The sequence below is a fragment of the Gemmatimonadaceae bacterium genome, assembly GCA_019637355.1.
In the GTDB taxonomy this organism is placed as follows: domain Bacteria; phylum Gemmatimonadota; class Gemmatimonadetes; order Gemmatimonadales; family Gemmatimonadaceae; genus Pseudogemmatithrix.
Genome location: JAHBVT010000001.1, coordinates 230,687 through 286,300 on the forward strand (window position 1 = coordinate 230,687; position 55,614 = coordinate 286,300).

Annotated in this window: 59 protein-coding genes (2 of these 59 only partly in view); 29 read left to right on the forward strand and 30 right to left on the reverse strand. The window is 68.9% G+C overall.

The annotated features are described in order from the left end of the window. On the reverse strand, positions 1-256 hold the 5' end (the start) of the coding sequence (locus tag KF689_00980) for a lysophospholipase (protein ID MBX3131943.1). It extends 572 nt beyond the left edge of the window; 256 of the gene's 828 nt are visible here — the first part of the coding sequence; its start codon is at positions 254-256; the stop codon falls past the left edge of the window. Between the two features lie 30 nt (positions 257-286). On the opposite strand from KF689_00980, the gene KF689_00985 reads away from it, so the two are divergent. The 4 genes from KF689_00985 (at position 287) to KF689_01000 (ending at position 4,351) form a co-directional block, all read left to right on the forward strand. Then, the gene (locus KF689_00985) at positions 287-1,063 is read left to right on the forward strand and encodes a hypothetical protein (GenBank protein MBX3131944.1); all 777 of its coding nucleotides are present in this window, start codon (positions 287-289) and stop codon (positions 1,061-1,063) included. Next, positions 1,060-1,485, forward strand: a complete 426-nt coding sequence (locus tag KF689_00990; protein ID MBX3131945.1) for a DUF393 domain-containing protein — start codon at positions 1,060-1,062, stop codon at positions 1,483-1,485. Before KF689_00985 ends, KF689_00990 begins: the two co-directional genes overlap by 4 nt. Positions 1,486-1,577: 92 nt before the next feature. Beyond that, positions 1,578-2,780 (forward strand): tetratricopeptide repeat protein, encoded by a 1,203-nt coding sequence (locus KF689_00995; protein MBX3131946.1) that lies wholly within the window; start codon positions 1,578-1,580, stop codon positions 2,778-2,780. Continuing rightward, positions 2,777-4,351 (forward strand): PDZ domain-containing protein, encoded by a 1,575-nt coding sequence (locus tag KF689_01000; protein ID MBX3131947.1) that lies wholly within the window; start codon positions 2,777-2,779, stop codon positions 4,349-4,351. The genes KF689_00995 and KF689_01000 overlap by 4 nt, the downstream gene beginning before the upstream one ends. On the opposite strand, the gene KF689_01005 is transcribed toward KF689_01000, so the two are convergent. From KF689_01005 to KF689_01020, 4 genes are read right to left on the reverse strand one after another with little or no spacing between them, the layout of a single operon-like run. Beyond that, complete coding sequence (locus tag KF689_01005) at positions 4,348-4,935, reverse strand: nucleotidyltransferase family protein (GenBank protein ID MBX3131948.1); 588 nt, start codon at positions 4,933-4,935, stop codon at positions 4,348-4,350. The genes KF689_01000 and KF689_01005 overlap by 4 nt on opposite strands. Next, complete coding sequence (locus KF689_01010; protein ID MBX3131949.1) at positions 4,932-5,966, reverse strand: XdhC family protein; 1,035 nt, start codon at positions 5,964-5,966, stop codon at positions 4,932-4,934. The genes KF689_01005 and KF689_01010 overlap by 4 nt, the downstream gene beginning before the upstream one ends. Before the next feature lie 4 nt (positions 5,967-5,970). Further along, entirely contained in the window at positions 5,971-8,184 is a 2,214-nt protein-coding gene (locus KF689_01015) for a xanthine dehydrogenase family protein molybdopterin-binding subunit (GenBank protein MBX3131950.1), read from the reverse strand. Beyond that, on the reverse strand, positions 8,181-8,675 hold the full coding sequence (locus KF689_01020; GenBank protein MBX3131951.1) for a (2Fe-2S)-binding protein: 495 nt from the start codon (positions 8,673-8,675) through the stop codon (positions 8,181-8,183). Before KF689_01020 ends, KF689_01015 begins: the two co-directional genes overlap by 4 nt. 168 nt (positions 8,676-8,843) lie before the next feature. On the opposite strand from KF689_01020, the gene KF689_01025 reads away from it, so the two are divergent. From KF689_01025 to KF689_01040, 4 genes are all read left to right on the forward strand, one after another. Next, complete coding sequence (locus tag KF689_01025) at positions 8,844-10,301, forward strand: PLDc N-terminal domain-containing protein (GenBank protein MBX3131952.1); 1,458 nt, start codon at positions 8,844-8,846, stop codon at positions 10,299-10,301. Positions 10,302-10,408: 107 nt separating this feature from the next. Then, positions 10,409-12,037, forward strand: coding sequence for a sodium:solute symporter (locus KF689_01030; protein MBX3131953.1), 1,629 nt, complete (start codon positions 10,409-10,411; stop codon positions 12,035-12,037). Between the two features lie 93 nt (positions 12,038-12,130). Continuing rightward, on the forward strand, positions 12,131-13,042 hold the full coding sequence (gene rocF / locus KF689_01035) for an arginase (protein ID MBX3131954.1): 912 nt from the start codon (positions 12,131-12,133) through the stop codon (positions 13,040-13,042). A gap of 7 nt (positions 13,043-13,049) precedes the next feature. After that, positions 13,050-14,159 (forward strand): hypothetical protein, encoded by a 1,110-nt coding sequence (locus KF689_01040; GenBank protein MBX3131955.1) that lies wholly within the window; start codon positions 13,050-13,052, stop codon positions 14,157-14,159. A 58-nt stretch (positions 14,160-14,217) separates the two neighbouring features. Here the strand turns inward: KF689_01040 and KF689_01045 are convergent, their stop codons facing one another. Beyond that, on the reverse strand, positions 14,218-14,760 hold the full coding sequence (locus KF689_01045) for a Rieske (2Fe-2S) protein (GenBank protein ID MBX3131956.1): 543 nt from the start codon (positions 14,758-14,760) through the stop codon (positions 14,218-14,220). A 110-nt stretch (positions 14,761-14,870) separates the two neighbouring features. Between KF689_01045 and KF689_01050 the strand changes: the two genes are divergently transcribed. The 5 genes from KF689_01050 to KF689_01070 all read left to right on the forward strand — a co-directional run bounded on the left by KF689_01050 (position 14,871) and on the right by KF689_01070 (position 18,436). Beyond that, a complete protein-coding gene (locus KF689_01050; protein ID MBX3131957.1) occupies positions 14,871-15,641 on the forward strand; it encodes a DUF1275 domain-containing protein in 771 nt (256 codons plus the stop codon). Then, positions 15,638-16,849: a TCR/Tet family MFS transporter gene (locus KF689_01055; GenBank protein ID MBX3131958.1), complete on the forward strand. Its 1,212-nt coding sequence runs from the start codon at positions 15,638-15,640 to the stop codon at positions 16,847-16,849. The genes KF689_01050 and KF689_01055 overlap by 4 nt, the downstream gene beginning before the upstream one ends. Positions 16,850-16,930: 81 nt before the next feature. Continuing rightward, entirely contained in the window at positions 16,931-17,737 is an 807-nt protein-coding gene (locus KF689_01060; protein MBX3131959.1) for a hypothetical protein, read from the forward strand. A 76-nt stretch (positions 17,738-17,813) separates the two neighbouring features. Then, positions 17,814-18,023 carry a hypothetical protein gene (locus KF689_01065; GenBank protein MBX3131960.1) on the forward strand — a complete coding sequence of 70 codons (210 nt, stop codon included), beginning with the start codon at positions 17,814-17,816 and terminating at the stop codon, positions 18,021-18,023. A gap of 5 nt (positions 18,024-18,028) precedes the next feature. Continuing rightward, positions 18,029-18,436, forward strand: coding sequence for a hypothetical protein (locus tag KF689_01070; protein ID MBX3131961.1), 408 nt, complete (start codon positions 18,029-18,031; stop codon positions 18,434-18,436). A gap of 131 nt (positions 18,437-18,567) precedes the next feature. On the opposite strand, the gene KF689_01075 is transcribed toward KF689_01070, so the two are convergent. Next, a complete protein-coding gene (locus tag KF689_01075; GenBank protein MBX3131962.1) occupies positions 18,568-19,986 on the reverse strand; it encodes a PLP-dependent aminotransferase family protein in 1,419 nt (472 codons plus the stop codon). A gap of 105 nt (positions 19,987-20,091) precedes the next feature. Between KF689_01075 and KF689_01080 the strand changes: the two genes are divergently transcribed. From KF689_01080 to KF689_01090, 3 genes are read left to right on the forward strand one after another with little or no spacing between them, the layout of a single operon-like run. Next, positions 20,092-20,739: a DUF998 domain-containing protein gene (locus KF689_01080; protein ID MBX3131963.1), complete on the forward strand. Its 648-nt coding sequence runs from the start codon at positions 20,092-20,094 to the stop codon at positions 20,737-20,739. Next, on the forward strand, positions 20,736-21,272 hold the full coding sequence (locus KF689_01085) for a hypothetical protein (protein MBX3131964.1): 537 nt from the start codon (positions 20,736-20,738) through the stop codon (positions 21,270-21,272). Before KF689_01080 ends, KF689_01085 begins: the two co-directional genes overlap by 4 nt. After that, positions 21,269-22,066 carry a hypothetical protein gene (locus tag KF689_01090; GenBank protein ID MBX3131965.1) on the forward strand — a complete coding sequence of 266 codons (798 nt, stop codon included), beginning with the start codon at positions 21,269-21,271 and terminating at the stop codon, positions 22,064-22,066. The genes KF689_01085 and KF689_01090 overlap by 4 nt, the downstream gene beginning before the upstream one ends. Here the strand turns inward: KF689_01090 and KF689_01095 are convergent. Both KF689_01095 and KF689_01100 read right to left on the reverse strand, forming a co-directional pair. Further along, positions 22,060-22,689: a hypothetical protein gene (locus KF689_01095; protein ID MBX3131966.1), complete on the reverse strand. Its 630-nt coding sequence runs from the start codon at positions 22,687-22,689 to the stop codon at positions 22,060-22,062. The genes KF689_01090 and KF689_01095 overlap by 7 nt on opposite strands. 1 nt (position 22,690) lies before the next feature. Then, a complete protein-coding gene (locus KF689_01100) occupies positions 22,691-23,131 on the reverse strand; it encodes a hypothetical protein (protein ID MBX3131967.1) in 441 nt (146 codons plus the stop codon). A gap of 101 nt (positions 23,132-23,232) precedes the next feature. Here KF689_01100 and KF689_01105 point away from each other — a divergent pair, with 101 nt between their 5' ends. Then, entirely contained in the window at positions 23,233-23,526 is a 294-nt protein-coding gene (locus KF689_01105; protein MBX3131968.1) for a 4a-hydroxytetrahydrobiopterin dehydratase, read from the forward strand. Here KF689_01105 and KF689_01110 read toward each other — a convergent pair. From KF689_01110 to KF689_01130, 5 genes are all read right to left on the reverse strand, one after another. Next, a complete protein-coding gene (locus KF689_01110; GenBank protein ID MBX3131969.1) occupies positions 23,523-24,404 on the reverse strand; it encodes a DUF4097 family beta strand repeat protein in 882 nt (293 codons plus the stop codon). The genes KF689_01105 and KF689_01110 overlap by 4 nt on opposite strands. A 92-nt stretch (positions 24,405-24,496) precedes the next feature. Beyond that, on the reverse strand, positions 24,497-25,297 hold the full coding sequence (locus tag KF689_01115; GenBank protein ID MBX3131970.1) for a DUF4097 family beta strand repeat protein: 801 nt from the start codon (positions 25,295-25,297) through the stop codon (positions 24,497-24,499). 5 nt (positions 25,298-25,302) lie between these two features. Further along, the gene (locus KF689_01120; GenBank protein MBX3131971.1) at positions 25,303-26,208 is read right to left on the reverse strand and encodes a DUF4097 family beta strand repeat protein; all 906 of its coding nucleotides are present in this window, start codon (positions 26,206-26,208) and stop codon (positions 25,303-25,305) included. 2 nt (positions 26,209-26,210) lie between these two features. Beyond that, positions 26,211-26,834 carry a hypothetical protein gene (locus KF689_01125; protein MBX3131972.1) on the reverse strand — a complete coding sequence of 208 codons (624 nt, stop codon included), beginning with the start codon at positions 26,832-26,834 and terminating at the stop codon, positions 26,211-26,213. Then, on the reverse strand, positions 26,831-27,400 hold the full coding sequence (locus KF689_01130) for an RNA polymerase sigma factor (protein MBX3131973.1): 570 nt from the start codon (positions 27,398-27,400) through the stop codon (positions 26,831-26,833). The genes KF689_01125 and KF689_01130 overlap by 4 nt, the downstream gene beginning before the upstream one ends. A 145-nt stretch (positions 27,401-27,545) precedes the next feature. Between KF689_01130 and KF689_01135 the strand changes: the two genes are divergently transcribed. Further along, positions 27,546-28,058: a hypothetical protein gene (locus tag KF689_01135; GenBank protein ID MBX3131974.1), complete on the forward strand. Its 513-nt coding sequence runs from the start codon at positions 27,546-27,548 to the stop codon at positions 28,056-28,058. On the opposite strand, the gene KF689_01140 is transcribed toward KF689_01135, so the two are convergent. Together KF689_01140 and KF689_01145 are read right to left on the reverse strand one after the other, a co-directional pair. Next, the gene (locus tag KF689_01140) at positions 27,995-30,211 is read right to left on the reverse strand and encodes a DEAD/DEAH box helicase (protein MBX3131975.1); all 2,217 of its coding nucleotides are present in this window, start codon (positions 30,209-30,211) and stop codon (positions 27,995-27,997) included. The genes KF689_01135 and KF689_01140 overlap by 64 nt on opposite strands. Further along, entirely contained in the window at positions 30,196-33,354 is a 3,159-nt protein-coding gene (locus tag KF689_01145) for a hypothetical protein (protein MBX3131976.1), read from the reverse strand. The genes KF689_01140 and KF689_01145 overlap by 16 nt, the downstream gene beginning before the upstream one ends. 323 nt (positions 33,355-33,677) lie before the next feature. Here KF689_01145 and KF689_01150 point away from each other — a divergent pair, with 323 nt between their 5' ends. Continuing rightward, the gene (locus KF689_01150; protein ID MBX3131977.1) at positions 33,678-35,039 is read left to right on the forward strand and encodes a carboxypeptidase regulatory-like domain-containing protein; all 1,362 of its coding nucleotides are present in this window, start codon (positions 33,678-33,680) and stop codon (positions 35,037-35,039) included. Between the two features lie 30 nt (positions 35,040-35,069). Here KF689_01150 and KF689_01155 read toward each other — a convergent pair whose 3' ends face one another. Together KF689_01155 and KF689_01160 are read right to left on the reverse strand one after the other, a co-directional pair. Continuing rightward, a complete protein-coding gene (locus KF689_01155; GenBank protein MBX3131978.1) occupies positions 35,070-35,729 on the reverse strand; it encodes an HAD-IA family hydrolase in 660 nt (219 codons plus the stop codon). Further along, positions 35,726-36,007: a hypothetical protein gene (locus KF689_01160; GenBank protein MBX3131979.1), complete on the reverse strand. Its 282-nt coding sequence runs from the start codon at positions 36,005-36,007 to the stop codon at positions 35,726-35,728. The genes KF689_01155 and KF689_01160 overlap by 4 nt, the downstream gene beginning before the upstream one ends. Before the next feature lie 442 nt (positions 36,008-36,449). Here KF689_01160 and KF689_01165 point away from each other — a divergent pair, with 442 nt between their 5' ends. From KF689_01165 to KF689_01175, 3 genes are all read left to right on the forward strand, one after another. Beyond that, positions 36,450-37,424 (forward strand): hypothetical protein, encoded by a 975-nt coding sequence (locus KF689_01165; protein MBX3131980.1) that lies wholly within the window; start codon positions 36,450-36,452, stop codon positions 37,422-37,424. Between the two features lie 183 nt (positions 37,425-37,607). Continuing rightward, positions 37,608-38,576: a hypothetical protein gene (locus KF689_01170; protein ID MBX3131981.1), complete on the forward strand. Its 969-nt coding sequence runs from the start codon at positions 37,608-37,610 to the stop codon at positions 38,574-38,576. A gap of 68 nt (positions 38,577-38,644) precedes the next feature. Beyond that, positions 38,645-39,655 (forward strand): hypothetical protein, encoded by a 1,011-nt coding sequence (locus tag KF689_01175; protein ID MBX3131982.1) that lies wholly within the window; start codon positions 38,645-38,647, stop codon positions 39,653-39,655. Positions 39,656-39,725: 70 nt separating this feature from the next. On the opposite strand, the gene KF689_01180 is transcribed toward KF689_01175, so the two are convergent. Further along, positions 39,726-40,901: a glycosyltransferase gene (locus KF689_01180; GenBank protein MBX3131983.1), complete on the reverse strand. Its 1,176-nt coding sequence runs from the start codon at positions 40,899-40,901 to the stop codon at positions 39,726-39,728. A 5-nt stretch (positions 40,902-40,906) separates the two neighbouring features. Then, entirely contained in the window at positions 40,907-42,178 is a 1,272-nt protein-coding gene (locus KF689_01185) for a dicarboxylate/amino acid:cation symporter (GenBank protein ID MBX3131984.1), read from the reverse strand. Between the two features lie 55 nt (positions 42,179-42,233). Between KF689_01185 and KF689_01190 the strand changes: the two genes are divergently transcribed. The 3 genes from KF689_01190 to KF689_01200 are packed head-to-tail and all read left to right on the forward strand — an operon-like array spanning position 42,234 to position 43,829. Next, entirely contained in the window at positions 42,234-42,596 is a 363-nt protein-coding gene (locus KF689_01190) for a hypothetical protein (protein ID MBX3131985.1), read from the forward strand. Between the two features lies 1 nt (position 42,597). Further along, on the forward strand, positions 42,598-43,194 hold the full coding sequence (locus KF689_01195) for a CoA pyrophosphatase (GenBank protein ID MBX3131986.1): 597 nt from the start codon (positions 42,598-42,600) through the stop codon (positions 43,192-43,194). Continuing rightward, positions 43,191-43,829, forward strand: a complete 639-nt coding sequence (locus tag KF689_01200; protein ID MBX3131987.1) for a phosphatase PAP2 family protein — start codon at positions 43,191-43,193, stop codon at positions 43,827-43,829. The genes KF689_01195 and KF689_01200 overlap by 4 nt, the downstream gene beginning before the upstream one ends. Here the strand turns inward: KF689_01200 and KF689_01205 are convergent. From KF689_01205 to KF689_01230, 6 genes are read right to left on the reverse strand one after another with little or no spacing between them, the layout of a single operon-like run. Beyond that, complete coding sequence (locus tag KF689_01205) at positions 43,780-44,133, reverse strand: DUF4377 domain-containing protein (GenBank protein MBX3131988.1); 354 nt, start codon at positions 44,131-44,133, stop codon at positions 43,780-43,782. The two genes, KF689_01200 and KF689_01205, sit on opposite strands and share 50 nt — an antisense overlap. 41 nt (positions 44,134-44,174) lie before the next feature. Continuing rightward, on the reverse strand, positions 44,175-44,879 hold the full coding sequence (locus KF689_01210) for a site-2 protease family protein (protein MBX3131989.1): 705 nt from the start codon (positions 44,877-44,879) through the stop codon (positions 44,175-44,177). Positions 44,880-44,883: 4 nt separating this feature from the next. Next, positions 44,884-45,783 (reverse strand): acyl-CoA thioesterase II, encoded by a 900-nt coding sequence (locus KF689_01215; protein MBX3131990.1) that lies wholly within the window; start codon positions 45,781-45,783, stop codon positions 44,884-44,886. Continuing rightward, the gene (locus KF689_01220) at positions 45,761-46,093 is read right to left on the reverse strand and encodes a hypothetical protein (GenBank protein ID MBX3131991.1); all 333 of its coding nucleotides are present in this window, start codon (positions 46,091-46,093) and stop codon (positions 45,761-45,763) included. The genes KF689_01215 and KF689_01220 overlap by 23 nt, the downstream gene beginning before the upstream one ends. A gap of 28 nt (positions 46,094-46,121) precedes the next feature. Further along, positions 46,122-46,337 carry a type II toxin-antitoxin system VapB family antitoxin gene (locus tag KF689_01225; GenBank protein ID MBX3131992.1) on the reverse strand — a complete coding sequence of 72 codons (216 nt, stop codon included), beginning with the start codon at positions 46,335-46,337 and terminating at the stop codon, positions 46,122-46,124. A gap of 49 nt (positions 46,338-46,386) precedes the next feature. Beyond that, a complete protein-coding gene (locus tag KF689_01230) occupies positions 46,387-48,426 on the reverse strand; it encodes a TonB-dependent receptor (protein MBX3131993.1) in 2,040 nt (679 codons plus the stop codon). A gap of 54 nt (positions 48,427-48,480) precedes the next feature. On the opposite strand from KF689_01230, the gene KF689_01235 reads away from it, so the two are divergent. The 3 genes from KF689_01235 to KF689_01245 all read left to right on the forward strand — a co-directional run bounded on the left by KF689_01235 (position 48,481) and on the right by KF689_01245 (position 50,876). Beyond that, positions 48,481-48,921: a metal-dependent transcriptional regulator gene (locus KF689_01235; GenBank protein MBX3131994.1), complete on the forward strand. Its 441-nt coding sequence runs from the start codon at positions 48,481-48,483 to the stop codon at positions 48,919-48,921. A gap of 90 nt (positions 48,922-49,011) precedes the next feature. Then, complete coding sequence (locus KF689_01240; GenBank protein MBX3131995.1) at positions 49,012-49,587, forward strand: YceI family protein; 576 nt, start codon at positions 49,012-49,014, stop codon at positions 49,585-49,587. A 128-nt stretch (positions 49,588-49,715) separates the two neighbouring features. Next, entirely contained in the window at positions 49,716-50,876 is a 1,161-nt protein-coding gene (locus tag KF689_01245) for a hypothetical protein (GenBank protein ID MBX3131996.1), read from the forward strand. A 9-nt stretch (positions 50,877-50,885) separates the two neighbouring features. Here the strand turns inward: KF689_01245 and KF689_01250 are convergent, their stop codons facing one another. The 4 genes from KF689_01250 to KF689_01265 are packed head-to-tail and all read right to left on the reverse strand — an operon-like array spanning position 50,886 to position 53,859. Continuing rightward, the gene (locus tag KF689_01250; protein MBX3131997.1) at positions 50,886-51,422 is read right to left on the reverse strand and encodes a hypothetical protein; all 537 of its coding nucleotides are present in this window, start codon (positions 51,420-51,422) and stop codon (positions 50,886-50,888) included. Continuing rightward, complete coding sequence (locus tag KF689_01255; protein ID MBX3131998.1) at positions 51,419-52,876, reverse strand: beta-lactamase family protein; 1,458 nt, start codon at positions 52,874-52,876, stop codon at positions 51,419-51,421. The genes KF689_01250 and KF689_01255 overlap by 4 nt, the downstream gene beginning before the upstream one ends. Continuing rightward, positions 52,866-53,078 (reverse strand): hypothetical protein, encoded by a 213-nt coding sequence (locus KF689_01260; GenBank protein MBX3131999.1) that lies wholly within the window; start codon positions 53,076-53,078, stop codon positions 52,866-52,868. Before KF689_01260 ends, KF689_01255 begins: the two co-directional genes overlap by 11 nt. A gap of 7 nt (positions 53,079-53,085) precedes the next feature. Further along, positions 53,086-53,859 (reverse strand): SPFH domain-containing protein, encoded by a 774-nt coding sequence (locus KF689_01265; GenBank protein ID MBX3132000.1) that lies wholly within the window; start codon positions 53,857-53,859, stop codon positions 53,086-53,088. 328 nt (positions 53,860-54,187) lie between these two features. Between KF689_01265 and KF689_01270 the strand changes: the two genes are divergently transcribed. Beyond that, positions 54,188-55,614 carry the 5' portion of a serine/threonine protein kinase gene (locus KF689_01270; protein ID MBX3132001.1) on the forward strand. The gene runs 232 nt beyond the window's last position, so 1,427 of the gene's 1,659 nt are visible here — the first part of the coding sequence; it begins with the start codon at positions 54,188-54,190; the stop codon falls past the right edge of the window.

Here is a 55,614-nt window from a genome sequence, read left to right on the forward strand (position 1 = left end):
CGAGGTCGGCGGACAGGGCGTCCGTGTGCGGCAGCACGCCGCGCTTGCCGTCGGAGCGGCCGTGTCCGCGGTGGTCGTAACCCACGGCAGTGAACCCACGCGCGGCCAGCCAGGCGGCGACGTGCGCGTAGCGTCCGCCGTGCTCGCCCAAACCGTGCACGATCAGCACCGTGCCGCGTGTGCCCTCTCCCGGCCAGCGGTAGAGGTGCAGGGCGGTACCATCGGCGGCGCGCAGGGACTCGGGAGGCTTGGTCACGGGTATATAGTATGAAGGCTGTAATCTTAGGTGGTTCCCCGGCTCTCGGCGACGATGACGCGATTCCTGCACACGAGACTCCTGACGTTCACGCTGCTCGCGGCGCTGACGCCGCCGGCCGCGCGCGCGCAGGCGTCGGGAGTGCCCGGTGACCAGGCGGCACAGGCCAGCGCACCAGACACCGCGCTGGCTGCGCGCGAGCTCGTGGTCGTGCTGCACGGGATGGGACGGACCACCTACTCGATGCGTCCCGTGGAAACGGCTCTCAAGGCTGCGGGCTATGACGTGCTCAACATCGGCTATTCGAGTTATTGCTGCTCGATCGCCGAGTTGGGTGCGGCACTACGCCGTGAGATTGATGCCAAGCGCCGTCCCGAGCACGTGACGCTGCACTTCGTCGGCCACAGCCTCGGCGGTATCCTCGCGCGCTGGGTGGCGGCGCAGGACGACCGCCCGGCCGGTATCGGACGCATCGTGATGCTCACGCCGCCCAACCAGGGGGCGCGGATGGCGGACCGTTTCACGCCCTTGGTCGGGTGGCTGCTTGAGCCCATCGACGAGTTGCGCACCGATAGTACGGCGACCGTGCGGAAGATCCCGCCGCCGCGGGGCGTCTCCGTGGGCGTGGTAGCGGCGCGCGGCGACGATACGGTGGATATCTCCGAGACCCACATCTACGGCGAGGCGGACCACGTCGTGGTGGACGGCAGCCATACCTTCGTGATGCGCCGCGAAGAGGTGCACCGTCTGGTGCTTGGCTTCCTGCGCGATGGCCGCTTCCCGCTCGACACCCGCAGCGCGCGATGAACGCGTCCGATGCCGCGGTGCCGATCCTCGTCTACGACGGCGATTGCGGATTCTGCGCACGATCGGTGCAGTTCGTCCTCGCCCACGACAGACGCGGCACCGTGCGCTTCGCCGCGCGCGACGGCATTGCCGGGCGCGCCGTGCGTGAGCGGCACTCGCATCTCCTGACCGTGGAGTCGATGCTCTGGGTCGAGACGGTGGACGGGCGCGAGGTGGTCCGCACGCACTCGGATGCCGTGCTCGCGACCGCCGCCTACCTCGGCGGCGGGTACGCCGTCCTGGCGGCACTCGGGCGGCTGGTTCCGCGCATCCTGCGCGACCCGGTCTATAACGCCGTGGCGCGCGTGCGCCGCCGCCTGCTCCGTCGCGCGCCGGCCTGTGCGTTGCCCCAGCCTCACGAACTGGCGAGGATGCTGCCGTAGGGGGCGCAAGCCCGCGAATCCGGTCCGAGGGGTTGACGGCGATGCGCGTCGGGCGCATATCGTGCGTTTAACACTCCCATCGGAGACACAGGATGCGAGCATTTCTCGGCGCGGTCAGCTTGGCTGTCGTGATTCTAGCCGCCGAGCTTGAGGCGCAGAGGCTGGGCCCCGAGGTGCGCCGGCCGCGCCTCACGGCGAGTGCGGACACCAACGACGCCGTCGCCTACCTCGAGCTCGGGATGGCCTCGGCCGCCGAGTCGCCGGATGTGGCGGCCGATGCCTTCTACTGGGCCGCGCGTCTCGATCCTTCCGCACCGGGTGCACTGCACGGACGTCGCATCGCCCTGCTGACGCGTCGTCCACAGACGCTGAACCAGTACTTCCAGGGCGGACGTCGCGCGCGCGAGAATAGCCGCGAGTTCAGGTCGATCGACTCGCTGCAGCTGCGGGCACTGAATCTCGATCCTCTGATGTACCGGATGCTCGACCGCACGCTGCTGTTCACGTACTACTACAACAGCTACCGGCGGCGCGGCGGGAGCCTGACCCGACGGGAGTTCGATCGCGAGCTGCAGTTCGAGTTGCGCAGCGAGAGCCCGGCGACGCGAGCGTGGGTGTTCTATGGTTCTGGCCAGTTCGACGCCGCCATCACCGAATACGATGTCGCCATCCGGGGCTCCAGAGACCCGGTGAATCTGCACATCGAGCGCGCGCGCACGCTCTCGCTGCGCTCGCGTGATACCGAGGCCATCCAAGGCTTCACCAAGGCCATTGAGTTGCTCACGACTCGCGACGAGCGCCGTGGTGAGTACGTGGTGTTCTACGACTCCAAGGCGATGCTGCACCACAGCATCGGCGTGCTGCACATCCGCCAGAACAAGCCGGACTCCGCGCGCGCCGCCTTCGGCCGGGCGATGGAAGAGGACGTCTCCTTCTGGCCGCCGCACATCGAGCTGGGCCGACTCGCGCTCGCCCAGCACGACACGATCACCGCCGTCTCCGAACTCGGACTCGCCGCGACGCTCGCCACCGACGAGCCGTACATCCAGTACGTGTACGGCCAGATGTTGCTCGCCACCGGCCAGGCAGAGGATGCCATTGTGCCGCTGCGCAGCGCCATCGAGTTGGAGCCGTACTACGCCGCACCGCACTTCCTGCTCGCCGAAGCCCTGGCGGCCACGGGCGACAATGCCGGCGCGCGTACGCACTATGAGCGCTACCTCGCACTGTCATCGGTGCGAGATGGTCCGCGCCGCAACACTGCCACGACGCGCCTCACGGCGCTCGCTCGATGAAGGCCGCCCGTTCGCTTTGCGCGGCGGTTGTCGCCGCGGCACTCGCTGCGCCGACGCTTGCGGCGCAGCAGACGCCGGTGCTTCGCCAGCGCACCGCCGCGGAAGACCTGCAGCTGTTCAGCCAGGTCTACAACCAGATCCGCGTCAACCATCCGGACTCACTGGATTCGCACCGGCTGTTTATGGCGGCCATCCAGGCGATGGTGCAGGCCACGGATCCGCACTCGTACGTGATTCCGGCCGCGCGGCTGAGTCCGGGCAAGGAAGACGAACTCCGCGCCGGTCGCCTGCATCCGGTTCCTATCGAATGGAGCTTCGTCGGTGGCTCGGCGGTCGTCGCGAACGTGCACGCCGGGACGGCGGCCCGTCGCGTCGACATCCTCCCGGGTGACGAGCTGGTCGCCGTGGACGGCGAGCCGGTGCGCGCCGAGAGCGCGCTCGAACTGGAGATCGAACTCGCCGGTCCGCGCAACAGCACGACCACGCTCACCTTCGAGCGGCGCCAGCCCGACGGCAGCTACGCGCGACTGGACCGGCGCGTGCGCCGGGAGCGCCGCGCCGAGGAGACCTCGGTTCCGGCGGCGTTTCTGCTCGACGCGCAGACGGCATACATCCGGATCACGACCTTCACCGGCGACCGCACCGCCGAGCAGATGCGCTCCGCGATGGATCGAATGGCGGGAGCCGGTGCGCGTCGACTGGTGCTCGACCTGCGCCAGAATGGTGGTGGCCTCGTGAACGAGGCCCTCGACGTCGCCAGCGAGTTCCTACCCACCGGCACCTTGGTCTACACCTCGGAGTCGCGCCGCGCCAATCCCGACACCGGCCGCGTCCGGCGCGGGCTACGCTCGCCGCGCACCTGGCCGATCGTCGTCCTCATCGACGACGGCACGGCCAGCGCCTCCGAGCTCGTCGTCGGCGCGCTGCAGGACCACGACCGTGCGTTGGTCGTTGGCCGCCCCAGCTTCGGCAAGGCGCTGATAATGCGTGGCTTTCCGCTCTCCGATGGCTCGATCCTCGTGCTCGTCGTCGGGCACCTGAAGACGCCTTGCGGGCGCGTCATCCAGCGGCAGTACAAGGGCATCACCGCGCGCAACTACTATCGGCTCGCCGCCGCGGACCGCGACACCGTCGGTCGCCCGAGCTGCCAGACCAAGGGAGGCCGTACCGTCTACGGAGGCGGCGGCATCTATCCCGACATCGTGACTCCCGTCGCGCCCGCACCGCCGGCGTGGTGGCGACGCATCAGCGCGCTCGACCTCCCGACCACCTGGGCTGGCGGCTACGTCACCGAGCAAGGCGCACGGCTCACGACGGCCGCCGCCTTGGCTGCTGCGCCGTCGATCGAGGCGGCGGCGCTGGCCGGCTTCCGTGCCTTCGCCAAGGAACGCGGCGTCGAGATCCCCGAAGGCGAAGCCACTGACGCGCAGCTCACGCACCTGCTCGTCACGACGGTGGCCTTCGCCAAGTGGGGGAACGAGGGGCTGTACTTAGTGGAAGCGCATCTCGATCCAGAGGTGCGCGGCGCGCTCAAGTACTTCGACGAGATGGAATCGCGCGGCATCCGCTAGCGCGCGGCGTCGTAGTCCTCGGGCGTGTCCACGTCCTGCAGCGCCGCCTCGGGCCAGTCGTGCATCTGGGCCTCGCCCTCGTGCGCCCGCACGACGGCCTTGCCGCAGCCTTCGCCCTGCCAGGCCAGTAACTCGGGCCACAGGGCGCGGCGGAACACCAACGGCGGCGCCAGCACGTCGCCGTAGCGCGAGACGCCCAGTGGCGCGTCGCTCGCCGCGAGGCCATCCACCAGCGCACGCAGCATCGGCGTCGTAACCTGCACCATATCCGCGAGCATCACCAGCGCGGCGTCCACGTCATTGGGCAGGGCACGCAGTCCGGCGTGCAACGACGCACTGGTCGGGCCCGTCGGGTCCGGCGACTCGGCGTAGCGCAGATCCTGCGCGGCCAGCGCCTCGCGCACCCGCGCCGACTCGTGGCCGGTCACGACGACGATCGGCTCGCAGCCGGCGTCGCGCACGCGGCGCACCGTACGGTGCACCATCGCTTCGCCCTCGACGGGCAGGAGCAGCTTGTTGCGGCCCATCCGCCGCGACGCACCGGCCGCGAGCACCACGGCCGCCACCCGCGGCGCGTCGCTCACGTCTCGCTGGGCGACGTGGGCGAGTGGATCGGTGCGCGCCGCTCGCGCAGCGACTTCGGCCGGCGCCCGCTGCGCACCGCCAGCAACTCGGCCACCACGCTGAGCGCCACCTGCTCGGCGCCGTCCGTGCCGATGTCCAGGCCGACGGGGCTGTAGATCCTCGACTCGTCCACCGGGCCCTCGCCGCGCAGGATGCCGAGCAGGCGCTCCGTGCGCGCCCGCGGGCCGAGCACGCCGAGGTAGCGCGCCGGCGTGCGCAAGAGGGCGCGCAGATAGTCGGTGTCATCGGCGAAGTGGTGCGTCATCACGACGGCGTAGCTGTCGTCGTCGAGCACGACGCGCTCGCCGAGGCGAGCGGCATCCGTCTCGACGCGCTGGATGGGGGCAGGGAAGCGTTCGGCGGTGAGCAGGCCGGGTCGACGATCGGCCACGACCACGCGAAATCCCACCTCGGCTGCGAGCCGCGCAACGTGCCGCGCATCGTCACCGGCGCTGACGACGAGCAGGCGCGGCGGCGGGTAGAGCAGTTCGATGAAGCGTTCGCCCTGCACCTCGGAGTCTTCCTCGCTGCCGTGCGCGAGGTCGAGCAGGTTGAGCTCGTCCATCGGCCGGCACGTGCGCGCAGCGGTCTCGAGGTCGGTGGTCACGACGTGCGCCACTTCCGCCGCAATCATCGCGCGCTCGGCGTCGCGCGCGTCGCGCACCGGCTCCACGTACACCTCGACCACGCCTTCGCAGCCGACGCCGAGGTCCCAGGCCTGCACCTCGTCTGCGCCGCCACAGTACTCGCGCAGTTCGGCGACGCCGCTGCGGATCACACGCAACGCCACCTCGCGCACGTCCGCCTCGAGGCAGCCCCCGCTGACGTTGCCGACGTGCTGTCCGTCCGCGGCCACGAGCAGCTTGGCACCCTCGTGGCGGTAGGCCGAACCGCGCACGCGCACGACGGTCGCCAACGCGCAGGGCACGCCCGCCGCGTGCCACTCGGCGAGCTGGGCAAGTACCTGCCGCGTCTCCAGCCAGGTCTTCACGCGCCTAGCTCCACGAGAGGTCGTGCAGGCTGAGCGGCAACGAGCGGATGCGCTTGCCGGTGGCCGCGAAAATCGCGTTGGTCAGCGCCGGGATCACCGGCGGCAGGGCCGGTTCGCCCATCCCCGTCGGCGGCACGTCGCTGAGCACGAAGTCGATCTCCACCGGCGGCGTGCCGGTGATGCGTAGCAACGGATACGTCGTGAAGTTCGACTCCCGCGCCGCGCCGCCCTCGATGGTCACCTGCTGGTTGAGCGCTTCGGCGATGCCGTCGAGCACCGAGCCGCGCACCTGGTTGGCGGCGCCGCTGGGATTGATGATGACACTGCCGACGTCGCCGGCCACCCAGACTTTGTCGACGGTGAGCGTACCGTTGCGGGCCACCGTCACCTCCACCACCTCGGCGAAGTAGCCGCGATGGCTGAAGTGGAAGCCGACGCCCATTCCCTTGCCGCGGGGCAGCGTGCGCGTGCCCCAGGCCGACATCTGCGCCACGCGCTCGAGCACCCCGCGCATCCGTGCGGGGTCCATATAGGAGGGGCGCGGCCCCGGGCCGCTCGGCGGCGGCGGCGCCACGAACTTCCCGAGCAGGTCGAGGCGGAACGCCACGGGATCGCGACCGGCGGCGAGCGCCAGCTCGTCGAGGAAGCTCTGGTACACGAAGGCGATGGCGTTGCTCGTCGGCGCGCGCAGGAAGCCCGTGGGCACGCCGAGCGGCATCGTCGAGACGCCGAGGTGGAAGTTCGGTACGAAGCCGGCCGGGAACTCGCCGAGGCTGATGCCGGCCGCCGGCGCGAAGCTGTTGCCCTCGCCGAAGGTGACGAAGTGGTTGTCCCAGGCCACGAGGTTGCCCTGCGCGTCCACCGCGCCGCGCAGCTTATGGTAGCCGGCCGGGCGGTAGAAGTCGTGCTGCAGGTCGTCCTCGCGCGTCCACGTCAGCTTCACCGGCGCGCCCACCTGCTTGGCGATGGCCGCCGCCTCGACCATATAGTCGTTGTTCAGCCGCCGGCCGAAGCCGCCGCCGCCGCGGATCATATGGATGGTGATGTCTTCCGGCGCGATGCCCAAGGTGTTGGCGCAGAGCGTGCGCCCGGACTGCGGGTTCTGCGTCGGTGCCCAGACCTCGAGCTTGCCGTCCTTGAAGTGTGCCGTGCAGTTCATCGGCTCCAGCGCCGCGTGCGCCAGGAACGGATACTCATACTCGGCTTCCACCACGCGGCCCAGCGCGGCGCTCGGGCCGGCCTCGCCGACGCGTACCAGCGTACGCTGCGGCGCCCCGCGCAGGAACTCCTGCGCCTGCCGCTTGAAGCTCGTATTCGACTGCTGGGCCGTCGGGTGCTCGGCCCAGGTGACGCGCAGCGCATTGCGGGCCACGCGTGCGTTCCAGTACTTGTCGGCGACGATCGCGACGCCGGGCAGCAATCCGTTGAGCTGCGTCGTGCCTTCGATGACGAAGGCATCGCGCACCCCGCGCATCTGCTTGATGGCATCGAGGTTTGCCGAGGCCACGCGGGCACCGAACACCGGTGCCTTGATGTACTGCGCGTGCAGCATTCCCGGCACCGAGACGTCGATGCCGAACAACGGCGCGCCGCGGACGATCTTGGCGTTGTCCACGCCGCCCAGTGGCTTGCCGATGATGCGATAGTCCTTGGGGTCCTTCATCCGCACCGCCGCCGCGTCGGGCGTCGGCAGCGTCGCGGCGCGTTCGGCGAGCTCGGCGTAGCGCAGCACACGCCGGCTGGCGTGGTGATGCACGCGCGCGTCGCCCGAGGTGCTGCACTCGGCTTCGGGGACGTTCCACACCTGTGCGGCGGCGCTGATCATCAGGGCGCGACCGACCGCACCGGCGCGGCGCAGCGGTTCCCAGTTGGTGGGCGTGGCGGTGCTGCCGCCGGCCACCTGCGGGCCGTACTTGGCGGGGTCGCTGTCGGCCTGCTCGATCGTCACCGACTCCCAAGGCACGTCGAGCTCGTCCGCGATCAGTTGCGGCAGCGAGGTCTTCACGCCCTGCCCGACCTCGGGGTTCTTGGCGATGATCGTGACCTGTCCGTCGCGCGTGATGCGGAGGAAGGCGTTCGGCGCAAAGTCGGCATCGGCGCCGGGCTCGGCGGCGCCGAGTTCCGGCAGGCGGTAGTCGAGCTGTGTGCCGATGAGCAGTCCTCCGCCGGCGATGCCGGTGACGCGGAGGAAGTGGCGGCGGTCCACGGCGGCGCTCACTTGGCCTCCCCGGCGGCGGCGCCCGCATCGTTGTTGGCGGCGATCTGCACCGCGCGGTGGATGCCTTCGCGTATGCGATGGTACGTGGCGCAGCGGCAGATGTTGCCTTCCATCGCTGCGTCGATGTCCGCATCCGTCGGCCGCGGGGTGCGGCGCAGCAGGGCGGCCGCCTGCATAATCTGGCCGGCTTGGCAGTACCCGCACTGGGGGACGTCGAGGTCCTGCCACGCGCGTTGCAGCGGGTGCGAGCCGTCAGCCGAGAGGCCTTCGATGGTCGTCACGTTGGCGTTGGCGACACCTGCGGCCGGCATCACGCAGGAGCGGACCGGGTTGCCATTGACGTGCACCGTGCAGGCGCCGCAGGACCCGATCCCGCAGCCGAACTTGGGGCCTTTGAGGTCCAGCTCCTCGCGGAGCACCCAGAGGAGGGGCATATCGTCGGGGACGTCGAGAGTACGGCGCGTCCCGTTGACCGTGAACGTGACCGGCATCGGTGCTCCTGAAGGCAGTAGGATGCAACTTCGCCCCCCGCGGGGACGTCCGCAACGCGCGGGCCCGCGCGCGGCGGCGTTCCCCCTGTGTACGTTTGGGGTACTGGAAGGGTTGCCCGAGTCCCCCGTCTCCGGTCGAGATCGCCGTATGCCTGCCCTCCCTCTGCGATGAACCTCGGTTTCCTGCGCGACCTGCCTGGCTGGTGGCCCCTGGCAACAGGTGCCGTGTGGCTGGCGCTGAACCTCGCCGCCACCTCGCACGTGCTCGTGCAGAAGCGCGACGTGCGCGCCGCCATCGCCTGGGTGGGCGTCATCTGGTTGGTCCCAGTGATCGGCTCGCTACTTTATGCGGCGCTGGGGCTCAACCGCATCCGCCGCCGCGCCGCCGAGCTGCAGCGCGCGCGCCGCCGCGTCCCGAGCTCCACGCCGATCGACAGCGCCGTGGCCCGGGTCGGGACCGAGTCCACCGTGCCCGAGCAGTTCAAGCCGCTGGCGCGCCTCGGCGAGGCGATGAGCGGCCGCCCGCTGCTCACCGGCAACGCCGTCCAGGTGCTCCACAACGGCGACGAGGCCTACCCCGCGATGCTGGCAGCCATCGAGGAGGCACGCTCGAGCATCGCGATGATGAGCTACATCTTCGCCGAGGACGCCGCCGGCCGCCCGTTCATCGAGGCCCTCGGGCGCGCCGTGAAGCGAGGCGTCGAGGTGCGCGTGCTCGTGGACGGCGTCGGCGCGCGCTACACCTGGCCGCCGGTGCACCGCGCGCTGCGCAAGGCAGGCATCCGCGCCGAGCTCTTCCTGCCCGGCATCCGAGACGCCGGGCTCGCCTTCTTCAACCTCCGCACGCACCGCAAGGTGCTTACGGTGGATGGGCGCGTGGCCTTCGCTGGCGGCATCAACATCCAGGCCCGCAACATCCATCGCGACAACCCGCCGCAGATGGTGCGCGACCTACACTTCCGGCTTGAGGGTCCGATCGTCGGCCAATTGCAGGAAGTCTTCGCCGAGGACTGGGCGTTCACCACGCGGGAGCTGCTCGACGGGCCGCTGTGGTATCCGACGCTGCTGCCGGTGGGCGACACCACCGCGCGGGCCTTTACCGACGGCCCCGACGGCGACCTCGAGATCCTGCGCACCGTCCTGCTCGGCGCGCTCTCCAGCGCCCGCGAGTCGGTGCGCATCGTCACGCCCTATTTCTTGCCTGACCAAGGCCTGATTTCCGCGCTGACCGTGGCGGCGCTGCGCGGCGTGCGCGTGGACATCGTCCTGCCCGCGCAGGTGAACATCCCGCTGGTGCAGTGGGCCGCCACCGCCCAACTCTGGCAGGTGCTGCGCCCTGGTTGCCGCGTGCACCTGACGCCGTTGCCTTTCGACCACACCAAGCTGACGGTGATCGATCGCAGCTGGGTCCTGTTCGGCTCGTCCAACTGGGACCCGCGTTCGCTGCGGCTGAACTTCGAGCTGGACGTGGAATGCTTCGATCCGCGCCTCGCCGAACGCCTCGACGAAGAGGTGCGTATGCGCATTGCCGGCGCGTCGGAGCTCACGCTCAGCGACGTGGACGGCCGCCCCGTGTGGAAGAAGATCGGGCACGGCCTCGCCCGCCTCCTCGCCCCTTACCTTTGACCGATGCCTAGTCCCCGCGTCCGTGACACCCTCGTCAGCGTGCTCACCATCCAGGTGATCGCGCTGGCACTGCTCTGGTTGCTCCAGCGGCGCTTCGGAATCTGACGATGCATTGGATCAACTGGGCCATCGTCGGTGCCTACCTGCTCTGGGTCGTGGGAGACGGCATCCGCCGCTCCCGCGGGGCCACGACCATCGAAGGCTACTTCCTCGCAGGCCGCTCGTTGCCGTGGTGGGCCGTCGGCCTCTCGGTGATGGCCACCCAGCTCTCGGCCATCACGCTCATCGGAACGACGGGGCAGGGCGCCACCGACGGACTGCGCTTCGTGCAGTTCTACTTCGGCTTGCCGATCGCGATGGTCATCCTCGGCGTCACGCTGGTGCCGTTCCTCATCAACGCCAAGGTCTATACCGCCTACGAGTACCTCGAGCGGCGCTTCAATCCCGCCACGCGCTCGCTCACCAGCCTTCTGTTCCTGCTGTCGCGCGGGATGTCCTGCGGCACCATCATCGCCGCGCCGGCCGTGGTGCTCTCGGCGGTGCTCGGGCTCGACCTCTGGATCTCCATCGCGCTGATCGGCATCCCGACGATCGCCTACACCGCCGTCGGCGGCGTCGGGGCCGTCACCTGGGCCGACGTCAAGCAGATGGTGGTCATCGTCGCCGCACTCTTTGCCGTCGTCGTCGTGCTCATCTCCCGCCTGCCGATTCCGCTCGGGGATGCGCTGTCGCTGGCCGGCAGCACCGGCAAGCTCAACGCCTTCGACTTCTCCTTCTCGATCACCAACACCTACACGTTCTGGTCCGGGCTCATCGGCGGCACCTTCCTGATGCTGTCGTACTTCGGGGCAGACCAGAGCCAGGTGCAGCGCTACCTCGCGGCCAAGTCGGTGGACGAGGCGCGCAGCTCGCTGTTGATGAGCGCGTACTGGAAGATCCCGCTCCAGGCGCTGGTGCTGCTGGTGGGCATCGGCGTGTTCCTCTTCTATGTGTTCACGCCCGGGCCGCTGCTGTTCAACCCGGCGCAGGACCGCGCCGCGCGCGCCGCCGCGCCGGCAGAGTTCGCGGCGCTCGACGCCCGTTATGCCGACGCCCTCTCGCTCCGCGCCGAGGCCGCCCGTGCGAACAATCGCGCCGTCTTCGCCGCCAGTGACCAAGTCGTCACGGCGGTGCGCAGCGAGGCCTTGGCCACCGCCCAGGAAGCGCTCGGCCGGCCCACCCGTGACGTGAACTACATCATCCCGCGCTTCGTCACGGACCACCTGCCCATCGGGCTCGCCGGCCTGTTCCTCGCCGCCGTGCTGGCGGCCGCGATGAGCAGCATCGCCGCCGAACTCAACTCGCTGGCCACCGCCAGCACCGTCGACTTCTACATCCGGTGGATCAATCCGGCGGCCAGCGAGAGCCAGAACCTTCGCGTCGGCAAGTTGGCCACGATGCTCTGGGGCACCTTCGCCTGCGTGGTCGCGCTCAAGGCGGCCACGCTCGGTTCGCTGATCGAGGTCGTGAACCGCTTCGGTTCCTTCTTCTACGGGTCCATCCTCGGCGTCTTCCTGCTGGCGATGATCCCGCGCGCCCGCGGACTCGGCGCGTTCGTCGGCCTGCTCGCGGGAATGGGCACCGTGGCGTACGTCGCCACCTACCACCCGGCGATCTCCTTCCTCTGGCACAACGTCATCGGCGCGGTCACCGTCGTCACGGTCGGAATGCTGCTCAGCCTGCGCCCCGCGCGCTGACTGCCAATGCAGCGCGGCCGGCATACGCCGTGCAAGCGCTGCATTGGAATGCATTTCCGCGTCTGTTGCAGTCCGCCGTTGTAGCATCCGGCTATGACACAGGTTCGCATCATCGGCGTCCCAATGGACCTCGGCGCGTCGCGCCGCGGCGTGGATATGGGACCATCCGCCGTCCGCTATACCGACCTCCGCGATCGCCTGGCCAAGCTCGGCCACGACGTGGACGACATCGGTAACGTCTCCGTGCCCCTACGCGAGGATGCCGCCCGCGGCGCGCAACGTGGCGCACGCTACCTCGGCGCCATCACCGACGTGTGCAGCGAGGTTGCGACGCGCACGGAAGAAGCCCTCCGCGCCGGTCGGCTTCCCGTGGTCCTCGGCGGCGACCACGCACTTTCTGCCGGCAGCATCGCCGGCGCGTCTCGCTTCCTGAAGTCCAAGGGGCAGCATCTCGGCGCGCTCTGGATCGACGCCCACGGCGACCTCAACACGCCTGGCACCTCCAAGAGCGGCAACGTGCACGGGATGCCGCTGGCCGCGCTGCTCGGGCACGGCGACGCGGCGATGGTCGGCATCGCCGGCGCGGAAGGCGCGCTGCGCAGCACCGACCTCGCGCTGGTCGGCCTGCGCGACCTTGACGCCGCCGAGCGCAGCCACATCAAGAAGTGGAAGCTCTCCGCGTTCACGATGCGCAGCCTCGACGAGCGCGGCGTGCGCACGGTGCTCGAGCAGGCCATCGCCGTCGCGACACGCGACACCGCCGGCATCTGGGTGTCATTCGATATGGACGTGATCGATCCGGAAGAGGCGCCCGGCGTCGGCACCGCCGTCCCCGGCGGGATGACCTACCGCGAAGCCCATCTCGCGATGGAGATGCTCGCCGACACCGGCAAGCTCGTCGGCCTCGATATGGTCGAGGTGAACCCCGTCCTTGACGAACGCAACCGCACCGCCGAGATCGCCTGCGAGCTCATCTGCTCGGCGCTCGGCAAGCGCATTCTCTGAGTCGACGATGACACTCCGCTACACCCCACCCGACTTCACCGCGAAGCCGCTGGCCAAGGCCCCCGCCGCGCGGACCGTGGTCGCCGAGCGCGATGGCGTGCTGCCCGACGGCTTCTTCGCCACCACCAACCTGCCGACCTACGTCAAGAACGCCGACGGGAGCTGGGTGCTCCCGCGCGAACCTCGGATGGACGGCGTGCTCGTGCGCGGCAAGGATAACGCCTGGTGGGTGCGCGAAGGCCGCCGCGTGAAGGCGGGCGACGAAGTGGTCGTCGGCAGCGCCGAGGATGGCAGTGAGGGCGTGCTCGTGCACGCCCGCGGCTTCAGCGGCGACGAGGGCCCCGGCGGCGACTTCCACTTTATGAGCAGCACCGTGAGCCGCGAGAAGCCCATCGACTACACGCAGATCGCGCGGATGCTCGTCGAGGAAAAGCGCCGCGGCGGCTACGTGCTCTGGGTGACCGGTCCGGCGCTCGTGCACTCGCGCGCCCGCGACAACCTCGCGTGGTTCATCCGCAACGGCTACGTGCAGGCCCTCTTGGCCGGCAATGCCGTCGCCGTACACGACATCGAGGCGGCGATCGTCGGGACCACGCTCGGGATGACCAGCGAGGGCGAGCCCACCGCCGGCGGGCACGCCTCGCATATGCGCGCCATCAACGCCGTGCGCCGCGCCGGCAGCATCAAGGCGGCGGTGGGGCAGGGCGTCATCACCGAGGGCATTATGCACGCCTGCGTCGTCGAGGGCGTGCCCTATGTGCTCGGCGGATCCATCCGCGATGACGGCCCGCTGCCTGACGTGCACACCGACGCCGTGAAGGCGCAGGAGGCGACGCGGGCGCACACCATCAAGGCCACGATGGCCGTGATGATCGCGACCGCCCTCCATTCAATTGCGGTCGGCAATATGCTGCCCGCGTACTACGAGGATCCGCAGCGCGGGATGCAGGAGTTGCCGACCATCTGTGTGGACGCCAGCGAGTTTCTCGTCAGCAAGCTCAAGGATCGCGGTACGCACCAGGCCATCGGCGTGGTGACGAATGCGCAGGACTTTATGAGCATCTTGCGCGCGGCGGTGGAGCGTGAGGTACGCGAGACCGACGTCGCCGAGGCGTAGGGGCGGGGCTTGATTGCGCCTCGGAGTGTGTGCGCGCCCCGGTTGGCGCGCGGTGCCGCTAGAGCGTGACCTGCGCCGCCGCCCAGTCCGTGGCGGCGTTGTCGCTGCGTAGCTTCGTCGCGAGGTCCACCACGAGCTCGTCGCCGTCGCGCCGCAGCGCGTAGCGGTCCAGCCCGCGTTCGGCGCGGCCGCCGATCAGCGTGCCGTTCGGCTGGAAGGTGCTGCGGTGCTTGGGGCAGTAGAAGCGGTTGCGGTCGCCCTGCCAGGTCACGCTCTCGCCGCGGTGCGGGCATTCGAGCACGAAGGCCAGCGCCACGCCGCCCACGCGCGCAAGGATCACCTTGTTCGGCGTGTCGATCGTCACGCCGTCGGCGGCGGGGATGGGGTAGCGCAACTCGTCGCCCGTCCGGCGGCCGACCGCGAACCGGCGTTCCAGCGCGCTCAGGCGATCCGGCGTGACACCGAGCGTGGCCAGCGCACCCACCGCCATCAGGCCGGCGCGGAGGAAGTCGCGGCGGTCGTGGCGGATGGCGCAGCTGTCCGTGCCGGCCGTCGTCGCTTCAGCGCTGCAGACGTCTGTCCTTGCGTTCGTTTCTGACATTGCGGCCTCTTGGGCGGGCGAAGGGCTTCGTGTCATACCAACGCCAGCACGCAGGGTTTCGTTAGCCATCCGTTAGGGCAAGCGCGGCAGCGCCGCATAGATTCAGCGCTATGCCGCTCGACTACGCCCGGCGACTCACCGCCCCGGAACGCTCCCGGCAAGGGAACGTCCATCTCGGGGCGGGCCTGGCGTTCGTCGCCGGTGCTACCAACGCCGGGGCCTTTCTCGCCGTCGGGCAGTACACCTCGCATATGACCGGCCTCGTCTCCGAAATGGCCGATGCCGTCGTCCTGCGCCGCTGGCCCGTGGCGGCCACCGCCCTTGGCGGCGTGCTGGCGTTCATCGCCGGCGCGGCGAGCACGGCCATACTCGTCAACTTCGCGCAGCGCCGCCGCCTGCGCAGCGCCTTCGCCCAGCCCTTGCTGCTCGAATCGGCCCTGCTGCTGGCCTTCGGTTTCCTCGGCGCGCGCCTCTCGCAGGTGCACGGCTTCTATACCTCGGTCACCGTGCTCCTGCTCTGTTATATGATGGGCCTGCAGAACGCCGTCATCACGAAGATCTCGCGCGCCGAGATCCGCACGACGCACGTGACCGGACTCATCACGGACCTTGGCATCGAGCTGGGCAAACTCGTGTATTTCAATCGCACTCGCGCGGACGCCATCGCGCCGGTCGCCGCCGACCGCGAGCGCCTCGCGGTCCTCGCAGCGTTGCTGCTGGCCTTCTTCGCGGGCGGCTTGGTCGGGGCGCTCGGGTTCACCAACATCGGCTACCTCACGACCGTGCCGCTGTCCGGCGTGCTGTTGCTGCTGGCCGTCATCCCCGCGCTGGATGACCTGCGCGGAGCGCCGCGCGGTCCCCATCCTCCTGGTACCGTGTGACGCCGCGCCGCGCCGCGCTGGCGTTCATCTTCGTCTCGATCGTCCTCGACATCGTCGCCTTCGGCATCGTCATTCCGGTGCTGCCCAAGCTGATCGAGTCGTTCGTGGACTTCGATGCCGCGCGCGCCGCACAGTGGGTGGGACTCTTCGGGACCGTCTGGGCGCTGATGCAGTTCTGCTGTGCGCCGCTGCTCGGGGCGCTCTCCGACCGCTTCGGCCGCCGCCCGGTGCTGTTGCTCTCGATCAGCGGCCTCGGACTCGACTACGTCTTTATGGCGCTTGCGCCCACGCTCGGCTGGTTGTTCGTCGGGCGCATCATCTCCGGAATGACCGCCGCCGGGTTCGCCACCGCCGCCGCGTACATCGCCGACGTCACCGAACCGGAGCGTCGTGCCGCCGCCTTCGGCCTCGTCGGCGCCGCGTGGGGATTCGGCTTCGTCGTGGGGCCGGCGCTCGGCGGCATCCTCGGTGCCGCCGATCCGCGCCTCCCGTTCTGGGTGGCGGGCGCGCTGGCGTTGGTGAACGCGGCCTATGGCTTCTTCGTCCTGCCGGAGTCCTTGCCGCCCGAGAAGCGCGCCGCCTTCGACCTCAAGCGCGCCAACCCCTTGGGCTCGCTGCGGTTCCTGCAGGCCAACCGCCAACTCTTCGGCCTCGCCGGCACGAGCTTCCTCTACAACCTCGGCCATACCGTCTTCCCGAGCGTCTTCGTCATCTGGGCCAGCTACCGCTATGGCTGGGACGCCAAGGCGGTCGGGCTTTCCCTTGCCGTGGTCGGCATTGCCAACATCCTCGTGCAGGGCGGGCTCGTGCGCCCCCTGGTCCGGCGCGTCGGTGCGCGCCGCGCGATGGCCATCGGCGCCGCGGCCGGGACGCTGGGCTTCGCGCTCTACGGCATCGCCGCGGCGGTGCCGCTCTTCTGGCTCGCAATCTTCGTCTATGCGCCGGCGGGTGTGTTCAACCCGTCGTTGATGGGCGCGATGTCCAAGCGCGTCGGCCCCAGCGAGCAGGGACGCCTGCAGGGAGCGACGAGCTCGTTGATGGGCGTGGCCGGAATGCTCGGGCCGGGCCTCTTTACCCTGAGCTTCGCCTGGGCGATTCGACCCGGCGGCATCGTCCACCTGCCAGGCCTTCCGTTCTTGATCGCCGCGGCGCTCTTTGCGGCCGCCGGTCTCCTGGCGATGCGCAGTACCACGCCCGAATCGGACTGACGAGTCATAGGGCGAGAGGACCATTCCGCGGGCGCGCTCCCGGCGATAGCGTATCGCGATCTCTTCCCCGACGGATTCCCGATGCGCCGAATGTTGGTCTTCTGCAGCGCCCTCTCTCTCGTCCTCGGCTCCGCACTTGAGGCGCAGGGTGCGCCGGTGCGCGCGCGGCTGGGCGCACCCAACGACCGGTGGACGCCTGCGGAGATGGAGCTTGGGCCGGGTGACTCGCTGGACCTCCGGACGCGCAGCGGCGCGGCGGTCCTGCGCGCCGCCCGCGGTGAGGTTAGCATCGAGCGCCGCACTGGCTTCGATCGGCGCACCGGTGCCATACGTGGCGCGATGATCGGCGGCCTGGTCGGCGTGGCGATCCCCCTGCTCATTCCCGAGATGCGCGAGAGCGGCTGGGGCCCGGTCTTCTCGGTGATATTCGGCGCCGTCGGCGTCGGCGGCGGAGCACTGGTCGGCACCGCCTTCGCACCGGCGAGCTGGGAGCCGTATTCCGTGGCTCGTGACGGCTGCGCGGTCTACCGCTTCGCCCCGGGCTCCGTGGTCAAGATCCGCGCCGCGGATGGCAGCCAGCGCTCCGGCACCGTCGTCCGACACGAGGCCGAGGCCATCGCCATCCAGTCAGCCGGTTCAGCGGCTCCCACGGCGCTGCAGACGTCCGGTGCGTCCGCCGAGCTTGCCGTCGGAAAGAACCGCCGCAAGGGCGCGCTGGTCTGGGGCGCCGCCGGGGCTGGGCTTGGCATTGTCGGGGCGGCGACGGACCCCGAGGCTGACGGCAGCACCGCCGTCGCCGCGGTCCTCGGGAACGCACTCTTCTTCGGCGGTATCGGCGCGCTGGTGGGCACGTCAGGCAACACCCGAGTGCCGCTGCCTTGCCGCTAGCGCCCCCACTGGCGTAACGCAGGGCGATGTACGAACCTCAAGGCGTGGAGCGGCACCCCCCACGCCGGAGGTCGCGATGGCTTTCACCCCGCAGGCGCAGGCCGTCTGGGACCGCGTCCCGGAGGCCACCCGCGCCAAGCTCCTCGACAGCGGCTTCTGCACGCGCTGCCTGGCGACGCGTCATTTCGACCTCACCGAAGGCGAGATTCGCGACAAGGAACTCGCCTTGATCGGCAAGTGCGGCACCTGCGGGGCGCGCGTCGTGCGCCTCGTGCAACTCGAATAGACCCTATGCGCTTCGTCCTTCCAATTGTCATTGTCGTGGCACTGAGCGCTGCGGCGCCGCTCCACGCCCAAGCCGCCGTGCGCTGGCAGGAGATCGGCAAGACCTCCACCGGCAATCTGGTCTACGTGGATCCGCGATCGGTGCGCGACACCGCAGGCTTCAAGCAGGCCACGGTGCGCACCGTGTACGCCGAGCCGGTGGATACGCCGCAGGGCCCCATCACCGGCTCGCGGGCGACGGCGCTGTTCGATTGCGCCGCGCAACGCGTGGCGGTGCTCGAGAACATCATCTACCACGACGAGCGCGCCAACCGCGTCTACCGGCGCAGTGCCCCTCAGCGGCCCGGCTTCGGGCCGGCGATGACGAGCACCTTTGCGCACGTAGCAATGCAGCACCTCTGCGCGCCGCGGTAGGGGTCGCTCCTGCGCACGGTGTTCGCGCACGGCTGTGGATGTCGACTGAAGCCTCCGGCTGAAGGTTGGGCGGGTCGCAACTCCAGCTACCTCAGTTGTGCCTCAGTGAGCTCCCGCCTTGTGGCCGACAGCTAGATGCATTCTGACAACCGCCGAAGGCCCTCCGCGATGTCCTCGGGCTCAATGCCACCGTAGCCAAGCAGCAGCCCGGAGCGAGGCGGCGTATCGACATACCTCGGCGAGAGCGGAAACATCGCCACTCCGCGCTCGTGCGCCCGCTGGGCCACGCCGCAATCGTCGACCGCCGGGTCGTCGAAGGTCGCGGCAAGGTGCAGTCCGCCTGGCGCCGCAATCGGCGTCAGCACGCCACGGAACTTCCCGGTGAGCAGCTCGCGCATCGTGTCGTGACGCTTGGTGAACGCGCGCCGCAGGCGTCGGAGATGTTGGGCCAGGACTCCATCCTCAAGGAACTGCGCGAGCGCCGCCTGCGTCGGTACCGGACTATGCCAGTCGGTGGCGTGCTTTGCCTTGCGTAGCGCCGCGTGGAGCGTCGACGGTGCCACCACGAAGCCCAAGCGGAGCGTGGGGAGCATCGACTTGGAGAAGCTGCCCACGTAGAGCACACGGCCGCAGGTGTCGAGGCTGCGCAGTGGCTCAAGGGGTCGCCCGCCGAAGCGGAACTCGCTGTCGTAGTCGTCCTCCACGACTGCGGCGTGATGGGCGGCGGCCCACGACAGCAACGCTTGCCGGCGCTCCATCGACATCGGAATTCCGAGCGGGTACTGGTGCGACGGCGTCACGTACACCAGTCGCGCACGCGCCGGAAGCGCATCCACCACGAGTCCCGCCGCATCCACCGGGACTCCACGCACGGTGCATCCGTGCGCGAGGAACGCCCGCCGCGCCGGCTGGTACCCCGGATCCTCCATCGCCACGACCTGCCGCGGTTCCAGCAGCACGCGCGTCACGAGATCGATTGCTTGCTGGCTGCCACTCGTCACGAGCACGTCGTCCGCGGCGACCGTGAGGCCGCGCGACGTGCGGAGATGACGCGCGATCGCGGCCCGCAGCGCCGGAAGGCCCGCTGCGTCGATGTGCGCCCCCGTTCCCACGGTGATTTGCTGCAACTGCGTCGCCATCCGCCGACGCCACGCGGCATACGGGAACTGCCGTGCATCAGGGAGTCCTGTACGGAAATCGAAGCGCGGCGCCGGACCTGACATATCCAAGCCCTCCGGCAGGGTCTCCCAGAGCGCGCGCGGCGTCAGCGCCGACAGCGTCTCCCTCGACTCCGACTCCGACCTCTGCCGAATGCCCGGCCGCACGAATGTACCGGCTCCAACTCGGCTTACCACGAAGCCCTCGGCCCGCAAGCGTTCGTAGACGACCGTCACTGTCGTGCGCGAGAGCCCCAGTTCCGCGGCCAGACGCCGCGTCGGCGGCAGCGCGTCGTCCGCGTGGAGCCGGCCATCGAGAATCGCATCGCGCATCTGTCGGTACACTTGTGACGCGGCATCGCGCCGGCTGCTGAGCGTGAAATGAAGGGTCACGCGGTCTCCACGAAATGGTCCACTTGAATCGAGGGGAATTGGCGCTTGTTGGTCCACCAGGAGAGGTCTAGCGTCCGTGGCTCACCATTCAGCCCCGCGAACGTCGTGCACCCACCGCAACCGTACCCCACTGCCCACTCGGCCGCACGCCCCTTGCTCTGGTGCGGTGTCCTCGCGGGGCCATTCTATCTGCTGGTCGGCTATGGGCAAGCCCTTGCACGCGAAGGCTTTGATATCCGGCGGCATCCTCTCAGCGTTCTTGCGAACGGCGACCTCGGCTGGATTCAAGTCAGCAACTTCCTGCTCACGAGCGTCCTCGTGCTCTTCGGCGCCGTAGGCCTCCGTCAGGTGCTGCGGAGCACGCGCGGTGGCACCTGGGGTCCATTGCTGCTCGGCACGTACGGTCTTGGCCTATTCGGTGCTGGTGTATTCCCCGCCGCGCCGATGCAAGGGTTTCCACCTGGTGCCAGCCCATCCGCGGCACTTGGCGGTGCGGGCTTGCTGCACTTTGTGTTCGGCGGCATCGGATTCTACGCGTTGATTGCCTCGTGCTTCGTCTTCGCCCGACGCGCCCACACCCTCGGCGATCCCGGATGGGCGGCGGCATCCGTGGCCACCGGCACGCTGTTCTTCGTCAGTTTCGCGGCGATCGCGTCCGGCAACACCTCCGCCACCGCGATGCTCGCCTTCTATGCGGTGATCACGCTCGCGTGGGCCTGGCATTGCGCGCTGCACGTGAGGCATCTGCGTTGAAGGCCTTCGCAATGTTCCTGTGCGGTGCGTCGCTGATGCCGGCGACGTTGTTCGCCCAGGCGGCGTCGGACGGTCGCCGCGATTTCGACTGGGAGATCGGCAAGTGGCGTACGGAGGTGCGCGTGCTGCTGGCGCCCGGGCGCTGGGCCGAATTCGTGGGGACGAGCGACGTCGTGCCGCTCTGGGATGGCGACGCCAACGTGGTGCATCTCGCTGTGGAAGGTGCTAGCGGGCGCATCGAAGGCGTGAGCCTTCGCTTGTACGATTCCGCGAGCGGTCAGTGGAGCCTCAACTACGCGAACCGCCGGACTGGCAAGCTGAGCCCGCCGGTGTACGGCGGCTTCCGCGACGGGCGAGGCGTGTTCCACGGGCAGGACTGGATCGACGGACGCGCGGTGCTGGTGCGATTCATCATCTACGACGTCACGCCGACCTCCGCTCGGTTCGAGCAATCCATCTCATTCGACGGCGGAGAGAACTGGGAGCCGAACTGGATTGCGACGGACAGGCGCCTGCCGGCACCGGAGCGATGACCGGCGAGGCGCTGCGTACGCGCCTGTGGGACTTCGGGCGGGTGTGCTTCGCGATCGGCTTCATCGGCTTGGGCACGGACCACTTCCTGCTCGGCGACTTCGTGACGGGGCGCGCGCCCGCGTGGCCGGCGGGCATCCCCGGTCGCGGCGTGTGGGCTTACGGCACGGGGATCGCCATCATTGCGGCGGGCATCGCGGTGCTCCTGCACACAGGTGCACGCACCGCCGCCTTGGTTCGCGTCGCCGCCTTCGCCGGCGCGGGCCTGGTGGGTGGCTGGGCGGTGCTCCGGCACCTCCTCGTTCTCCCGCAGGCGGCCACGCTCTCGGCCGCGTGGACGCAAGCCGGCAAGGCGGTGGTGTTCACCACGGGTTGCTTGATGGTGGCGGCCGTCTGCAGCCCAGGCCCACTCCAACGTGACCGGGCGTTCGTCACCGCCGGGCGTATGGCGCTGGCAGGGTACCTCGTGTTGACCGGCATCCAGCACTTCCTCTTCGTGTCCTTCGTGGCCGGCCTGATTCCAACGTGGTTCCCGGGCGACGCGACGTTCTGGACCTACGCCGCCGGCGTGGCGCTCATCGTGTTCGGTCTCGGCCTCGCCCTCCCGCGGACCGCCTTCGCATCCGGCTCGCTGGCCGGACTGATGGTCTTCTCGTGGTTCTTCATCGTCCACGTGACGGCCGAGTTTGCCGGGAGGGCCGATCACATTGCCGTGTATGAGGCGCTCGCCGTCGCCGGGTTGCTCTGGGTGGCAGCCGCCAGCGCAGCGACCGGCCCGACGGCGGACGTCTACTGACGAATCTCGATGTAGCGCTCGAGGCGCGCGACTTCCTGCGTGTTCACGTACTTGCCGATCTCGCGCCGGAACTGCTCGATGCCGCGGTACGGCCGGTACTCCTTGAACTCGCGCAGCATCCGGGGGCCGAAGCCGGGAATCGTCATCAGGTCTTCGTCGCTGGCGCTGTTGAGGTCCATCGGCACGAACACGTACTGCTCGAGACGCGCGACTTCGTCGGCGTTCACGTACTTGGCCATCTCGCGGCGGAACTGGGCGATGCCGCGGTAGGGGCGGTATTCATTGAATTCGCGCAGCATCCGCGGGCCCATTCCCGGGATGAGCATAATCTCGTCGCGCGAGGCGGTATTCAGGTTCAGGTGCACCCACAGGCGCCGGTACAGCTCGCTGCGCTGCTCGGCGGACAGACGCGGGGAGAGGAAGTCATTGAGCGCCGTCGGCGACAGGAAGGGACGCGCACCCACCAGCGCACGCGCCAGCTCGGCGTTCATTCCGGGCAACTGGGCAATCTCCGCTTCCGGCGCGGTGTTGGCTTCGAGGACGGTGACGGACTTGCCGACCTGTGCGGTCGCCGGAACGGCGAGCATCAGCGCAGCGGCGGCAATGGCGATACGGCGGAACATCTCAGGCTCCTGGCGCGGTCCGCGCCGGATGACGGTAGGCGTACAGCAGACCCAGCAAGCCGAACTGCACCAGCGTGCCCGGCGCCAGGGTCGGCGTGGCCCCCCGGATCACGTTGATCCAGAACGGCATCCCGACGAGGTCGGGCTCCAACTCGCGCTCGAACTCCATATTGCTGCCGAAGTGCAGATACATCCCCACCGCTCCCGCCATCACAAGCAGCAAGGCCACCACCTGCAGTGCACGCAGGCTCTTGGGACCCTTGTCGAGCCAGTGCCACAGGATGGTCACCAGCGTGAGGCTCAGCAGTACCAGCGGCGGCAGTTGTGCGAGCTCGGCGTAGTGCTCGAGCAGGAGCAGCTCCGCGATCAACCCCACGCAGCCGAAAGCCAGCACGGCCAAGATGCCGCGACGAATGAGGTGGAGTGCGTCGGGCGATGTCATATGGACCTCCCGGGGGGACCTGCGCAGGTTGGACGTTCCGTCCCATTGAACGTAAACCCACCCGGGCACACTTTCACTGAGGCCCTCTCCCGGAGTCCGCTATGCCCCGTCCTGCGCGTCTCGACGAAACCACCATCGCCGACAAGCTTGCCACGCTACCCGGTTGGAGCCGCCACGGGGCGGCCATCACCCGCACCTTCGTGTTTGCGGGATTCCCTGACGCCGTGGCCTTCGTGGAGCGGCTCGTGGCGCCCGCCGAGCTATTGAACCACCATCCGGACGTCGACCTGCGCTACAACCGCGTCATCGTTACGCTGTCGACGCACGACCAAGGCGGACTCACCGAACTGGACTTCCGCCTGGCCGGCCTCGTGGACGGCGCGGTGGCGTCCTAGGGTTCGGGCAGCTCGTAGGCGCGTCCGGCTGCATCGAGGCGTCGCAGTTGCGCGTTGCCGTTCACGCTGCGCACGCGCACGGGCGTGGTGCCGGCGCCCAGCGTCGCGCGAATGACCTTGTCGAAGCGTTGCCCGGACCCGACCGCCGTGGGGAAGTCGCTCACCACGCTGCCGTTCGTCGTGCGCATCTCCACCGTCGCGTCAGCGGTCTCGGGGAGGAAGGCGAACACACTGCCGTTGACGGTCGAGACTTTCACGGAATCGCTGCCGGACAGCGTCGTCATCCGGGCGTCCACGTTGCCGTTCACGTTCTCCGCCTGCACCGGTCCCACGCTAGTGACGATGGTGACGTTGCCGTTGACGCCGCGTGCGCGCACTGGTGCCGTCGAGGCCGAGACGATGTTGCCCTCAACGAGCACCAGGTCGAGCTTCACGCCGGCCGGCACCCGCACCGCAAAGTGCACGCGCGCGCGCTTGCGTCCGCCGAAGCCTAGCGAGAGCCCGCGCTTGCCGAACGTGATGCGGTTGCCTGAGCTGTTGCTGGAGAAGTTGTCCGCCGTGCATCGGCCGTCGCCGACGATCGCACAAACCAAGGCGCCGGTGGCGCTGGTGTCGGCGCGGAACGACACGTCCGTGGGTTGCCTGTCATCCCCGCGCCACGTGAGGTCGCCGACGATGCGCAGCGTGTCGTCCGTGGCGGGCTCGACGGTGATTGCACCGGCAAGGTTGCGCAGCATCAGCGTCTGTCCTGCGGGCATTGCGCGCTCGTACCGGAACACCCCCTCGGCGCGATGCTCTGGTCCGGAATCATCGTCGCGGCCGCAGGCGGTGAGGGCGATGCAGCAGGCGACGAGGATCATCGAAGGGCGAAACGACATCGGCGGCTCCGGAGCGGGGAGGGAACTCCCCAATCTACGGAGCCGCCGAGCGGGCGGTTTCCTGCGCGACGCGAACCCGTCGGTTGCCCCGCCTACATCTTGCGCAGGCGGATGCTGCCGTTGGTCGTCCGCGCTCGCAGCGTCGGGCCGCCCTCGCCCAGCGTCGCCCGGATGTTCCGCGGGTTGATCTCGCCCGTGAACGTGATCGGGAAGTCGCTGGTCACCCGCCCGTTCACCGTGCTGAGGTCGAGGTTGGCATTGGCGTTGGCCGGCAGTTCGATCTCGATCGAGCCGTTGGTGGTGTGGTAATCGAGCCCCTCGCGCGGGATGACGCCGCGCACGCGGATGCTGCCGTTCGTGGTGCGCGCGTACACCGCACCCGCCGTCGACGCCGCCTCGACGTCACCGTTGGTGGTCCGGGCCCGCACGTCACCCTGCACGGCGTCCACCGACACACCGCCGTTGACGGTGCGCGCGTCCACCTTCGCGTGCGCCGGTACGCGCACGGTCATCGTCACCGAGACGTCGTCGCCGCGCCGGTTGTCACGACGCTCGCCACCCCGGATGCCGTCCTCGTCGCAGCTGGAGCCTTCGCGCCACAGCGCGCAGATGATCACGTCGCCACTCGACGTCTGCCGCGTCTCGATACGCACCTCGTCGACATTGCCGCGCCGCGAGCGCTTCTCTGCCTCCAGCGACACCGCGTTCCCACTGCCGGCTTCCACACGGACGGAACCGTTGATGTTGTGCAGGTAGATCGTACGGCCGGCCGCCAGCGTGCCCTGCCAGCGCACGGTCTCCGTGTCCTGCGCCGCGGCGGTCGGCGCCATCAGCGCCAGGGTCGCCAGCATCGCGCCGGCCTGCGCCGCGCGGCGCATCAGGTTCTTCGTCATTGCAATCACTCCCGGTCGGCCGCCGCGCTGCCGCGACGGAGGTTGATGTTCCCGCTGAATGCCCCAGCCGAGACGCGGGCGCGTCCGTCGCCGAGGGTGAACTCCATCCGCCGCCCACGGCCGGTGCTCTGGCCCGGCTGCAACGTGAGCGGAAAGTCGCTGCTGATCCGGCCGCTGAACGTCTCCAGCTCCAGCCGCGCCCCGACGTTGGCGGGCAACGCCATCGTGATGCTGCCCGAGTGGGTGTTGAGCGTGTAGCTCCCCGTCGGTGACAGGCTGCCTTCGTAGTTGATGGTGCCGGAGGTGGTCCGCGCGCGGAGGTTGGTGAGCGCGCTGCGCCGGATGCGGATCGACCCGCTCACCGTCTCGGCCGTGAGGTCGCCGCTGGCGTTCTCGAGGTCGATGCTGGTGCTGGTGCCCTCGATCGACATCCGCCCTTGGACATCGCGCAGTTCGAGGCTGCCGGAGATGGTGCGGACCTCGAGCCGCGTCCGCGCACCGTGCACCTGGATGCGACCGCTGGTCGTCCGCGCGGCCACTTCGCTCATCGTGCCGCGCACGTCGATGAGGCCGCTCGTGGAGTTGGCAATCACGCGGGTGCCGACGGGGACCTCGACCGTGATCGTGGCGCCGCTCTGGCGGCTGTTCACGGAACGCGACTGCAGCGCGATGCCACTACGGCTGGCCGAGAGGTCCCAGCGGCCGCGGTCGATGCTGGCCCGGATGCGCACATCGCGGCGGTTGCTCGCGGTGACGCGGATCTCGCCGGAGACCACGCCGAGCTGTACGAGGCCGCCCGCGTTGAGCGTCAAGGTGGTGTCGATGCGGTCCCCGTCGCGCTGCGCGGCGAGGGCCATCGGGAGGGCGCCGAGCAGCAGCAGGGCGCGGAAGGAATGCGGGAAAGCGTTCATTATCAGGTTCCCACCGGGAGCGTCACGGCGTCCCGCAGGAGGGTGAGCTTGCTGGAGTAGGCGCGCGTGAACTGCGCGCTCAGGAACTGGGAGTTAGGGTCGGTGGCCAGCGCCGCACGGCTCTCGGCGATGGCAGCGTCGATGATCGCGAGATTGCGGTCGAGCACCAGCACCGTGGTGGGATCGAGCTCGCCGCGGCGCTCGCGGACGATGCGCTGCAGCGCACCGATCTCGAGCTCCATCTGTGTCACGCTCTCGGTGAACGACGCCAGGTGGAAGGCGGAGCCCTCGTCGTCGTCGGCGAGCGCCAAGGCCGGCAGGGTCTCGATGGCGTCATCGCCGCGCGTGGCCAACTGCCAGGTCACGGCGCTGGAGACTGCGACGAGCAACGAGGCCGCCATCGCCAGGCGGAAGGTCTGCGACTGCCAGATGCGGGGCCGGAGCACTGTCGGGGCGCTGGTGATCCGCTGCTCGATGCCGCTCCAGAGGTCGCGGGAAGGCGTGAGCAGGGGCAGGCGAGCCGCTTCGGCGCTGATCGCCTCAAGCTCGGCCCACAGAGTCTGGCACGCCGCGCAGGTGGCGCGGTGCCGCTCGTTCTCGACGTCGTGTTCGCTGTGGTTGATCATCTGGACAGACTCCTCCGCAGTAGCATCCGGGCACGGTGCAGCTGCGCCTTGCAGCCGCCGGCGGTGACGCCGAGCATCGTGCCGATTTCCTCGTGGGTATAGCCTTCAACGTCGTGCAGGACGAAGACCTTCCGGGCGCCGGGGGGAAGCGCCGCGATGGCCGCTTCGAGGTCCAGCGAGAGGCCAGGGACGGGGAGCGGCCGTACATCGGAGGCGCTGATCTCGTCCATATCCTCGATGGCTTCGTCCTCGCGGTGGCGGCGGCGTCCCTCGGCCTGACGGTCGTTGAGCACCACGTTCACCGCGAGCCGGTGCAGCCAGGTGGAGAAGGCGGACTCCCCACGGAACTGCGCCAGCTTTTCCCAGCAGCGTACGAACACGTCCTGCGTCAGCTCCTCGGCCCGTCCCCGGTCGCCGACCATCCGGACGCAGACCGAGAAGACGCGGTCCACGTGGGTCCGGTAGATCCGCTCGAAGGCGCGGCGGTCACCACGAGCGGCGAGCGCGACGTCGTCGGAAGGACCGGTCGGCAGGGGGTGGGCTTGGATCGGCAGGGGTTGGGTCATTCGGCGCAGAATGCTGTACGCCGGATTGGATGGCTGGGGGTAGCGGAAGGTTTGAATCCTGCCGGATATTCCACGACACTCGCGCCCACCGCCAGCCGTAGGGCCGAATGTCCCCTCCGGAGAGTCCCCCGTGCCCGAGTATGGAATGCAGTCCGGCCAGGCGCCCAGCGCGCCGCCCGTCCCACCCCTGCCGCAGAGCCCCGGGGCGGCCACGGGGGCGACGGCCACCCAGCAGCCGAACGTGAACCTGGGCATCGATGCCCAGGCCAACGCCGAGCAGGCCATCCGGAATGCGGTGCAGGCCGCGCAGAATGCCGTCGAAGCCAGTCAGGCGGTGGTCGGGCAGCCGCAGGTGGTTCGGGTGAATCCGGACATCCCGCCCGAGGTGGTGCCGATCGTGGGAATCGTGTTTGGGAGTCTGGCGCTGATGGTCATCCTCACGCCGATCGTGCGGGGGATTATGCGGATGATCGAGAAGCGGCAGGATAGGTCGCTGGTGCGCGGCGCCGAGGTGAGCCACCAACTGCATCAGTTGCAGCAGAGCGTGGACGCGCTGGCGATCGAGGTGGAGCGGATCAGCGAGTCGCAGCGTTTTCAGGCGAGGCTGGCGGCGGAGCGGGAGAAGTCGGCGCTGCCGAGCGGGCGGGACGGGGCCTGACTTGGCTCCACGAGCAGCAGCAGAGTGTGGAGGCTGAGGCGCCCGGATTCCGAGAGTGAATCCGGGCGCTTTGTCGTGAGCGCGGCGAGGCCGTCGATGAACGCGCGGTCGTCCGGCGCCTCCCGCAGGAGACGCTGCACGTCGCGCCGATGGCCGATGCCGCGCGCCGTGAGCGCACGCTGAAGGATCTGCGCCCACGCGGCACCTAACTCGGTGCGCCGGGCGAGGGGCTCGGTCGCGAGCGCGGTGTCGAGCCGGCGCCGCAGACGGCGCGCCAAGGCATCATCAAGCGCAGACTCACCGCGCAGCGTTCGCCGGGCCGCGCGCTGCGTAAGCCAGCGCTGCAGCACGCGCCGGACGCACTGCACGTGGCGTAGCTCTAGGCGTGTGGACGCGCCGTCTGCCAACTCGATCAGCGTGAGTAGGGTCGCCGGGTCGGTCGTCACACGCCAGCGACGTCCTGTGGCGAGTCCGCCCAGCAGTTTCAGTTCTCCCGCGATGCGGACGACGGCGAGGAAGCCGGCTTGCCTTGAGCACACGGCCGCAAGGCGCTCGGTCGGGAATGGCTGACGCGGTAGCGAATCAGCGACAGGAGTCGTCCGAATCGTGAGCCACTTCGAGAGTCGGGTGCGCAGCGCGCGCGCCGCGTCGGCCGGTGCCGCCGCAGCTACGCGGGCTCGACGCTTGGCAGCGAGGCGCTCGCGCAGCGCCAGCAACGGCGCGGCCGCAGCAGGCAGGCGAAACTGCGCGATGCGCACCTGTGCGCGTTGTCCCTCGCGGAGCACTCGGCCCTCTCGTTGCTCAAGTCGAGCCGGCGTCCACGTCGGGTCCCCGTGTACGAGCGCGGCGCAGCCCTGTAGCTCCACGCCCTCGGCAAGGAGGTCAGTGGCGATCAGCAGGCGGATGCCACGCGGATCGTCCGCGCGGTACGGCGGCGCGCCGGGGCCCAATGCCGTGAGTACCTCGGCGCGCGACCAGTTCCCGCTCGCGGCGAGGACGCGCGTGCCCGTAATCGCCACGATCCCGGGCAAGTGCAGAAGCTGGCGATGCAGTGCCCGCACGGTCTCGGCGTGATGCGCCAGCACGAGTACACGCAGCGGTGCGAGCTCGTCCAACAGCGCGACGAGCGCGTTCGCACGCGCGGCGCTGTCCTGCGCGATGTAGCCGGCGATCAAGCCGCGCATACGCGACACCGCATCGAGGTGCCGATGCAACACCGGCAGTGCGTCGCGTGGCGCTTGGGTCTGAGATGGCTCGACGACGAGGTCGAATGCGAGCTGCGTTGAGTCGTCGCCGAGCACCCAGTTGCGCAAGGCGTCACGGGTAGGCCATCGACCGGCGGAGAGGCTATCCGCAAGTGCGCGGCCGCGTTGTTCGCGTCGTCGCAGGGCCGCATCGAGTGCAGCCAAGCTCGACGCCCACGCCATCGCGAGGCCGAGCGCGACGAGCGCCGTGGCACTGCGGCCGTCAGAAGTGGGGAATGCTGGCGGCAGGGAACTGATCGCGTCCGCGAGCCCGGGGATGTCGGTGGTGCAGGGAAGGTCGGGGAGCCGAACTGGCGCTCGCTGCTCCACCGATGTTGCGTCGCGCAGCAGCACGTCGCTGAGCACACTCGGCCGCGCCATCGCACGCGGCGAGAGGAACAGCGCAAGTAAGGCGTCGCGGTCAGCGCGGCGATTCACCACCGGTGTAGCGGAGAGGAGCAACACCGCCGCACCGCGGGCCAGCGACGCGATCTGACGGTAGCGCTGCGTGCCGGCGTTCCGAAGATGGTGTGCCTCGTCCACGATCAGTAGTGGCGCTGCGCGTGGAGCGAAGCCGTGGCTGAGTGCTTCGAGCGACGCAAAGCGCAATGCCACGCCGGCCCGCTCGGCGCTTTGCAACCATTGCGCGCGCACCGCCGCCGGCCCAGCGACGAGGACATCGTCATAGCGCGCCGCGACTGCCAGCGCGATGACGGTCTTGCCGGTGCCCGGCGCATCGGTGAGCAGCGCTCCGCCGTGCGCGGCGATGGCGCGGCGCAACAATGCCACTGTGCGCCGCTGCGTTGGCCGGAGCACGAAGGCACCGGTGGTCGCCTCCGCTGGGCGCTTCAACACCGCCATCGCGATGCGGGCGCGCACCGCGGCGGCGGTCGTCAGAGCATCTGCCACGAGAGCAGCGGCGCGATGGTCTCGTGCGAAAGTCCGTAGGCCTCGACCGCCGCCTCCGTGAGTTCCCAGGGGTTCGGCTCGACGCCCTCCACCGCCGCGCGGGCGATTGACGCGAGGTGTTCACGTGCGCGCGGCCAATCCTCGGGAATGGGGAATCGCGCGCAGGTCCAACCGAGGAATCGGCGGTAGCCGCCGCGCGCCGGTTCCGCGAGGACGGCCAGCCACGCGGCGGCGAGCGCCGAGTTGAGCAGGGCGGCGAGTGCGTAGGCATCGTCGTCGGTGGGCGTGCGGACCACGTAGCAGGTGTTGAGCGGCACGGTGGGATCGCCGGCCGGGAGCACCAGCGCGCGCGGACTGCGTCCGATGTCGCCCCAGACGACGCGCGCGCGGTCGTGTCGCGCGGCGTCGGTGCGGAACAGCGCCCACCACGGACCGCCGCGTCCGTCGCTGCGGCCCTCCAGTTGGCGACGCCAGCGCTGCAGTCGCCGCCCGGTGCGGTCGGGCAGGCGACGCAACGGAAGACCGCTGAGGTCGTGCGTCCAGATGATCGCGGCCTCGGCGGCCGCAGCGGTCGGTCGCCAGGGCGTGAGATGCTCGCCGCGCAGCAACGGGCGCAGGCAGGACGCCTCGATGCCCTGCGACTCGGCGTCTCGGCGCGAGAGCACGAAGGCCTCGTTGCAGCCGCACTTCACTCCGAGCTGCGGGCGCGCCAGTGCGCTGCGTGCGAGCGGCGTGCCCGCGGCGCTGACGGCATCGAAGGCATCGCGCACCTCTGCAGGCACGAGCAGCCACGGTGCGCCGACGGAGTCGTCGAGCGCGAGGCGCGCCCGCGGCAGGGCCCAGGGCAAGGGGATGTCGCGGCGGTGCGCGATGACCCTTACTTCGTCGGGCGCGGCGAGTGCACCCAGGCGCCGCGCCACGACGGCGCTGGGGTAGACGACGGCGTCGAAGCCAGCCGAGGAGTCCTGCCACTCTTCGAGGAGCAGCGGCGGTGCCAGGCTCGAGAGCAACTGACGGATTCCGCCGCCCGCCAGCGAGCCCCAGAGTTTGGCCGGCAGCAACAGCGCGATGGCGCCGTCTCGCGCGCAGAGGCGCACCGCGCGTTCGGTGAAGAGGGCGGCGAGATCCACCTGCGAGGCAAATCCTCGGCCCGCTGCGGCCTCGGTCGCGCCGGCTTCCCAGGCCGCCGCACGGAACACGGCGAAGCGCTCACGAAGCGCGGCTCGCTGTTCGGCGGGAATCGCGTGCGTGCGCACCCAGGGCGGGTTGCCGAGCACAGCGGTGAATCCACCGGCGGCGGCGACGTCAGGAAAGTGCGTGACGAACGAGAACGGCAGTGCGGCGCCATCCTTGAGCGCCGCCACCGCCGCACGCGCGCGTCGGATTGCGGCGCGCAGGCTGTCGAGGCGTGTGCGCGTCGCGCGGTCCACGCCGCGCCGTGCGCGAAACAGGTCCGGTGCCCGCGCCGCGGCGAGCAGTTCACGCCGCGCGGCAGTGAGTTGCACGAGACGTTGCGATTCTAGCCGGATCGCCTGCCGACGTTCCTCGCGCTCGAGCACCTGCCCGAGTGCGCGCTTGCGTTTGCCGACCGCGCGCGCGTAGCGCAGGCGCCGCGCCGCCAAGCTGCCGTCCGGCGGCAACCAGCCGTCATCGAAGCCGTGGCCGGCCAGTGCGTCACCCTCGCGGATGTTGCGGTCGAGGTTCGGCAGCGGTGGCAGGCGCAGCGGATCGTCATCCGGCTCCTCGACCACCACCGAGAGCCAGAGCCGGAGCTGGCAGAGCCACACGGCGGTGGGGTCGACGTCCACACCGAAGACTGACCGCGTGAGCACATCGCGCCGACGTTCCGCGACGCGCCGCGCGTCACCGGCGCGGCTGTGCAAGTCGGCCAACGACTCCAGCGCGTACACCAGGAATGCCCCCGAACCACAAGCAGGATCGAGCACCGTGACGTCCCGCAGCGCAGCAGCGAGCGCGGTGGCGTCCTCGTGGCGAAGCGTTTCGCCGTCCCAGGCGCGCAGCAGCGCGTCTTCGCTCACGCCGCGCGGCGTGAGGGCAGTGCTGAGCCCGTCGCGCGTGAGTTGGCTGATGAGCGAGGGTGGCGTGTAGAAGGCCCCCCGTGCGGCTCGGGTGCCCTCGTGCATCAGCGACTCAAAGGCGCGGCCAAGCATCTCGGGGTCCACCGCCGCCTCGCTCCAACCTTCTCGAGACTCGCGCGCCGTCAGACGATACCGCGTCAGCAGGCCGCCGATGACGCCTTCGAGCGCCTCATCGGTGAAGCGCAGGTCGGCGAAACGGCGTTCGCTCGGTGCGCGCGTGAAGAGTCCGCCATTCAGGAACGGCACCTTGCCGAAGGCGCGCGCGGCGCTGGCGCGGCGCGTCATCGGCGTGTTCAGCGTGCCGAACCACAGGGGTTCGAGGAAGCGCCGGTGCGCTTGCGTGCCGCCGCCGGCCCGCGCGGCGAAGTGCCGGCGGAGGAACTCGCGGTCGCCGTCGAGCCAGCCCCGCGCCTCGAGGAACGCGACGAACAACAGCCGCGAGGTGTGCAGCAGCGCGATGGTCCGGCGTGCGTCGGCCGGTGCGCGCCCGACGGCGCTGGTGGCCAAGGCCTGCACGTGCCCTTCCAGCTCCCTGTAGAAACGCCGGGTGAGCGCGGAGCGGCCCAAAGTCTCGCGCCATCGCAGGTGCACGAGCAGGTCGGGTGCGTCGGTGCAGGCGACCAGCGCAGCGATTGTTTCGGCGTCGCTCTCGCGGAGCTGCTGCGGGTTCAGTTGGTGCAGCGGTACGGGATGGCGCGCATCCGGCGGCGGTGCGGCGAGCACGATGCCGGAGGACTCCTGGTCGCGCACGAGCAGCAGCCAGGACCGCTCGGGCACCGCGCGCGCGAGGCCGCGACCGAGCGCGGCCACGCGTTCAGGCAGGCGTTCGCTGGATGGTTGGAGCGTGACGAGCAGGGCGCGCAGGGTGCCCGGCCCCTCGGCCACGTGCACCTTGCTGGCCAGCGTGGCGATGCCGAGCGTGCGCAGCGTACGCCGGTCGAGTGGGATGGGGTGGCCGAAGCCGAGGGCCGCTGCGAGCGGCGCGAGCGAGGTGCCGGGGCCGAGTCCGGCGAGGAGCGTGGCGGCGTCGCGGGCGGTGAACACGCGCGAAGGCTCGCTCGGCGATTCCGCGTCGCGGCATCACGGCATTGCGGGTGTCATCGTGCTTCGGACAGGTCCGGACGCCAGACCCCAAGGAGTTGTTCAGGGACGTTCAATGCTCAGTCGAGCGAAGACCTTGCCTCAGAGAGTACGCCGGCGCAAAGTCAGGGGACTTCGGAAGTGGTTGGTGAATGGGCGATATCGCGCCCTGTGGTCGCGAGCGCCGGGGTTCAATCGCAGCCCACACAGTGGGGAGGAGGCGGATGCTTCGATTGCGATTTGGGCGACGGCGCGGTGGAATTGGAGCGCGCGTCTTGCGAGCCGCAGTGCGATTCGCACAGGTCGCCTTTCTCGTCACGGCGGCTGTGCCGCTGAGTGCCCAGACCACCGTGCGCGGAGTGCTCTACGATTCGCTGCGGTACGCGGGCATCGAAGGTGCCGTGGTGACCGTTGTCGGCGATGCACGAATGGGAACCAGAACTGACGCGCGGGGGATGTTCGCGCTGGTTGGAGTCGACGCTGGCAACCACATCATCCGGTTCGTGCATCCTCGGCTTGATTCGCTGGGGCTCGAGTCCATCGATGTGCCTGTGTCCATCGATGATGGCGTGGAGGAGATAGAGATCTTTGCCGCCACGCCGAGCTTGTATCGCGCACTCAACCTCCTCTGTGGTGAGTCGCCTGAGAGCACCAATCGCGTGGTTGTTCGAGTGGCGGACAGAGCGGGTCACGCGGTCGCCGAGGCAGGCGTACGGCTAGAGTGGATTGAGACCGGATTCGCGCGATCTAGAAGCACGAGGAGCACCAGTAGCAACAGGAACGTGGCAGCTACGACCGATGAGCAGGGAATGGCGGTCGTCTGCGAAGTGCCATCGCCGGGAGCGTTGGTCGAAAGAGGACCGCAAGTAGTGCGCATCTCTCCACTTCGCGTCTCGGCAAGTCGCGGAAGCCGAAGCGCCGGTCCCTTCTCGATTGAAGAGGCTGGCCCCGGCGTTCTTGTGCTCAGTCTGGTCGCCGACGACGGCAAAGATCCGGTCACCATAGCTGGCCGAGTCGCTCAGGCCGATGGGCAGTCCGTACCGGGTGCGCGGGTACGGATTGAGGAACTCAACGTCGGGACCGTCACCGATTCGATTGGAGCGTTCCTGCTGCGGGGCGTGCCGGCACGTAGCCAGGATCTAGTGGTCTCGGCAATCGGCTATCGACCGTCGCGAGTGATCGTGTCACCTGATGCAGATGCCGTGTTTGACGTCGGAGTTGTCCACCTCGATTCGCTTGCGACCGCACTCGACACCGTCCGCATCACGGCGACCGCGTTGCCGGGCAGTGCGGCCCGCTTCGACGATCGGCGGCGCGTCCTGTCCGGCACGTTTCTCGACTCTGCTGACCTATCGAAGATGCCGCGCGTCACGCCAAGCTTCCTGGCCGGTCGGGTACCCCGCGCCCTGATCCTCAATCCGCTCGGGGGGCCACGGACGTTTGTCTTCCGCCGTCCGGGGCTCGGCGGTGAGAACATCTGCGTGCCACGGTTGTTCGTGGATGGTCAAGACCAAGGACCTCTCGATGTCGGCCAACTCGAGGAGTTGTTGGACCGAGCGAAACGAATCGAGGTGTACCGTGCGAACTTTGCGCCCCCAGAGTTCACGGATTTTGCTGGCTGCGGTGCAGTCGTCGTCTGGACCAAGTAGTTCTCGCTTACACTGCGATACGAGATCTCGTCAGCCGCGTGCCAGTCTCGCGACGAGCGGTGGCAACTCCTCCGCCCGCTCAAACCAATAGTCCGGCGCCGTCGGCTCCAACTCCGCCCGCGTGTACGGCCCCCACAGCACGGCCCCCGTGCGCACCCCGGCCGCGCGCCCCGCCTGCATATCGTGCGTGCTGTCACCCACGAACAACGCGCGCTCCGCCGGCACCTGCAGCTGCGCCAGCGCATACTGCACCGGCTCCGGATCCGGCTTGTGCCGCGTCGTCTGGTCGATCCCGACCACCGCCGCAAAGCACTCCTCGATCTGCGCGAACTTGAGCGCGCGCCGCGCCCCCACCTCCAGCTTGCTCGTCACCACCGCCAGCGCGTGCCCGTCGGCGTGCAAGCTCCGCACGGTCTCCACCATCCCGGGGTACAGCTTCAGCATCGAGTCGTGATGCAGCAACTGGTGCTCGCGGTATCGCGCCCGCAGCAGGTCCACCTCCTCGACGTCATCGGCCCAGCGCGCCAACATCCGGTCCAGCGGCGTGCCGATCAACGCCAGCCACTCCGGCACGCTGGGCCGGCGCGTACGCCCCTCGAAGGCGTATTCCATACTCGCCACCAGCAACTCAATGGAATCCACCAACGTGCCGTCGAGGTCGAACAGCACGGCATACGGCGCCCGGCTCATCGTGCGCTCCGCGACACATACCCGCGCCCTTTCCACTCCACGCGGCTGCCGCGCCACGCCGCCTCGGCGCAGATCCAACTGAAGGTCACGGCCGCCAGGGGGTACAGCAGGCCCCAGAGGGGATTGAGTCGCGAGAAGGCGTACACGCCAGCGTAGTAGACGAAGGTGAAGGCCCCGGCCGCGAGCCCGAAGATCCGCGCGCCGTCGCCGGCCACGCCGAGCTGCCAGAGCAGCAGCGCGAGTAGCGGAATGGTCCACGGGAAGATACGCGAACTCACCGGGCCGAGTGGCAGGGAGTCGCGCCCGGTAGCTGTGTGGAGCTCCCAGACGCTGGGACAACACGGTGGCGGAGTCGTTCTACTGTGCCTCAAGAAGGCGCGAAACAAGAGACACATTATTCCGAGCCGTGAACCGCCCTTGCGGATACCCGCGCGCGCATCGACGTTTTCTGCGACCGCGCTCGGCGCGGTGCCCGCCGGACGATGGGAACACACGTCGCACACGGGCGGAACGGTCGACACTTGACTGGGCGTCTACGCCCATCACATCGGATGACTTTCGAGCCTGCGAATGCGCAATAAGCTGAGAGCAGCCCTTCGTGTCGCACTGATTGGAGCGCTGCTTGCTTGCTGCCCGCCTCGACCTGCGAATTCGCAGCCAACCGTCGTTGTGCGAGGCACATCGGGGTGTCGAGCTTGTGAAATCCTCGTGACTCCGGGCGTGACGCTGGGCTCGACCGACGGGCCTGGCATCATTGAACATATCGAGACGCGCGCGGTGCGCGACGGACTCGGGCGGTACTTGCTCAAGGCCAACTTCCCGACTGCCATCAGCGTGTTCGCACCCGACGGACGTTTTCTCCGGTCGTTGGGTCGCGCGGGCGGCGGACCGGGTGAGTTCCGTGGTATCGGAAGCTTGTCTGTGCTTCCCGGCGATTCACTGGTCGTTTTCGATTGGGGGTCGAGCCGTTACTCAATCTTCAGCCCTGGGCTCGACTTTGTAACGAGCGGCCCCCTGCCGCTGACTCCTGAGCTTTCAAGTTTGGCTCTTCGTTCGGGGAAGTTCCTGTTCAACCACGCGCTCTTTTCGCCGAATGAAGTTGGGCAGCCACTCCATCTTGTCAACAGGACGGGTGCCCGAGAACGGTCTTTCGGATCGTCAACGGGCGTCTATCGCCCAGACGTTCCGTTCTTGATGTCGCGAGCGATTGCCGAGTCTAGGTCAGGGCGCGTCTGGGCCGCGTCACGTACGGAGTATCGAATCGACCTCCTGAATCCTGAGACGGGCTCGATCGAACGCACGATTCGTCGCGACGTGCCGTGGTTCCCATCGGGGATGCGTCCCGAGCCTCGGGGTAGCGCAGCGACGCTCGAACCTAAGCCGTTCATTTTCGACGTGCGCGAGGATCAGGCTGGACGGCTTTGGGTGCTCATCGCAGTGGCGGATCCTCAATGGCGTTCTGCAGTTCGGGCACCTGGCGCCGGAGATAGCCACGGCACCGTTACCAACGAGCAGCGCTACAGGGACACCGTGATCGAGGTGCTTGATACCAGCGCCGGTCGACTGCTGGCGTCCGTTCGGCTTCCGCAACACATCAAGCAGTTCGTGTCCGACAACCTTATCGGAACAGTGATGGAGGACGCCGACGGTATGCCTCGCTTCTTCACGTGGCAGTTGCAGCTCCGAACACCATGACGGATGATGCAACCTCCTGTGCGGCTCTCCAGTAGCCTCAGGCGGCTTTGCCGAGCGTCACTGGCTGCGGTGTCGCTTGGAGGCTGCCTTGCCTGCAGCGGCGAGGAGTCGACCGCCCCGTCGGTTCCTCTGGTGTGGTCTGTCGATACCCTCGCGATTGTCGGAGTCGCAGAAGGCGACTCGATGCAAGAGTTCGGCCAGCTCATCGCTGCTGAACTCAGCGCGACCGGTGATGCCGTCCTGCTGGACCTGCGCCGCCCTGGAGTGTTCTGGTTCGATTCGACAGGGCGGTTCAGGACGGTCACCACGGTAGGGCGTGGTCCTGGGGAGGTCTTACAGCCACGCGCCATCGCGACAAGCAGTGCGGGAGCCGTGCTCGTGCTTGACGCCGCGAGCGCTCGGCTCTCGTTCTTGCGCGAGTCGGCTGGTCGCGTTGTGCTCGATTCGTCCATCAACACCTTGCGCGCGCCCACGAGCTTGTGTGAACTGGCGGGCCGTGTGTACGCCGGCTTCCTCTTAGACGGTATGGTGGCCCACGTGATAGGAGCCGACGGGAGGCCTCTCCGTTCTTTCGGGCCAGAGCCCCTCCTGCCACAGCTCGACGCTGCAGGCGATTTCGGCGTGCTCGCGCGCCGACAGATAGTCGAACCGCGGCTGTTTTGCGATTCGCTCCGTCGCCAGGTCGTGCTGGCGGGACGGTCTCACCCCGCGGTTCGCGCGTACGATTCACTCGGGCACGAAATGTGGTCCGTGGAGTTGGCGGACGTCCACTCAATCACCTTTCAGCAGACAGAGGCGGGTGTCATAGAGGGTGTGTTCGACCCGCTGAACGGGGCAAGCTTTGTCCGATCGATGATTGCGTGGGGTCCGCAGCACCTACTCGTCCAGTACATCCGAAGCTTTCCGGGCGGCCCTCCCGATGGAGCGGAGTTCGGCGGAATCGACTCCCGGCTGCTCGATCTGACGACAGGCGCTGAAGTCGGTCGCTCAAGCGGACTTCCCCTCATTGCGGCGACACGAGGCGACCGATTGGTCGTGATAGAGAACGTCCCGTTTCCGAGGGCGCTCATTGTTCGTCGGCGCCTAGCCCCTGAGCCAGAGGCATCGCCGGATACCTCCGAGGTTCACTCGGCGAACAGGCAGGCTCCGTGAGCGACCTTCACATCCCTCTGATCAGGCGCGCCGAGGTCCCGCTGAGACGGTGGCTTCTCGCGTTCTGTGTGCTGGCAGCGACGCCCGGCGCGGCAAGCGGTCAGGTGGCGACCATTGGAGCGGAGGGTGACATCTATGCGAAGCCAATCGGCTCTGTGGGTCCGGCTTTGATACTGGAACAGGGCCGGCTTGTCGTTGCGGACGCAAGCGAGCACACGATACTGCTCGTCACTCCCATACGGCGCAGTGTCCGAAGCTTCGGTCGCAGAGGACAAGGTCCGGGCGAGTTTATGCACATTTCGGCGTTCTTCCGACTCGGCCCGCAGCGCTTCGGTGTTGTGGATGCATCCGTACGGCGCGTCAGCGTGTTGCGGATTGTCGGCGACTCACTTGAGCTCGAGAGCACTGCAAGCACCGATGCAGTCGGGCGCGAGATGTGTTCGATTGGTCCACGGCACTTCCTGCACGGCAATCCAGTTCAGACACCACTTGTCGAAGTTGAGTTTGACTCGAACACGAAGAGCTTGAGCCCAGTGGGCCGATTCGGACAGCGGCTACTCCCGTTCGCGGGCGATCCGGACCATCCGATGATTCACGAGTTCAACGCAATCGGTGCGATGGGCTGTGACCCAGCATCGCGGGCGATTGCGTGGGCGCCCGCTCAGCGTGGAGCACTGCAAGTTGTAGGTATCGATAACGGGCTGGTCCAGACTATCCTGTTGCCGGACTTCTCCGGCGTCGTCTACACGGCGATTCAGAACGGCATCCGAAATTCAGTGCCCGCGGCAGGGTACCTGGAGCTCACCGAGCGAGTGTTCATAGCACGGGGCGGTTGGCTGCTCATTGGGCAGACACGGGCGGGAAGAACTGGGGCCGCGGGTTGGTGGGCACGTCTGGTTTCGACGGAGAATTCGTCCGCAGGCCAGGTACGTCGAGCGGCGGGATTCGCCTTCGCTCCGATCGCTCAGCAGTTCGGCTGGACCGCTTGTCTTTCCTCGCCGGAAGAGGATATCACGATCGTCTTTGGGCCTTCGAGTGAAGTCCCGTGCTCAGTCGAGCGCATGTTCGAAAGGCGCTAGGCCACCAGCAACTCAATGGAATCCACCAACGTGCCGTCGAAGTCAAACAGCACGGCATACGGCGCCCGGCTCACCGCGCGCTCCGCGACACATATCCGCGCCCCTTCCACTCCACGCGGCTACCGCGCCACGCCGCCTCAGCGCAGATCCAGCTGAAGGTCACGGCCGCCAGGGGGTACAGCAGGCCCCAGAGGGGATTGAGTCGCGAGAAGGCGTACACGCCAGCGTAGTAGAGGAAGGTGAAGGCCCCGGCCACGAGCCCGAAGATCCGCGCGCCGTCGCCGGCCACACCGAGCTGCCAGAGCAGCAGCGCCACCAGCGGCGCGAGAGGCACCAAGGCCGGCAGCTGAAAGATCCACGGGAAGATACGTGAACTCACCGCGCCGAGTGGCAGGGTGTCGCGCCCAGCGGCGTAGACGTTCTTGCCCCAGCCGCGTCGCAGTTCGCCCAGCGAGGTGTACATCCGCGTGGAGAGCTCGTCACGCGCGAGCACCATATGCGCGCGCAGCCCGCGCGCCGTCACCACCTGCGCGAGCCGCAGGTCCTCGGCAACGTGATCGCGCACGGCCGCGTGCCCACCGATGCTCGCGTAGGTCTCGCGCCGCATCATCACGAACTGGCCGTTGGCGATCTTGTCCAGCGGACGCATCGAGCGGCTCATCGCCTCGAGTCCGCCGTAGCGCGAGAGCAGGATGGAGAACACGAAGGGCTGTAGCACCTTCTCCCAGAAGCTGCCGGCCTCCTGGTGCCCAGCCACGGTGAAGAGGTCGGCGCCGCGCGCTTGCATTGCCCCGACGCTGCGGCCGAGCAGGTCGGGACCGTGGCGCGTGTCGGCATCGGTGAAGCAGAGGATGTCGCCGCGCGCGGCATCGGCGCCGCTCTGGCAGGCCCACTGCTTGCCGAACCAACCGTCGGGCAGCGGCGGCGCGTCGATCACGCGCAGCTGCGCCTGAGGGTGTGCCGCTGCGATAGCGCGTGCGATGTCGCCGGTGCCGTCCTCGGAGTGATCGTCCACGACGATGATCTCCAACGACGGATACGCCGACGCGAGCAGGCTCTCGAGCAGGCGGCCGATGTTGCGGGCCTCGTTGCGCGCGGGGATGATGACGCTGACCAGCGGTGCATCCGCGCCGTGAACCGGCGCGTACTCAGCGAGCCGCCGTGTGTCGAGAAAGCGAACGACTACGCCCACGAACACCGCGCACCACAGCGCAGTGGCGAGCCAGGCCAACCAGTGCGCGCCCACGCGCGCTAGCTGGCCGCTGCCGGCAACGGGGCGTCGCCGCTGGAGTCCGCCGGCGCCTCGCCGCGCGCGACGATCACGGCCGCCGCCATATGTCCGGTGACGTTGGTCGTCGTGCGGAACATATCGGGAATCGTGTCCACGCCCAGGAGGATGCCGATGCCCTCGATGGGGATGCCGGCGGCCATCAGCACCGGCACCATCACGAGGATGCTGCCGCCGGGCACGCCCGGCACGGAGAACGACGTGATGACGCTGGTGACGGCGATGGTTGCAAGCTGCGCCGCGTCGAGGTCCACGCCGTAGAGCTTGGCGATGAACAGCACGCCGACGGTCTGGCCGATGCCGGCACCGGCGCGGAACATCGACGCCGCGAGCGGAATGAAGAAGCTGCCGATGGACGGCGGGAGCTTGAGCGTGCGCCGCACGCTGTCGAGCATCGCCGGCAGCGCCGCGAGCGACGACCGTGAGCTGAACGCGATGCCCTGTGCCGGCAGCGACGCCGCGATGAACTCGCGCAGCCGCACCTTGCCGAACACGACGGCCGCCGGATACAGCACGAAGAGCATAAATCCCACGCAGATGGCGCTGACGACGCCGATGTACACCACCAGCGCACCCGCGGCGGCGAGCCCCATCCGCGCGGCCAGTGGGACGGCCAGCGCAAACACGCCCACCGGTGCCAGCGCGAGGATTGCGCGCACGAGGATCAGCGAGGCGTCCTGGATGCCCTCGAAGACGCGGAGCACGGCCGTGCGGCGGTCCTCGGCCACGCGCGAGAGCGCGGCGGCGAAGAGCACGGAGAACAGGATCAGCGGAAGCATCGCGCCGTCGGCCGCGGCCTTGATGGGATTCACCGGCACGAGTCCCACGAGCCACTCGCCAATCGTCGGGACGCGCCCGCCCTCGCTGCTCACCTCGGCGGCCGTGCTGCGCATCGCCTCCACCGTGGCGGCGTCAAACGAGAACGACCCCAGTAGCCAGGCGCCCATCAGCACGCCGACGGCGCTGGCCAGCGCCAGCACGACCACGAAGATGGCCACCGAGCGCAGGCCGAGTCGTCCGACCGCGCGGGCGTCGGGCGCGGAGCCCACGCCGACGATGAGCGTGGCCGTCACCAGCGGGATGACGGTCATCCGGATGGCATTGATGAACAACGTCCCGACCGGGCCGAGCACCGCGAGGATGGTCTGGGCGGCCGGGGCGCTGGAGCCGGAAAGGCCGAGGCCCAGCGCGAGGCCGGCGACGAGGGCGAGGAGCACCTGGAGCGTGAGCGGCATCCTATATAATGATGCCGTCACCCCGTGCGGCGCCTCCCCGTGTAGATTCCTCGCTATGACTTACAAGACCGCTACCGACCTCATCAACGAGGCCAAGACCCGCATCCGCGAGGTCACGGCCAGCGACGTCCTCGCCACGCTCGGCAAGCCCGGCGCGCCGGTGCTGCTCGACGTGCGCGAGCCCAACGAGACCAACCTCGGCCGCATCCCGGGCGCGATCGTGATTCCACGCGGCACGATGGAATCCAAGATCGAGCCGCTGATCCCGCGCGACGCCAACCTCGTGGTGTACTGCGCGGGTGGCAATCGCTCGGCGTTGGCGGTGGATACGCTGCAGCAGATGGGCTACAGCAATGCCGCGTCGATGGCCGGCGGGTGGGGCGCGTGGATGTCTGCGAACGGCCCTGTCGAGGGATGAGTTGACCGGCGCGGGGGCACTCGCGCCGTCGTTCACACGGCTGCGGCAGGCCCTCGCGGCCCGTCCGGCCGCGTTGGCCGAGCGCGACCCGCCGTTCAAGGAAGCGGCGGTGACGCTGGTGCTGCGCGAAGGGGCGGATGACCTCGAGCTGCTCTTGATCCGCCGCGCCACGCGCGAGGGCGATCCGTGGAGTGGACAGATCGGTCTGCCCGGCGGGCGCTGGGCGCCGGAGGATGCCTCGCTCGAGCAGACGGCATTGCGCGAGACGCGCGAGGAAGTCGGGCTGGACATCACCCGCAGCGGCGAAGTGCTAGGCGTGTTGGACGAGCTGCGTCCGCGGACGCCGGTGCTGCCGCCGATCATCGTGCGGCCCTTTGTGTGCGCGCTGCGCGAGGTGCCGGCGCTGCTGCCGAGCGACGAGGTCGCCGAGCTGCGCTGGGTGCGAGTGGGCGCGCTGTTCCATCCGGCGGCGCGCGTGCACACCAGCGTGCGTGTGCGTGACATCCAGATGCGGGTTGAGGCCTATCAACTGGACGACTTCACCGTGTGGGGGATGACCGAGCGCATCCTCTCGACTTTCGAGGAGATCTGGCGATGAACGGGTCTGGGCCGATGGCGGGACCACCGACGGCGCGCGCGGCCTGGGTCGCGCTTGGCGTGACGTCGGCCGCGACCGCGACCTCGCTGCTGGTGGACCGCACGGTGTACGAGCTGTTCAACGCACCCGGCGTGTACGACAAGGACCTCGGCAAGCTGCTGCGCGTGATGGGCTTTGCCGGCACGTGGCTCTTCCTCGCGCTGGCGGTGGGGCTGCAGCACGACGGTTCCGAAGCGGCGCGCACGATCGCGAGGCGACGCGGCTGGCTGATCTTCTGGGCGCCGGTGCTCAGCGGCGCGTTGGCCGAGGTGCTCAAGATCGTGGTCCGCCGGCAGCGGCCGGGACTCAATGACGGCGCCTACGGCTTTCGGCCCTGGGACGAGCGCACGTGGAGCGGCGCCGGGCTGGCCTTCCCAAGTTCGCACGCGGCGGTGGCCTTCGGCGGCGCGTTCATCCTGGCGCGGCTGTTTCCGCGCGCGCGCTGGGTGGTCATCGTGCTCGCGCTGGGCTGCGGCGTGACGCGCATCGTGGCGCGCGCGCACTTCGTCAGCGACGTGGTGTTCGCGGCCGGGCTGGGTTGGCTCGTCAGTTGGTGGCTGTGGCGCTACCGACCTCAAGCCGCAGGATCACCCTGATCAACCGGTAGTGGTACGACGAGCCGTCGGCCGGCGGGTTGTTGATGCGGCGGCGTTCGACGCGGATGTGCTGCCGCACCCCGGGTTCGAAGGTGAATCCTTCAATCTCGGCGCTGAAGAACTTTGACTCCGACTCGCCGGGCCAGATCACCTGGTAGCAGGTCGTGGGAAACGGCGCGAAGCACGCCGCCCGCTCCTCCAACACCGTGAACTGGACTTCGTCGCGCGAGGCGAAGGGCTCGGCGCAGCCGACGAGGCCGGCAGCGAGCGCGAGGATGCTGAAGTGGATTCGGAGGCGGCTCATCACAGCGGTACTACCCGCGAGGACGCGCGCCTGTCACCGATTCAGCCGTAGGTGACGCCCGGGTAGATCAGGTTGATCGCCGCGCGGAACACCGGTCCGAACACGGGTGGGAACATCCGCCACGCGAGGAAGATGCCGAGGAAGCCGAGGATCGGCGTCGTCCAGACGAACATTTGGTAGCGCGCCGTGAGCTTCTTGTTCATCAGCAAGGTGATGGCGGCGCTACCGTCGAGCGGCGGGAAGGGCAGCAGGTTGAACACGCCGAGCAGCAGGTTGAGCGAGAAGCCGATGCTGAGGAAGCTGCCGAGCGTGGACCAGACCGCGCCGGCCTCCGTGGCCGTGAGCTGGCTGAAGCTCACCGACTCCGGGGGCGTGAAGATGCCGGCATAGGCGAGGGCACGCATCGCGAGGAAGCAGAGCAACACGAGCGAGAAGTTGGCGGCTGGTCCCGCGAGCGCCATCACTGCGGCCCGGTTGGGGTACTTCAGCGCCCAGCGCGGATCGTAGGGCGCACTGGCGTAGCCCATCGGCCAGCCGATGGTCACCGACGTGAGCAGCGGCAGGATGATCATCCCGAACGGTTCGCGGCGGATGTGCGGCATCGGGTCCAGCGACACCTGTCCGCCGGCATAGGCCGTGGGGTCGCCGCCGCGCAGCGCCGCCCAGGCGTGGGCCGCTTCGTGGAGCGTGGTGCTGAACAGGAAGACCGCGAAGAACGCGAGGCCGGTGGCGATCTCGGGCGTCACGCGGCTACTTGGCCTCGCGCAGGCGGATCAAGCCTTCCTGCGCCGACGAGGCCACGAGCTGGCCGTTGCGGGTGAACACCTGCCCGCGCACGAAGCCGCGCGCGCCGAAGGCCGTCGGCGAGTCGTTCACGTAGAGCAGCCACTCGTCCGCGCGGAAGGGCCGGTGCAGCCACAGCGTGTGGTCCAGCGAGGCGATGATGAGGCGCGGGTCGCGCCACGAGACGCCGTGCGGCTGCAGCGAGGTCGGCAGGAAGCCGTAGTCGGAGGCGTACGCCAGGGTCGCCTGGTGCAGGATCGGCGCGTCGCCGATGCGCTCGCGCAGCTTGAACCAGATCATCCGCTTGGCGCCCGACGCATCGGTGCGCTCGCGTTCAAACAGCTTGCTCGGGTGGACGCGCCGGAACTCCAGCGGGCGGTCCTGCGTCACGATCGCGCGCAAGGCCTCCGGGTACCTGTCCACGTTGGCGCGGATCACGTCGAGTTCGTCCTCGAGTTCCTCCGGCGCAGGGACCTCAGGCATCGCGATCTGGTGATCCATCCCCGGTTCGGCGAGATGGAACGACGCCGAGAGGTGGAAGATGGCCTCACCGTGCTGGATGGCGGTGACGCGCCGCGAAGTGAACGAGCGTCCGTCGCGCGGCCGGTCGACGAAGTACACGATCGGCGCCCGCGTGTCGCCTTCGCGCAGGAAGTAGCCGTGCACCGAGTGTGCCTCGCGGCCGTCGGGCACCGTCTTGCGTGCCGCGGCCAGCGACTGCGCGAACACCTGGCCGCCGAAGACGCGGCCGGTGCCGATGTCGCGGTTGGCGCCGCGGTAGATGTTGTGCTCGAGAGGTTCGAGCTCGAGCAGTTGGATGAACTCGGCGACGACGGACACGGGGTCAGGGCTTGGGGGTACCGGAATCTAGCCACGCGTTCCGCAGGGCTGCGTCGAGTGTCCAGAGCTGCATTCCCGCCAGCCGCGCGGAGGCCAGCAGGTGCGCGTCGATCCAGCCGAGCCCGCGCCCGGCGAGGCGCCGGGCCTTCACCAACGCCATCACCTCGTCGTGTTCCGCCTCCGGCGCGCCCGGCAGCCGCGCGAGGTCGTCGAGGAAGGCATCCCGCCTAGCAATGTGGCCGCAGGCGAGTTCGCCGATCACGAACGGGTGGGTGGCGACGAGGCCAGCCTCCAGCGCCTCGCTCAGTGCGGGGACTCCGCGGCGGAGGTGTTCCACCCAGACGGAGCTATCCACCAACCACACGTCAGCGGCTCCGCGCGCTCGCCTTTGACTGCCCGCGGCGACGCGGGCCCGCCGTGGCCTCCGGGTCGCTGCCCGCCAGCCGCGCCAGCCGGCGCGCGCTCTCACGCGCGACCAAGGCCTCGAGGCCCGCGTGGACGAGCGCGGTCTTCTCCTGGATGCCGGTGAGCCGCATCGCACGGCGCAGCAGTTCGTCGTTGATGATCATCGTCGTACGCATATGTATCAATATGCATCAACGATGCATCACCGCAAGCACGCCACCCGCATCAGAACTCCGTCGTCACCCGCAGCACCACCGCGCGCCCGGGCCCGTCGGCGAACTCCTTGTACCGGCTCATAAAGCTCCGGTACCGCGTCCCGAGCAGGTTCCGTACGGCCAGGTCCACGACGAACACCTTCGCCCCGGCGCTGACGGTGGCCCCACCGCCGAGCTGCCACAGCGTGTACGCCGGCGGCGCCACGTCGCGCGGGTCGAGCCGCGTCTGCCGCCAGTTGTGCTCGCCGCCGAGGCTCAGCCACGGGCGCAGCAGCGCGCCGCCGAGCATCGGTCGCTCGACGCGGGCGCCCCACTGCACGCGCGGGGGTGGCACGAAGGTCAGCGGCACGTCGGCGCTGAGATTGGTGCCGCGCACTAGATCGCCTGCAGCCTGGATCGTGAGCCAATCGGTGGCCCGCCAGGCCGCACGGCCCTCGATTCCGCCGAGCACGGCGTCGCCCTGCACGACTTCCAGTGAATCGAAGGCCGCACCGCCGCTGCCGAAGGGCCGCAGGTAGATGAAGTCCCGGATCGCGTTGCGGAACACGCTGATGTCGCCGACGAGGCGTCGGTGCTCGACGCGGAATCCGAGGTCGGTGTTGAGCGAGGTCTCGACGTTGAGCGCGGGGTTGCCGCGCTCGTAGGCGCGCGTGCCCTCGTGGAAGCCGTTGGCGAAGAGGTCGGGCGCGGCCGGCGCGCGGAAGCCGCGGCCGACGCTGGCGACCACGGAACTCCACTCGCTGAGCCGGTACGAGACGCCGGCCGTACCGGTCACCGCCTGATGCCGCTGCGACTGCGCCGCCAGCCCGAGCACGGCATCGTCTTCGACCGCGAGTTCGCGCGTGTCCCAGCGCGCGCCGACGGTGGCGCGCAGGCGGCCGCGCTCGACGTGCTCCAATGCATACAGCGCGAGGTTGCGTGCGCGGGAGTTGGGAATCAGCGTCGCGGTGCCGCGCTTCTCGAAGCGGCTGTCGAGCGCGAACACGCCGAGCGTGCCGCCACTGAACGGCCCGACGGCCTCGTGGTGCAGGTGCGCGAAGCCGCTCTCGGTGTTGATGAGCAGGCCCAGTGCGATGTCGCTGGCGTCGGCGGCGTCGAACTCCCGCCGGAAGTTGCGCTCGCTGCCCACCTGCACCTGCAGCCGCAGCGCGTCGCCGAGTGCGCGCTCGGCCTCGAGCGTGCTACGCGTGGTGGTCAGCCGTTGGTAGCCGCTGTAGTCCGGGGAAGCGACCGGATCGTCGAAGATCTCGATGCGTTCGTCGCGCTGGGAGTGACGCAGGGTGAGCTGGCCGTGCTCGCTGCTGCGCCCGACGGCGCCGTCGAGGTGACGCGTGCGGTTCTCGGTGTTGCGAAGCGGGCCGCCGGGCGCGCGCATATCGCCGGCGAGGCGGCCGGTGGCGGAGAGCCGCGCGCCGTACGCGCCGCGCGCGCCTTCGAGGCGCAGCGTGCCGTCCGGGCCGAACACGTTCGTGTTGTACGCGACCGTCGTGTGGCCACGCAGGAACGGCGACTCGAAGCGCGCGCTCGGCAACGGCGCGGCCACGACGTTGATCACGCCGCCGAGTGCATCGCTGCCGTAGAGCACGCTGGCCGGGCCCTTGATGACCTCGATCTGCTCGGCGTTGGCCGTCTCCACGTTGGGCGAATGGTCGTGGCCCCACTGCTGCGTCTCGGTGCGCTGGCCGTTGTCGAGCGTGACGACGCGGTTGTGCGTGAGCCCGCGAATCACCGGCTTGCCGATGCCCGTGGTCATCGACAGCGAGCGGATGCCGGGGAGTTGCTCGAGCGCATCGCCGACGGCGGCGCCCTGGGCGCGGCGGAGCTCGGCGCCGCCGATGACCGATACCGGCTGAGGGGCGTCCAGCACGCGGGTCGGCGCGAAGGTCGCCGTGACCTGGAAGGCGCCGACGCGTTGCACCGAATCCTTGCGGGTGGAATCGGGGACTTGCGGTGCCGGTGGCGCGCCCTGCGCTCCGGCGACGGAGGGCAGCGCGAGCAGGATGAGGCGGAGCAGGATGACGGTGCGCAGGACGCGAATAAGAAATTGCATTTTCGTATCTCCTAACTTATTGACCGTAAGTTAGGGATGACTAACTTCCTGTCAATGGCAAACCACGATCTCGAGCGCCTCGCGCTCACCGGCCAGGCCGAGGATTACCTCAAGGCCATCTATGAACTGGAGCGCCACGGCGAACCGGCCGGGACCAATGACATTGCTGGCCGATTGGGAATCGCTCCGGCGTCTGTCACTGGGATGGTTCAGCGGCTGGCTCGACTGGGGCTTGTCGCCACCGAGCGTTACCGAGGGGCGCGCCTCACGGAGGCAGGCCGGTCGGCGGCACTGCAACTGATTCGCAGGCACCGCATCATCGAGAGCTATCTCGTTACCCGTCTTGGCTTTACGGCTGATGATGTGCACGACGAGGCAGAGCGACTTGAGCACGCTGCCAGCGATCAGCTCGTCGAGCGAATGGCCGCGGCAATCGGGAATCCCACTGAGGACCCGCACGGGGCCCCGATTCCGAGCAGATTGCGAACTAACTGAGAGGTTGACGGGTTAAATGGTTGACCGCGCCGCTTGGACCCTCCGGGTTCCCTCGGCAGTTCAACTAATGCCACCTCCACTTCCCTGCCAATGGCCCGCTTCGCATTCGCCCTCTTGCTCGCGCCGCTCCTGTCGGCGGCCGTGCCCGCGCAGGTCGCCACCGAGCGGTACGTCCGCGATGTCGCGCACTCGCAGATCAACTTCGTCGCCGACGCGCGCCTTATTTCGGCCCACGGCACCTTCAACACCTGGGACGCCGAGATCCTGTTCAATCCGGCGAACCTCGAAGCCACGTCGCTCAAGATCACGATCGAGACGGCGAGCATCGACACGCGCGTCGAGCGCCGCGACAACCACCTCCGCAGCAACGACTTCTTCGCGGCCGATTCATTCCCGCAGATCACCTTCGTGTCGACCTTCGTCAACAGCGCGGAGGGCAATCGGATGCTCATCACCGGCGATCTGACGCTGCGCGGGCGGACGAAGCGCATCACGATCCCGGCGCGGCTGCACTTCTATGACGAAGAGCGCCACGTCGGTCGCGTGAGCGGGAACTTCGTCATCGACCGGACGGAGTTCGGCGTGTCGTACAACTCGGCGTTGAATCCGATCGAGCACGAGGTGGCGGTGCAGTTCGACGTCGCCTTCAACAAGCCGCGGGCGTAGGCCGCCGGGGCGCCAAGTGGCGTTGGCGAGGCGTTTCGTGATGATTCGCCCGGCGGGTCGCGCGTCGTAAGGACCTGGTGCTAACATTGCCGCCCTGGCGCCGTCATACGCGCCGGACCCGCCAGCCGATGCCGCCAATCCCACTCGCCCTCCCGACCACACTGTTGCTGCTCTGCGCCTGTGCCGATGCGGTCACGGTCGGCGCGCCGGATCCCTACGCCGAGGTGCGGCTCGCGTTGACGGTCGATCCCGATGCGCTGCCGCAGTACAGCCAGAACCTGCCCGCGTACTACACGCCTGGCCTGCTGGCCCGCGAGGACCGCACGCCGCTCACGAACCCGACCACCAACGCCGGTGCGACGCTCGGCCGCGTGCTGTTCTTCGACCGCAACCTCAGCCGCACGCGGAATGTCTCCTGCGCGAGTTGCCACGATCAGGCGCTGGCCTTCGGCGACAGCGCGCAGTTCTCACTCGGCATCGATGGGGTGAGCCGCACCGCGGCCCACTCGATGCGGCTGGGAAACGCGCGCTTCAACGAGAGCGCGAGCTACTTCTGGGATCGCCGCGCGCCGACGCTGGAGGCGCAGGCGACGCAGCCGGTGCAGGATGCCGTCGAGATGGGCTTCGATGCCGCGCACGGCGGGATGTCGGCCGTCATCGCGCGGCTCGACTCGCTGGCCTACTACCCGCCGCTCTTCCGGCTCGCCTTCGGTACGGCTGAGATCGCCGAGACGCGGGTGCAGCGCGCGCTCGCGCAATACATCCGGAGCATCGTGGCGGTGGCGTCGCGTTGGGATGCGGCCTTCGCCCTCGTACCCGCGCCGCCGCCCGGGCAACCGCCGAACTTCCTCGCGCCGCTGGCAGGCTTCACCGCTGCCGAGACGCGCGGGCAAGAACTGTTTTTCCGCCCCAAGCCGCAGGGCGGTCTTGGCTGCCAGGGCTGTCACGCTGCGCCGAGCTTCTCGTTGGTGCAGAACTCCAATTCCAACGGCCTCGATGCCGGCGAGACGCGCATCTTCCGGGCGCCGTCGCTCAAGGATGTCGGGCGCTCCGCGCGTTTTATGCACGACGGACGGTTCACGAGTCTCACGCAGGTGGTCGACTTCTATCTCGACGGCGTGCAAGCGGGCCCGGCACTCGACACACGCCTGATGGGGCCGGGCGGGGAGCCGCAGCGCATCAACCTCTCGCCGACGGACCGCGCGGCGCTGGTGGCGTTCCTGCGCACGCTCGACGACCAAGCATTGCCGTCGGACCCGCGCTTCAGCGATCCGTTCCGCCGCCCGTAGACGCCGCCGCTACGCCGCCGGCGACCCCGCCGCCTTCCAGCGCCGTTCGGCGTCCTCAATGGCCGTGCTCACCTTGCTCGTGAGCCACAGCGCCAACGGCGTGATCATCACCGTCCCGACGATCAGTCCGGCCGTCCAGCCTTGCATCCGCTCGCCGAGCGCGGCGCGCCAGAGCATCAGTTGCACCGTGACCATCACCGCCATCGTGCAGACGGCGATGGCATCGAGCGTCATCTGCATCGACGGCACGACGCTCCTGCGGTAGCTCGGCGGCAACTTCATCAGGCGGTCCTTGTCCGGCACATTGAACAGGTCCGGGCGCCGCGGCAGCAGCCAGATGCTTACCCAACTGAGCAGCAGTTGCATCGCGCCGGCGATCATCGGCAGGAGCAACCAGCCGCCGAGCGTGGTCGGCACCGAGCGCGTGACCTTCCCCGAGGCCCCGATGTGCCGCGGGATCTCGTCGGGCAAGCCAGCGAATGTCCCGAGCGCCAGCACCAGCATCCCCAGCCACAGCGCCCAGGGCAGCAGGCGCAGGAGCATCATCGCGCAAGCTCCACGCGTGGGATGGCTCGGAGTCCCTGCGAGAGGAACTCCACGCGACCCTCGGCGTTGCGGACCAGCACCAGCGTCAGGGGCTGCGCGCCTGGTACCGGCGGCGTGATGCGCATTCGGTCGGCACCGATGAGCCGCACCGGCATCCGGAGGCCGTTCTGCAGGAAGGTCAGGCTGTCGCCTTCGTTGAGGATCTCGATGTTCTGCCGGCCGACGCGGTACCGTCCCGCGATCTGCGTGCGCTCGGTCGCGTTCGCGACGCGCGGCTCGGCCGGCGTGCTCGGCGGGGGCGGCGTCTCGCCGCTGACCGCCGCATACACGAGGCTCTCGATGCCGTTCAGCGGCGCACCACCGCGGTTGTCGTGCACGACGATCGCCAGCTCGAGGTCCGGATACATCGTGAGCATCGCATCGAAGCCGTTGATGGCGCCCCCGTGCCGCCACGCACGGCGTCCCGGTCGACCGGAGACCATCAGGCCGAAGGCGTACTGCGCCGCCGTGTCACCCGGGATCGGCGCGACGCCGGTCGTCAGCAGGCGCACGGCCTCAGGCGACAGCACGCGCGTGCCGTCGAGCATCCCCTCGGCCATCACGGCAATCGCGAAGCGCGCCATATCCTGCGCGCTGGCCATCAGGAAGCCAGCGGCCCATTGCGCGGTGTTCTCGGTGAACGGCCGCACGAGGCCGGCCGCCTGGTCGGGCGGGCCGACGTGGCCCTGCGAGAAGTCGCGCGTCATCGCGTGCAGCGGACGGAACGTCGCGTACGGCATTCCCATCGGCCGCAGGATCATCGACTCGGCGAGCGAACCGTAGCGCTGCTGACCGGCCCGCTCGATGACATAGCCCGCCATCGAGAACCCGGGGTTCGAATACGAGACGATGCGGCCCGGGTCGGTGAGGAACAGCGTATCGCTGACCTCGTCCATCACCTCGCCCAGCGCCCCCTCGCCCATCCGGCCGTATGGGACGGCATTGTCGATCCAGCCGGCGGTGTGCGAGAGCAGTTGCCGCGTCGTCACCGTCCCCACCTCGCGCCCGTCGAGCTGCGTCACGTAGCGCGAGATCGGTGCGTTCAGGTCCAGCGTGCCGCGCGCGGACATCTCGGCCGCCATCGCGCCGGTGATCATCTTGGTGACGCTGCCCACGCGGAACAGCGTCTGCGGCGTGACGGGCCGCGCTGTCTCTGCGTCGGCGACGCCGTAGCCCTTGCTGAAGATGACGCGGCCGCGATGCGCCACCGCCACCTGCGCGCCGGGCGTGCGGGTGCGCTCGAGCTCGGCGCGCACGAGTGAATCCAGCCGCGCCTCCCAGGTCGGCGGCGAAACCGGCGCCTGCGCACCGGCAGCGAAGGCCAACAGCGCGAGGCCCCCGAACAGCAGCGCGGTCATCACGACCAATGCCCGCAGCAGCGCCACGACGCCGTGTCGCGCGATCTTATGCATCATCTCTATCCTCTCCATCGGTAGGCTGTTGGCTTCCGTCTTCCGTCATCCGTCCGCCGTCCGCGCGTCCCGCGCGCCTCAACGCGTCCCGCAGCACGAACTCAATCTGCCCGTTCACCGACCGCAGCTCGTCGCCCGCCCACCGCTGGTACTGTTCCAGCAGTGTGCGGTCGACGCGCAGCAGGAAGGGCTTCTTCTCGGCCACGACGCGCTCAGGTGTACAGCGAGCCGGTGTTCACCACAGGCTGCGTCGCGTGATCCGAGCAGAGCACCACGAGCAGGTTGCTCACCATCGCCGCCTTGCGCTCGTTGTCGAGCGTGACGATCTGCTTCTCGTTGAGCATTCCCAGGGCCATCTCCACCATCCCCACCGCGCCCTCGACGATCTTCTGCCGCGCCGAGATGATGGCGCTGGCCTGCTGCCGCTGCAGCATCGCTGCGGCGATCTCGGGCGAGTACGCGAGGTGGCTGATGCGCGCCTCCACGACCTGCACACCGGCCTTCATCAGGCGGTCCACCAGCGCCTTCTCCAACGCGGCCGAGACCTCATCCGTGTTCTGCGAGAGCGAGAGCTCGCCCGGCGTGTGCGAATCGTAGGCGTAGTTCACCGCCACGCCGCGCAGCGCCGATTCGCTCTGCACCTCCACGTAGCGCGCGTAGTCATCGACCTCGAACAGTGCCTCGGCGGAATCCACGACCTTCCAGACCACGATTGCCGCGATCTCGATCGGGTTGGAGTGGTTGTCGTTCACCTTGAGCTTGGCCGTCTCGAAGTTGCGCACACGCAGCGAGATCGACTGCTTGGTGAGGAAGGGATTGGCCCACCAGAAGCCGTCCTTGCGCACCGTGCCCTTGTAGGTGCCGAAGAGCACCAAGGCCTTGGCCTCGTTGGGGTGCACGATGAACAGTCCGCCGAGCATCACGAGCGCGACGATCGCTCCGAGGATGTTCAGCAGGCCGGCCAGCTCGCGGCCCGACTGGAACATCTGGATCGCCACATAGCCGAGCGCGAGGATAGTGAGCAGACCGACGAGCAGGACCACGAGACCGTTGCTGGCTGAGTAGGGCTTTTCGACGTACACGGGGGTGTCTCCGTCAGGGGTGATGGCGTAATGATATCACTTCGGTAGCAATGTCGCAAGAGGGGGATGCAAGTCGCATTAAAGGGGTGTCCCCACGCGTTGCGGTTGAGCCCGGGTGTCTGGATATTAGACGCGACTCTTCAGGCCCCGGACCGGGGCATATCTAATGATTTGCGTTCATTGCAGCACGCCCGTCGCGGACGAGGCGAAGTTCTGTCATTCCTGTGGATCAATGGTCTCGGACGCCGAAGGTCAGGCGGCCGCGACGGCGTCTATGGACCAGTCGGCGTTCGCGCATATGGAGAAGATGCTGCGCGACGAGACCAAGGGTGAGTACACGGTCGGCAAGATGCTCGGGCGCGGCGGTATGGCCGTGGTGTACCTGGCGGAGGAAACGCGTCTGGGGCGCAAGGTCGCGCTCAAGGTGCTGCCGCCGGAACTGACCTTCGGGCACGGCGTGGACCGATTCCTGCGCGAGGCGAAGACCGCCGCGACGCTGGACCACCCGAATATCATCCCGATCTACCGCATCGCCAGCGGCGGCAAGCTGTTCTGGTACGCGATGAAGTTCCTCGAGGGCAAGTCGCTCGAGGACGTGTTGCGCGAGCGCGGTGCGTACTCGGTGGACGAGACGATCGAGTTGCTGGAACAGGTGGCCGACGCGCTGGACTACGCGCACGAGCACCAGGTCATCCACCGTGACATCAAGCCGGCCAACGTGATGCTTGATTCGCGCAACCGCGTGATCATCACGGACTTCGGCATCGCCAAGGCGCTGAGCGAAGGCGCGCTGACGGCATCGGGCTCGGTGATCGGGACGCCGTACTTTATGAGCCCCGAGCAGGGGATGGGCAAGCCGGTGAGCGGCGCCGCCGACCAGTACTCGGTGGCGGTGATGGCCTTCCGGATGCTCGCGGGCCACATCCCCTTCGACGGGGACTCGGCGATCGACATCCTGCACAAGCACTGTATGATGGATCCGCCGCGGCTCGAGGAGAGCGCGCCGCACGTGCCGCGCCACGTCTGCGATGCCGTCGACAAGGCGCTGTCGAAGAAGGCGGACGACCGCTTCCCGAACATCCGCGCCTTCGTGCGGGCGATGAAGGATCCCACGGTGAAGTACACGCGCCCGAGTGCACGCACCGAGGTGATCGACACCAACGAACTCGAGAAGAAGAACAGCGGCCCGCGGCCCAAGGTCGTGCCGCGCGCCGGAGCGGCCGACAAGACGGTCGTGGCGGGCGCCGCCGTGCGTCCGGCCGCCGCGGCGCCGGCCAAGAGCAACGCGGCGATGTATGCGGTGATCGCGTTGGTCGTGCTTGGCGGCGGTGGCTTCGGGGCGTGGAAGTTCCTCGGCTCGTCGTCAGCGCCGGCCTCGCAGGTCGTGGCGGATGCGCCGCCGACGACGCCGACCGACGCCGGGGCGAGCAGCTCCGGCAGCCAGCCGCCCGCGAGCACGCCGACGCCGGAACCGGAGCCCGTGACGCCGGATGCCGCGCCCACCAAGAGCGCCGCACCGCCGCCGCAGACGACCCCGCGCCAGACCGCGCAGCCGTCGGCTCCGCAGACACGGCCGCAGACGCCGCCGACGCAGCAGACGCCCATCCAGCAGACGCCGGTGCAGCAGACTCCGGCGCCGGCACCGTCCACGCCCGCCGC

Excerpts from the sequence above, each read along its gene's own strand:
- KF689_00990 (MBX3131945.1), top strand. The coding sequence starts at position 1,060 with ATGAACGCGTCCGATGCCGCGGTGCCGATCCTCGTCTACGACGGCGAT.
- KF689_00995 (MBX3131946.1), top strand. The coding sequence starts at position 1,578 with ATGCGAGCATTTCTCGGCGCGGTCAGCTTGGCTGTCGTGATTCTAGCC.
- KF689_01000 (MBX3131947.1), top strand. The coding sequence starts at position 2,777 with ATGAAGGCCGCCCGTTCGCTTTGCGCGGCGGTTGTCGCCGCGGCACTC.
- KF689_01020 (MBX3131951.1), bottom strand. The coding sequence starts at position 8,675 with ATGCCGGTCACGTTCACGGTCAACGGGACGCGCCGTACTCTCGACGTC.
- KF689_01025 (MBX3131952.1), top strand. The coding sequence starts at position 8,844 with ATGAACCTCGGTTTCCTGCGCGACCTGCCTGGCTGGTGGCCCCTGGCA.
- KF689_01030 (MBX3131953.1), top strand. The coding sequence starts at position 10,409 with ATGCATTGGATCAACTGGGCCATCGTCGGTGCCTACCTGCTCTGGGTC.
- rocF (MBX3131954.1), top strand. The coding sequence starts at position 12,131 with ATGACACAGGTTCGCATCATCGGCGTCCCAATGGACCTCGGCGCGTCG.
- KF689_01040 (MBX3131955.1), top strand. The coding sequence starts at position 13,050 with ATGACACTCCGCTACACCCCACCCGACTTCACCGCGAAGCCGCTGGCC.
- KF689_01045 (MBX3131956.1), bottom strand. The coding sequence starts at position 14,760 with ATGTCAGAAACGAACGCAAGGACAGACGTCTGCAGCGCTGAAGCGACG.
- KF689_01050 (MBX3131957.1), top strand. The coding sequence starts at position 14,871 with ATGCCGCTCGACTACGCCCGGCGACTCACCGCCCCGGAACGCTCCCGG.
- KF689_01060 (MBX3131959.1), top strand. The coding sequence starts at position 16,931 with ATGCGCCGAATGTTGGTCTTCTGCAGCGCCCTCTCTCTCGTCCTCGGC.
- KF689_01065 (MBX3131960.1), top strand. The coding sequence starts at position 17,814 with ATGGCTTTCACCCCGCAGGCGCAGGCCGTCTGGGACCGCGTCCCGGAG.
- KF689_01070 (MBX3131961.1), top strand. The coding sequence starts at position 18,029 with ATGCGCTTCGTCCTTCCAATTGTCATTGTCGTGGCACTGAGCGCTGCG.
- KF689_01090 (MBX3131965.1), top strand. The coding sequence starts at position 21,269 with ATGACCGGCGAGGCGCTGCGTACGCGCCTGTGGGACTTCGGGCGGGTG.
- KF689_01095 (MBX3131966.1), bottom strand. The coding sequence starts at position 22,689 with ATGTTCCGCCGTATCGCCATTGCCGCCGCTGCGCTGATGCTCGCCGTT.
- KF689_01100 (MBX3131967.1), bottom strand. The coding sequence starts at position 23,131 with ATGACATCGCCCGACGCACTCCACCTCATTCGTCGCGGCATCTTGGCC.
- KF689_01105 (MBX3131968.1), top strand. The coding sequence starts at position 23,233 with ATGCCCCGTCCTGCGCGTCTCGACGAAACCACCATCGCCGACAAGCTT.
- KF689_01110 (MBX3131969.1), bottom strand. The coding sequence starts at position 24,404 with ATGTCGTTTCGCCCTTCGATGATCCTCGTCGCCTGCTGCATCGCCCTC.
- KF689_01115 (MBX3131970.1), bottom strand. The coding sequence starts at position 25,297 with ATGACGAAGAACCTGATGCGCCGCGCGGCGCAGGCCGGCGCGATGCTG.
- KF689_01120 (MBX3131971.1), bottom strand. The coding sequence starts at position 26,208 with ATGAACGCTTTCCCGCATTCCTTCCGCGCCCTGCTGCTGCTCGGCGCC.
- KF689_01125 (MBX3131972.1), bottom strand. The coding sequence starts at position 26,834 with ATGATCAACCACAGCGAACACGACGTCGAGAACGAGCGGCACCGCGCC.
- KF689_01130 (MBX3131973.1), bottom strand. The coding sequence starts at position 27,400 with ATGACCCAACCCCTGCCGATCCAAGCCCACCCCCTGCCGACCGGTCCT.
- KF689_01135 (MBX3131974.1), top strand. The coding sequence starts at position 27,546 with ATGCAGTCCGGCCAGGCGCCCAGCGCGCCGCCCGTCCCACCCCTGCCG.
- KF689_01155 (MBX3131978.1), bottom strand. The coding sequence starts at position 35,729 with ATGAGCCGGGCGCCGTATGCCGTGCTGTTCGACCTCGACGGCACGTTG.
- KF689_01170 (MBX3131981.1), top strand. The coding sequence starts at position 37,608 with ATGCAAGAGTTCGGCCAGCTCATCGCTGCTGAACTCAGCGCGACCGGT.
- KF689_01185 (MBX3131984.1), bottom strand. The coding sequence starts at position 42,178 with ATGCCGCTCACGCTCCAGGTGCTCCTCGCCCTCGTCGCCGGCCTCGCG.
- KF689_01190 (MBX3131985.1), top strand. The coding sequence starts at position 42,234 with ATGACTTACAAGACCGCTACCGACCTCATCAACGAGGCCAAGACCCGC.
- KF689_01200 (MBX3131987.1), top strand. The coding sequence starts at position 43,191 with ATGAACGGGTCTGGGCCGATGGCGGGACCACCGACGGCGCGCGCGGCC.
- KF689_01205 (MBX3131988.1), bottom strand. The coding sequence starts at position 44,133 with ATGAGCCGCCTCCGAATCCACTTCAGCATCCTCGCGCTCGCTGCCGGC.
- KF689_01225 (MBX3131992.1), bottom strand. The coding sequence starts at position 46,337 with ATGCGTACGACGATGATCATCAACGACGAACTGCTGCGCCGTGCGATG.
- KF689_01230 (MBX3131993.1), bottom strand. The coding sequence starts at position 48,426 with ATGCAATTTCTTATTCGCGTCCTGCGCACCGTCATCCTGCTCCGCCTC.
- KF689_01235 (MBX3131994.1), top strand. The coding sequence starts at position 48,481 with ATGGCAAACCACGATCTCGAGCGCCTCGCGCTCACCGGCCAGGCCGAG.
- KF689_01240 (MBX3131995.1), top strand. The coding sequence starts at position 49,012 with ATGGCCCGCTTCGCATTCGCCCTCTTGCTCGCGCCGCTCCTGTCGGCG.
- KF689_01245 (MBX3131996.1), top strand. The coding sequence starts at position 49,716 with ATGCCGCCAATCCCACTCGCCCTCCCGACCACACTGTTGCTGCTCTGC.
- KF689_01250 (MBX3131997.1), bottom strand. The coding sequence starts at position 51,422 with ATGATGCTCCTGCGCCTGCTGCCCTGGGCGCTGTGGCTGGGGATGCTG.
- KF689_01255 (MBX3131998.1), bottom strand. The coding sequence starts at position 52,876 with ATGATGCATAAGATCGCGCGACACGGCGTCGTGGCGCTGCTGCGGGCA.
- KF689_01265 (MBX3132000.1), bottom strand. The coding sequence starts at position 53,859 with ATGTTCCAGTCGGGCCGCGAGCTGGCCGGCCTGCTGAACATCCTCGGA.